Origin of the sequence: Chryseobacterium sp. RU33C (assembly GCF_900156015.1) — a bacterium.
GTDB lineage: Bacteria > Bacteroidota > Bacteroidia > Flavobacteriales > Weeksellaceae > Chryseobacterium > Chryseobacterium candidae.
Genome location: NZ_FTMT01000028.1, coordinates 1 through 54,658 on the forward strand (window position 1 = coordinate 1; position 54,658 = coordinate 54,658).

A 54,658-nucleotide genomic window follows, 5' to 3' on the forward strand; every position below is an offset into this window, starting at 1 on the left:
GTTCTCAACCAATTTATGCTTATTTTTGAACAAAGGCTCAGATTATAAAATCCAAGCCCTAACTTTTTAACTTACACACTTCGTGGGATAGTGTCTATTTTAAACAAATTATCCTTTCTCAATCAATCTCTCCAGCCTCACCATCATCTCATCCTTCTCCTTCAGCATCCTTTCATAAAGTTCCATTTTCTCTTCATGCAATTTCTTTATTTCTTCAATAGGGTTTACATTAAAAGTAGGAGTATGACCTGTATTTAAGAAAGAACCATTATCAAAAGTATTAGAAATAATATTCACTGCCTGCTCCTCATCAAAATTCTGAAATGCTTCCACCGGAATTTTCAATACTTCAGAAATCCTTTTCAGTAGAGGGTCTTCAATAATTTCTTTCTGTTCCAGCAGAGAAACTTTCTTCTGGCTCCAGTCGTCCCCAAGGTCAAAAGCCAGTGCTTCCTGCTTGATGCCCAGCATTTCCCTGAATCGTTTTACATTGCGCCCCTGATGTATTTTATGTTCCATGATCAATCAATATGTATGAAGTTTTAAATATAGAAAAATATTTAGAAAAACACGGCTTAAAAAGCAGCTTAATTACAATCTCAGTTCTTCACCATGATACCCTGGAAACGGACCTCCTCACCTATTTCGCCATTTCCGTTTTTACAACCTATTTTTTTCATCAAAAACAACAAAAAAACAAAAGCTGTTATCAGGTTTTCACTTTCTGGCGAACACGTTCTGAAAATCTTACAACACTCTATTTTTCTATGCATTACACTCGCTATATTTGATCCTGCAAACCCAAAAAAGCACAATATTATGGCACTGGACAATTTAATTAGTGTAAGCTTTTCAGAAAGCGATTTACAAACCATTGACAAAGCAATTCAGGACATCCAGACCGTCCTTACAGGCAAAACCATCAACCTCACCCCGGACCAGAGACAGCAATACGGAAGAATTGCAGAACAGAACAAACTCTTCGTGAATAAAGCCAAAACCTATATGGAACAAAATACTCAGTATGTTCCGGGATTCCTTGATAAAGCAGAATTCGACAGAGATTATATCGCAAGAGAACAGATAGAACAACGCTTGCAGCTATTAGATTCACTGGTAGAGCAGCTTTCAGACACCAAGGTATTGCTGGATCACGATAATTATCACAATGCCATCAGTTTCTACCGAAGCGTCAGATACCTTTCTGAAGAAAATGTACCTGGTACCAATGTGATTTACGAAGGAATGAAACAGTTTTTTATAACGGGACAGACTTCAGGACAAACTGAAACCCCTCCCCCCACTTCAAATAATAATCAGTAAGAATAAACCCTTTTTTTTGAGAGCACGTGAAAGCGTGCTTTTCTGCTCTCACCTGTTTGCTATATTTTGGTTGGAAATCGCAAAGTCGCAAGTCCTTAATTATAATGACGCTTTTTAAGGCGCAGGGATTTTATTTCCGATAAAATTTCTATATCCTGATATACTCACTTGCTGAAAATCTTTGATTTTCTTACGCCTTAAAAAACAGATCAATATTTAAAACTTTGCGACTTTTCGTTTAAAACAAAATAATAAGCCATTGTATCTGAAAAAGTAGGATATTTTTAAAACGCAAAGACCTTATTGATCAGAATTTATGATTAAAGGGAACAAAGGAATGGTGGCTGCACCACTGATGAAGCCAGGTGGATAGCACATGATTCTTATAACAGTATTTTAATCCTCTTACCTCCTTTATTAAACCCTCCAGGTAGTATAGCAACGGTCTCTACCCCTTTGGACAAGGGTCTCTACCCTCTTATATAAGTAGGTGGAGCCCCTTAAGCAACTCCCTCTACCCCCTTACCCAAGGGGGTAAAGCCCCTTCATGTAGGGGTTGGAGACCGTTCATAAAGTCCCTTCAGAGGCTTATTGAAGGGGCTGGAGGGACTTTGGAAGGGGGTAAAATTATTTCTGAGCAATATTTTCAGTGATTTTAAAGAAAATTTACGTTTTCCCGTAAGCAGAAGCTGGAGATTTTTATTATTATTGCAATCTTAATTGGATAATACAGCCTAAGCTGTTCATCAAAATATGAAAAACTATAACCAAAAATGACTTTTACAGAATTAATTGACGAAATAGAGATCTGGGAACCTTGGCAGGGAGAATATAATCGTTTTGTGCCTCAGTTTGTAGCAGAGGCAAGCACAGGGAAAAATTGGGAAGATTGGGACACCGAACTTTTTTATGAGTTTTTTATGCGTTCTGCAGACCAATGTGTTTCGTCTCTGAGACAGGGATATTTTACCCATGCAGAAAAAGACCTTATCAAACGTAGCTGGCCTGAGCTTTCCGCATTATTACAGAAAATTGCCTTAAGCCAGGAGCAGCCTTTATTTGAGACCTACCATCAGATCAAAGAACTGATCCGAATGTATACCGGCAATAATAAAAAAGCCGCTACCAACAGACTGATCGCCGGTTTGCAGCCTCAGCTGTTGTGCACCATTGTCAATCAGGACAAATTGGGACAGCTGGTGTATCTGCTCAATACCCATGTTGAGGATTTCAAAATGGAACTTACCTATGACTGGTTTGAGGACAGCTACCATCTGCTTCAGATGTTCAAAGAAAAACTCAATAAAGACGGCTTTGAAATTGTGACACTTCCATGGCAGGTTTACGATTATTTTCAGGAACAAAATAACCCATCTTCCAAAGAACAAAATGATATGAGCGAAAATAAGCTGGAACAGCAGATCCAAATTTTAGAATATAAAAAACAAATCATCCTGCAAGGTCCTCCGGGAACCGGAAAAACGAGACAGGCCAAAGAACTGGCTGTTCAATTATTGGGATTGAATAATACTAAAGAATTAAAAAATCACCCCCAGTTTAAACTTATCCAGTTTCATCCTAGCTATAGTTATGAAGATTTTGTAAGAGGAATTGTAGCGAAACCTGACGAGGAGGGAAATGGAATTGTCTATGAGGCTGAAAACAAAGTTTTAGGTGATTTCATCAAAAGAGCGTGTGAACATTCTCAACTTATCAACGAATTCCCACATGCTGAATGGCTTGATGAAATGTTTGAACATTTTAAAACTTCCATAGAGGAAGAGTTGATTGCCAACGATCATAAAATACAACTTACCAATAAACTCTTTCTGACACATATCGGAGAGAATTCTTTTCACATTTCCAGTGAAGGATGGAAAGGAGATCGATTAAAGTTTAGTGAGATTAAAAAATTATATAAATATAATATCACAACAAAAGGAGAGACAATAGGATTTGATGATCTTGCAAAAACAGTGTATCACAGAACATCATATTACTTTCCAATGGTAGATAAATTCAGAAATTTTTTGGAAGGTAAATCTGCACCTGTTGATAATAAACCGCAATCTCATTCAGAGAATTATGTTCTAGTAGTCGATGAAATCAATCGTGCTAACCTGTCATCTGTACTAGGAGAATTAATTTACGCTCTTGAATACAGGGGCAAAGCAGTAGAAAGCGTTTACGAAGTGGATGGTAAAAGGGATCTCATTCTTCCTCACAACCTTTACATCATTGGCACTATGAATACCGCAGACCGTAGTGTAGGGCACATTGATTATGCGATCAGAAGACGTTTTGCTTTTGTTGATGTGTTACCTGAATCTTTGGAAGACGATGATAGTATTCATTTTAATACTGAAGGCTTCAAAAAAGTTTCCGAGTTGTTCAAAAATGGTAATGTAAGTGGTGAATTTGAAGCGAAGGATGTTCAGCTGGGACACAGTTATTTTATTGCCAAAAATGAAGATATACGAGCTGGGCAGACAAAAGAAGAAATTTTCAGAATGAAGATGAATTATGAAGTAGTCCCTATTCTTCTGGAGTATGTGAAAGACGGGGTTCTTATCGGAACCTTCGAGGATAAGAATGACAACAATAAAGAATATAACATCAAAGACTATATCAATACCTTGAAAATAAATAATTAATGGGAATTTTACTTTCGGAACATAAAAGTTTTCTGATCAAACGGGTTGCTGCAGAAGAGTCTTTTACCAATATAGCAGATGAACTGCTGCATCTTGATGATGACTCTTTTCAGCTGTTTGCGGCTTTGGAAAGTAAAAAGTTCAACCATCAGTCTTATTCTTTTTCGGTGGTAAAAAGAGAAAATCATTGTGAGATTAAGGCAGATTATTTTGTAGGTATTGACTGGCTGGGAATTACCGGCAGAACCATTTATGTAGAACCCAAGATTAATGCAGGTTTGTCACAGTACTTCCGGAACTGCCTTAATGAAGACGAAGACTCTACCAAAACTCCGGAAGCATTTGAAAGTAAGGAAAAGATGGAGACTAAAGAAGTCAATTATCTTAAAATTCTTTTGGATGTCATGGCTTTGCCACAAACTGCACAGTATTCAAAAGATGTTATCCAAATAGACTGGGATGCAAAATATATTGAAATAGATCAAAAAGATGATCGTTTAACCCCTTTTCTTATTATACAGTTTTTGCAACATTTGAAAATAATTGTAAGAAAAGGACTAAAAAAGGCATATTATAAAGTCCAGGAAAATCTTAATAGTAGAGTGAAGGGCAAAGTATTAATAGGTCCACATATAAAGAAGAATGTTTTTAAAAATAAACCCACCTCTGCTTTTTGCAAATTTCAGTTTTTTGGTGAAGATTATTTTGAAAACAGATTTCTAAAGAAAGTATTGGTGTTTGCAACCAGCTATATTGAGAACAATCCTTCACTATTCTCCTCCAATATAGAATCTGTTCAACATATCTTAAATTATTGTAGGCCAGCATTTGAACATATCAGTACCGATGTTGATGAACTTCAATTAAAACATGGTAAAAAAAATCCGTTCTTCAATGAATATGGAGAGGCCTTACGAATAGGGAAATTTATTTTGAAAAGGTTCTCGTATACCATTACGAAAACGACGCAAAAAAAGATAAAAACTCCTCCCTTCTGGATTGATATGCCCAGATTATTTGAACTGTACTTTTATTATCAATTGATCAAAGCTAATCCCGAAGATGCCCATCATATTCATTATCAATTCAAAACATACGGAAATCACCTGGATTTTTTGATTAGTAAACCAGGCTATGAAATGGTCATTGATACAAAATATAAGCTGAAATATACCAAAAGTCATATTCACAAAGATATCCGTCAGGTTTCAGGGTACTCCCGTTTAAAGAAGGTTATCAACGAAATGAAAAGTAAAAATAAAGATTGGAAAGAAGATCAGATATTGGATTGTTTGATTATTTACCCGCATCTTCACCAGCCTGATAATGAGGAATCTAATAATCCACCCTCATTACTGCATAACTTTTCAATTGAAAACATAAAAAGACAGTTTGATAATACTGATAATCAAATCACGGCTTATCATAAAATTTTTAAACTGGGAATAAATTTGCCTGTAAGCTAGTAAAAAAGCTTAATGACAATGAAGGTTTAAAATAATGTGAATATAATATTTAGATTCCTACGGAATGACAAGGTGGGCGCATGATGATGCATGTAATGATAATTATCTACTCCGAATCACCATACAAACTATCCGCGTAGACTATCCACTCCAATTGTCATTCCGTAGGAATCCAGGCATAGAAAGCTTTCTGATGATAAATGAGGATAAACTACTGTTTAGATTCCTACGGAATGACAAAGTGGGCGCTTATTTGTGTGTGTACATGTACATAGTTACTTGCTTCAGACATAATACAAACTGCTCACTTAGCCTATCCACAACGTTTGTCATTCCGTAGGAATCCAGGCATAGAAAGTATTCTGATGATAAGTGATGATAAAATAACAGTTTAGATTCCTACGGAATGACAAAGTGGGCGCTTATTTGTGTGTGTACATGTGCATAGTTACTTGCTTCAGACATAATACAAACTGCTCACTTAGCCTATCCACAACGTTTGTCATTCCGTAGGAATCCAGGCACAGAAAGCTTTCTGATGATAAATGAGGATAAACTACTGTTTAGATTCCTGCGGAATGACAAGGTGCGCGAATGATGATGTGTGTAATGATACTTATCAACTCTGCAGCGCCTTACAAACTATCCGCTTAGTCTATCCACAACGTTTGTCATTCCGTAGGAATCCAGCCACAGAAAGTATTCTGATGATAAATGATGATAAAATAACAGTGTAGATTCCTGCGGAATGACAAGGTGCGCGTTTATGTGCGTGTAATGATACTTATCTACTCCGAATCACCATACAAACTATCCGCGTAGACTATCCACAACGTTTATCATTCCGTAGGAATCCAGCCACAGAAAGTATTCTGATGATAAATGATGATAAAATAACAGTGTAGATTCCTGCGGAATGACAAGGTGGGCGTTTATTTGTACGTGCATTACCGCTTATTTCCTTCAGACATCAAATTTTTTGTAACTTTTGTAAAACAAATACACAAATGACTGCATTTTCAATAGGAAGATATACCTACTATATCTATATTCTTACCAATAAAAACAGAAAAGTACTTTATACTGGTGTTACAGGAAACCTCCATAGGAGATTGTATCAACACAAAACAAAGCTAAATCCAGGCAGTTTCACAGCAAGATATAATCTTGAATTTCTAGTTTATTATGAAAAATATAATTGGATTCACCATGCTATTCAAAGAGAGAAGGAAATCAAAAACTGGTCAAGAATGAAGAAACTTGAACTGATAAGGAGCACAAATCCTAATTTAGAATTTTTGAATTACCTTTTTGAAAATTGGATTTAACACTTACGTTTCATATGAATTACCAAATTGGATATCGTCAGATTAATAAAGTAAACAGTTCGTAGAGAATGTTTTAATTCGGAGGGTAAAATAAGAGCTTAGATTCCTACGGAATGACAAGGTGGGTGCTTATGTGCGTGTAATGATACTTATCAACTCTGCAGCGCCTTACAAACTATCCGCTTAGACTATCCACAACGTTTGTCATTCCGTAGGAATCCATCCACAGAAAGCTTTCTGATGATAAATGAGGATAAATTGACAGTGTAGATTCCTGCGGAATGACAAGGTGCGCGAATGATGATGCGTGTAATGATACTTATCTACTCCGAATCACCATACAAACTATCCGCGTAGACTATCCACTCCAATTGTCATTCCGTAGGAATCCATTCTGATGATAAATGAGGATAAACTACTGTTTAGATTCTTACGGAATGACAAAGTGGGCGCTTATTTGTGTGTGTACATGTGCATAGTTACTTGCTTCAGACATAATACAAACTGCTCGCTTAGCCTATCCACAACATTTGTCATTCCGTAGGAATCCAGCCACAGAAAGCTTTCTGATGATAAATGAGGATAAACTATTGTTTAGATTCCTACGGAATGACAAGGTGGGCGTTTATTTGTGTGTGTACATGTGCATAGTTACTTGCTTCAGACATAATACAAACTGCTCGCTTAGCCTATCCACAACGTTTGTCATTCCGTAGGAATTCAGGCATAGAAAGTATTCTGATGATAAATGATGATAAATTAACAGTGTAGATTCCTGCGGAATGACAAGGTGCGCGAATGATGATGCGTGTAATGATACTTATCTACTCCGGATCACCATACAAACTATCCGCGTAGACTATCCACAACGTTTGTCATTCCGTAGGAATCCAGGCATAGAAAGTATTCTGATGATAAATGAGGATAAACTACTGTTTAGATTCTTACGGAATTACAAAGTGGGCGCTTATTTGTGTGTGTACATGTGCATAGTTACTTGCTTCAGACATAATACAAACTGCTCGCTTAGCCTATCCACAACATTTGTCATTCCGTAGGAATCCAGGCACAGAAAGCTTTCTGATGATAAATGAGGATAAACTATTGTTTAGATTCCTGCGGAATGACAAAGTGGGCGCTTATTTGTGTGTGTGTGTTTGTTTGTGTGTGCATAGTGAACGGATGAAGGAGTGCGTCAAGATACTTATTGCACAGTTGTTTTAACCAACTCCTACGCCCCTCATAATACTTTAACACCCTTTATAGCCTCTCCCCCGATAAATTTTCGTTCTTTTGCAAAAAGTTTTAATTTTTACCCAACCGCATGTCTAAGTTTGATGAAATCCGGTATTTCAATGATCAGGAAGTCAATGAGAGATTACAGAGCATAGCCCGTGATCCCATGATGAAAGCCTTTATGAATTTTACTTTTCCTGATACAGATGAGCAGGTTTGGCTGGAACAGTTTAAGAATGTTCATTCCATCAGTGATTTTCAGCATCAGTTTGTAGCCTATGCCGTTCGCCAGATCCTTTCAAAAAGTTCTGACGGTTTAACGACTTCAGGATTTGATAAACTGGATAAAAACACCTCTTACCTTTTCATCTCGAACCACAGGGATATCGTCCTGGATACTTCATTGCTTAATCTGGTATTGCTGGAAGGCGGTTATGTAATGACAGCTTCTGCCATTGGGGATAATCTTGTCCGCAAGAATTTCTTAAACGTACTGGCTAAACTGAACCGTAATTTCCTGGTACAAAGAGGACTGCCACTTCGTGAACAACTTACCAGTTCACAGACGATGTCTGAGTACATTAAAGAGCTGCTCCTTCAGGAAAACCGTTCTGTATGGATTGCCCAGCGTGAAGGCCGTACCAAAAACGGCAACGATTCTACCCAGCAAGGGGTTTTGAAAATGCTTGCCATGGCATCCGGAGATCAACCTGTTATAGATTATTTTAAAACATTAAAGATTGTTCCGGTCTCCATCTCCTATGAGTATGATCCTACAGATTCGTTAAAAATGCCTCAACTGCTGGCACAGCACAGGGATGAGGAATACATTAAAGGTAAAAATGAAGATTTCACCAATATCATCAGCGGAATTCTGGGACAAAAGAAACGCATCCACCTCCATGCAGGTGATGTTCTGGACAAAGAACTGGATGAAATTGCAGCCACCATTGACAACAAAAATAAACAGCTGCAGGCCATTGCACAGGTGATTGACCGCTCCATCATCAGTAATTATAAGCTTTGGCCAACCAAGTACATTGCTTATGATCTTCTGCACAACACAAATACTTACGCTTCCAAATACACAGAACAGGAAAAACAGTTATTTGTCCGCAGGCTTGAAATGCGTATTGATCCTTCAGATCCTGTTTCCAGAGAGTACTTCCTGGCCATGTATGCCAATCCTCTGGTGAATAAACTAAAGGTTGAAGAGGGTTTTGAAAGCTAGCTTTAAATAATAAGGTGGCTGCCTCCTATGTTTGCAGTCAGTTACGAGCGTGGGCTGTCGCTCCTGCTGGGATTAACAAAATTTAAAATAGCAAAATGTTAAATGTTTAAATCCTTAGTTTCTTTCTATCCGCTTAATACCGGATTATTGGCTTTATAACCCTTACACCATCTTTCTGCCGGAATAATTCGTGATGGGTAAAAAAGTACCACATCTGTTAAAAACATCAATATTATCATTCTATTAAAAGTAAAATTGTTTATATTTAGTTAGATATATTCAAAAAAATCCATGCTGTAAAAGGCAGGATAATTGCAATAATCTACAAAATCACACAAAATAATACTTATGAATGTACAGCTGGACCCACAATCTAAGACTGAAAAGAATGCTGATCATTTCCGTTCAGATATTTTGAACGGACTTAAAAATACTCCTAAAAAATTATCTTCAAAATATTTTTACGATAAGATAGGAGATCATCTTTTTCAGCAAATTATGGATATGCCTTCCTATTATCTGACCCGTTGTGAACTGGATATTTTCAAAAATAAAACAGATGAACTTATTGATCTCCTTATTCCCGGAAATGAATCTTTTGACCTGATTGAATTAGGGGCAGGAGACGCCATGAAATCCACCTATTTACTTGAAAAGCTGATCAGCAAAGGGGTTAACTTCACTTATATGCCGATTGACATCTCAGGAAATATTCTTTCCATACTTCATAAAAAACTGAGCAGCCAGTTTCCGGAAATCAAAATAACCTGTCTGGAAGGAGATTATTTTGAAATGCTTCAAAAAGCAGCTTCATTATCTGACCGGAGAAAAGTTTTGTTATTTCTGGGAAGTAATATCGGAAATATGACTCCGGAAGAGGCCGAAGATTTCTGTCTGCATCTGAATAAAAATTTATCTCAAAAAGATCGTCTCCTGATAGGTTTTGATCTAAAGAAAAATCCGCATATTATCCTGAATGCCTACAATGATAAAGAAGGAATTACAGCTTCTTTTAATCTTAATCTTCTTACCCGCATTAACAATGAACTGGGCGGTAATTTTGATCTGAAACAATTTCAACATTACCAGACTTATGATCCCGTTACCGGAGCCTGCAGAAGTTTTCTGATAAGCCTTATCAGACAGGATGTGACTATTGACAATACCAGGATTTCTTTTGAAGAAAACGAATTGATCGATATGGAAATTTCCCAAAAATTTTCTTCCGAAACAATCAGGGAATTAGCCCAAAAAACAGGTTTTACCATCACAGGAGAGATCAATGATTCTAAAAAATGGTTTGTAGATACCATCTGGCAGGTACAATAAAAAGAGATGATACACACAACGCATCTGCAAAAGTGAAAAAATAAAACATCCTTCTTTCATTGAACTTCAATCATTAAAAACTAAAAGACATGACCCCAGAGATCATCACAAAAGATATTACTAAAAAGTATATGGACATCCGCAGACGTTCTGAAGAAATCTGTGTCCCACTGGAAATAGAAGATTATGTGGTACAGCCGATTGTAGATGTAAGCCCTCCGAAATGGCATCTTGGCCATACCACCTGGTTTTTTGAAACCTTCATTCTTACCCCGCATTTTCCGGATTACAAGGTTTTTGATCCGCAGTATAATTTTGTTTTCAACAGCTACTATGAGACTATCGGAGCGCGGGTGATCCGGACCGACCGCGGAAACCTCAGCCGTCCTTCTGTTTCAGAGGTGTATCAATATCGAAAATATGTAGATGAGCATATGGAAGCTTTTCTTGAAAGCTCATTTCTGACAGAAGCCCTTAAACCGCTTTTGGAACTGGGGCTTAACCATGAGCAGCAGCATCAGGAGTTATTAATTACCGATATTAAATATATTTTGGGACATAATCCTCTTTTCCCAGCCTATACAAAAGAAAAATCCGTACAAATGAACTCCGGAGATCTGGAAATGCTGAGGTTTTCTGAAGGCATCTATGAAATTGGATTTAAAGGAGATGAATTTTGTTTTGATAATGAACTGGGAAGGCATAAAGTATATCTTACAGACTTTGAAATTGCCAGCCGGCTTGTTACCAATAGTGAATATTTAGAATTTATGAAAGCAGGCGGATATGAAGATTTCAGATACTGGCATGCTCAAGGATGGGAATGGGTGAAACAGAATTCCGCAAAATCTCCACTGTACTGGCATTATATTGAAGACCAATGGATGTATTACACACTCCACGGCTTACAGGAAATAGACCCTCATGCCCCATTGTGCCACATCAATTTCTATGAAGCATCTGCTTTTGCCTCCTGGAAAGGAATGCGTCTGCCCACTGAAGAAGAATGGGAAGCGGCTTCGGATTATTTTGACTGGGGAACACGCTGGGAATGGACAAATTCTGCTTATCTGCCTTACCCTCATTTTAAGAAAGAAGCAGGAGCTGTAGGTGAATACAACGGAAAATTCATGATCAATCAAATGGTTTTGAGAGGGGCTTCAGAAGCTACTCCTCAGGGACACAGCAGAAATACATACCGTAATTTTTTTCAGCCTGATTTAAAATGGCAGTTCACAGGAATAAGACTTGCCCAGTAATTTTTCACCGATGATCACAGTAGAATCCATTTCAAAGAGCTTCAACGGAAAAAAAGCAGTAGATCAAATTTCTTTTCAGGCACTTGATCAGGAGATCCTTGTTCTTTTAGGAACCAGCGGGTGCGGGAAAACGACCACACTTAAGATGATCAACCGCCTCATAGAAGCAGATTCCGGAAATATTTTCATAGATGGCAAAAATATCCGTGATCAGAAAGCCGAGGAACTGAGAATGGGAATTGGTTTTGTCATGCAACACTCGGGACTATTTCCCCATTATACAATTCGGCAGAATATTGCGGTAGTTCCTGAGCTATTGCAATGGGACAAAAAGAAAACAGAAAGAAAAACATATGAGCTTTTGGCCAAGCTTCACCTTTCTGAAGAGATACTTTCACGATTTCCTCATGAATTAAGCGGCGGACAGCAGCAACGGGCAGGCATTGCCAGAGCACTGATTGCAGACAATCCTGTTTTGCTGATGGACGAACCTTTCGGAGCACTCGATAATATTACCAGGGCTGATATTCATTCGGAATTTAAATCGTTGGAAGAACTTAAAAACAAAACCATCATATTGGTTACCCATGATGTACAAGAAGCCTTTGAGCTGGGCCACCGGATATGTCTGATGGATCAGGGAAAAATTGTACAGATGGGTACTCCCAGGGAAATGCTTTACCATCCTGCAACCCATTTTGTGCGCAATTTTTTTGCTGAAAACAGGCTTTTACTGGAATATAAGGTAACGGCTCTACATCATATCAGCCCATTTCTCCCTCCGGAAAATTCATACTTAAGGCCATACAGTACATCCAATACCAGTGTGTGGGATATTTTACAGCAATTGAGTTCTGATCACCAAAACGCTGAGGTTTACGAGCAACTGGTCAGAGCGTTTAATCAGTATAGAAAATCACAGATGGTATGACGCAGCAACAAAGTTTTTGGCAATTTATTGCTGAACAGCAGGAAAAGCTCACCACCCAGATCATTCAGCATCTCGGGCTTACGTTTTTGTCTTTGCTTTTGGCCATCCTTGTTGGAGTGCCTTTAGGAATACTTATTTCCAGAAAAAAAAGACTTTCCAGCCCGGTGCTGGGCATTGCCGGGATTTTACAGACCATTCCGAGTATTGCATTGCTGGGATTTATGATTCCTGTTTTCGGCATTGGTCCGAAGCCAGCCATTGCCGCTTTATTAATCTATGCTCTTCTTCCCATTATCCGGAATACCTACACTGGAATTATGGGTGTAGATCCCGCAGTGATTGAAGCTGCTAAAGCAATGGGGATGAACAAAAGCCAGCTTCTTTTTAAGGTAAAGCTTCCTTTGGCCATGCCGGTTATCATTGCCGGTATCAGGACTGCTGCTGTAATTAATGTAGGAGTGGCTACACTGGCTTCTTTTGTGGCAGCAGGTGGTTTGGGAGAGTTTATCTTCGGAGGCATTTCACTCAACAATACGAATATGATCATGGCTGGAGCCATTCCGGCAGCATTATTGGCTGTTTTTCTGGATCAGTTCATTGCCATGATCCAGAAATCAGGTTTCCGGTTCTTTCAAAAACTGAAATATATTCTTCCTGTTATCCTTATTATTCTGGGAGCAGGCTATCTTCTGACTTTTGTATCACACCGGACAATTAAGGCGGGTTTTACACCGGAATTTATGGGTAGACAGGATGGGGACATCGGGCTTCGTTCAGTATACGGGCTTAGCGTTAATCCCCTTGTGGTAAGTGATGCAATTATGTATAAGGCTGCGTATGAGAATGAGCTGGATCTTATCAGTGGATATTCTACAGATGGCAGAATCAAAGCTTATGATCTGTATGTGCTGAATGATGATAAAAAAATATTTCCGCCTTATTATGCAGCCCCTATCATCAAAACCAAAACACTGAAAAAATTTCCGGAATTGGAAAAAACCTTAAATCTATTGGCCGGGAAGTTCAATGATTCTATCATGACGGATCTGAATTACAGAGCTGATCATCTGCATCAGAATCCTGAAAAGATTGCAAAGGACTTTCTCATCAGAAATAATCTGTATAAAAGCCCAGGAAAAGGAAATGCAGGAACTGTCAGGATTGGATCAAAAATCTTTGGGGAACAATATATTCTCGCAGAAATGTATACCCTGCTTATTGAAGGGTATACAGATTATAAAGTGGAAACCAAAACGGGTTTAGGGGGAACAAAAATATGTTTTGATGCCTTAATGAATGATGCCATAGACTTTTATCCTGAATATACGGGAACAGGGCTTCTGGTGCTTTTAAAACCTACAGCAGAGACCATCAGAAATGTTTCCAAAAGTCCCGGCATCACCTATCAGTATGTGAATTCAGAGTTTGAAAAACAATATGGGATCCAATGGCTGAAACCGTTGGGGTTTAACAATGCCTATGCTCTGATGATGCGAAGAAAGCAGGCAGAAGAACTGCATATCAAAAGCATATCTGATCTTGCCCATTATTTTGATGGAAACTAAATTTCTGTTGACAGCCCGGATAGATTGAACAAAGACTATTTGTATTTTTTCTCAACTACAGGAAAAGTCTTCTGAAATCCCTCATTTTTTTCAAAAGCCCTATCTTCGTACCTTAAAAAATTGACAAAATGAAGAAATTCCTATTGCTGGCTTCGGCTGTATTTTTTTTACAATCCTGTGTGGTAAGAACTGCTACAAAAGTAGTATCAGGTGCAGTAAACTTAAGTTATAAAGCGGTAAAAGGTACAGTAAACGGAATCAGCTGGGCAGTAAGCAAGGCGAAGGGAAAAATAGATGAAGACCGTTTGGATGGTACGTGGAAAGTAGTGGGTGTTTATCGTGGTTCTTTTGAGGACTTTTCAAAGGATCAGAATCCTGATGGTTCGTTTACTTCGGAATGTACGGAAGGTTTTGACCAGATTGTTTTCAAGGCCAAAAAGTCTAAATTCAAGCCGGTGCACTGCAGCACACAGGATGAAGATTGGGTGAAATATTCTATGGAGTTTGGAAAAAATCCTTCTACCAAAGAAAAGGAAAATTATATAGAATACAATTCCAGCAATTATATTTCTGTGATAGATATCACCAATAAAACAATGGTTCTGGAAGGCAATCTGATGCCCAAATTAGGGTTTTCCGGTGGTAAATTGTATCTCCTTGAGAAAGTAAAATAGAAATACAAAGGGTGAGGTTATTTCAAAAACTGCTCTGCAATAAAATAACCTCCTCCTGTTACTGAATGACTCCTGCTGCAATGATGATATAATATTGCCACATAGCTTTCGTTTTATTTCTGTTCATCCCATTTCATCCTGAAAACAAACACTTATCTATTTCAGATTGACACTCCGATTACACAAATATTTTTATTGTATAAACAGTTATCTGGTTTCTGTCTCTACGATCTTCTTTCCTTCCTTACCCAGATAATGTAGAACCAGCTTCTCATAGACTTTATAACCATCATCTACATTGGTAAAAATTACAATTCCTTTTCCTGAATTGGGCAATACGATGGTAATACACTGCGTGCCAAGATCGGCGCCGCTGTGGGATAAAGCATAATCACCATTTCCGAGATCATAGATTTCGAATCCCAATCCGAAGTATTTATTTTCTTTTGTTTTTACCTGTTTTCTGATCATTTCCTGAAAAATTTCCGGTTTCAGATTCTTCCCATTCATGACACTGACCATAAAATTCCCGTAATCTGTTATCGTGGTATGGAGATCATCAGCAGCATTAGCCGTTTTATTTTTCACGGTTGGATAAGCTTTACCTTCTTTATCATATCCTATGGCAAATCTTGATTCATCGGTATTCTGATCCCAAACATAATTGGTATCATTCATCCTGAGTGGCTGAAAAATAAGTTCATTCGCAAGCTGATCGAGTGATTTTCCAAATTTCTTTTCCAGAGCCTTCCGAAGGTATTCAAAACCTTCACCTGAGTATTGGTATTTTGTGCCGGGATCAAACTGAAAATTCAGTTTTTTGTCTGCATTCATCCATCTCCAGTTGGGAAAGCCAGTCTGATGGCTCAGGATCAATCTGGTGGTTAATTGGGTATGCCTTGGATCAGCCGCAATATCAGGATCAGTCCAGTATGCATCTAAAGGCTCATCAAGCTTCCATTTCCCAAGACTTATCAACCGTAAGGCAACCATTGCTGTAACAGGTTTGGTGAGAGATGCTACATTGAATAAGGTATTGGAAGGTGCTGAAATTCCGTTCTTTATCCCGCCAAAAACTTTTACCTGCTTTAGCTTCTCATCTTCGATAATTCCCAGTCCCAGAGCAGGAATATTGTTTTCTTTCAGCCAATTTTGCATCGACTGATCGTTATCAAACATGGTTTCATTATCGGTAGTCTGCTTCGGATGGTGATTAAAACTCAATGAACTTTTAAGCTTCCACTCAGCATTTTCCAATATCCATAAATGGGTAAATTTTGCTTCCCCGACTAATTTCTCAGCCTGACTCCCCATTTTTTCATAAAACAGATGATCCCCGTTCTGAATGGCTGCGTAGATCTTTCCGTCTTTATACATGGGATAAATTTCTGTGCTTTTATTAATCAGAACTCTTTTTATCTGGTAAGTTTCCGGAGATTTGCATAATCCGTTTTTAAAGTCAGTGATAAAATTTTTCCTGTCCTCGAAACCGCCTTTATCGTGATAAAATTCAAACCTGTCGCTTAACAGACTTTCCATCTGCTTTATATTGCAGGTATTGTAGCCCACAGAAAAAAACAGGCTGTCTTTCGATATAATGGTTTTGTAAAGAGGATCCGTTTTTTCTGTCTGTGCCTGCATGATGTTCACAACCAGAATTAAAAAAGGAAAGATAAACCCTGAAGACTTTGTCATTGTTATTTTTTTTGACAAAGATTCAATTTCATTTTGTTTTTCTGCTAAAAATGAACCCGACAAAAACCCGACAAAGGCCTGACAGGATTTATATCATACTGAATTTCAGCCTGAAATAGAGTTTTTTATTTTTATCGATTTCTGCTGCATTGCGAAGGATAATCAACACATTGGAAAGCACAATCAGAATCATAAGGATCAGGGTAAACTGTTTTCCGAACTTTAAAAAGATTCCGAGCATGAAGGTAATAGGAGCCATTACTGTCCAGATCATCTGAACCGAAATAATCTGCCTTGCCAGACTGTTTCTCTGTTTCATACTGTGCATGAGTATGAGCGGAACAAAAATATTCAGTGGAGGTAAAAGGGTAAAAATTAATGAGGAAAGATTAATGATTTTAATATAAGAATAGTTGATTGGATTCTCTTCTTCTTCTTTTACTTCTATTTCCACCTCATTTACTTCTGAAAGTACTTGAGGCTGTTCCTGCTGTAATTCAAACTCTTCTATTCCTAAAGTCTGCGCCAGTACTCTGAGCGTATGTCCTTTAGGTTCTGTTCCTGCTTCTATACGTTGAATGGTTCTTACAGATATTTTTGATTTTTCTGACAGTTCTTCCTGAGTCAGATTTTTTTGTTCTCTTATGGCTTTTAGCTTGGACATAGTATGCCTTCCGATTAATTTTCGTCAGCTAATTTACATTTTTTCAGGTCCGGAAACAAGATACAGATTACTCCTGTTCTTCCTTTGACTTCTTTTTTAAAGTTTCCGCTTCAGAGTTTTTCCCTCCAAAAAGCTTTTGGGTATAGGTATACCAGATTCCTCATAAAGAGATGACTATCAGTAATGAAATAGTGAGCCACAGCATTCTGAAACCGTAGTTTTCAGCAATAAAAGATCCTAAAAGTGGGGAAAGGAATAAAGCAGCCGAAAATATTCCTTCAAATAGCCCCATATAAGCCCCTATATTTTTGTCTTCCGCCCTTATAGACGTGATTGCTGATAAAAAAGGTATTACCCACACATTGAATTCCTCCGTCAAGCAGACCCGAAGAAATGGCAGAACCATTGATCCTGAACGGTAGATCAGCATAATAACAGAAGGCATCCAGGACTCCCTTGCTAATCCTTTATAAGCATCTGAAAAAAAGTAATGATATTGCTCATGTCACTTTAAGGCCAGTATTTCTTGAATAATTTTTCCGGAAAACACATATACTGCTTTCTATGGTAATTGAACTGAGTAATCTCCGAAACCCTGAAAAATATCATCTGCTCTTTCCGGGATATGAATGGGCAAATAATAATCGCCCAATGAATGAGCACAAAGTTTTCAGGATTCCGGAATTATTACACATTAAACGTTCCTGATCAGCAGATAGAAATGATGAAGATCATAGAACTGATTGTTTTTATAAACAGCATCAATAGAAATTCCTTCTTCAAGAAAACCGTTGTTTTTCAGCACTTTCATAGAAGCTGTATTATATTCAAAAACTCTGGCAAAAATCTGTTTCAGATCCAGGTTGTTTATGGCATAGTCTATGAGTTTTTTCGTTGAATTGCTGACTATTTTCTTTCCCCTATCCAGAATCCGGGCTTTGCGCTTTTTCTGTACACGTCAGGTTGCTTAATAAGACTTATCATTCCTGCAAAATGACCATTGTATTCTATCGCAAACGTAAGCTGAGGATCTTCCGCAGATATGATATCAATAAATTGAAGGGCATCTTTAAGGGTATAGGGATGAGGAAATATATCTCTCATATTGTCCCATATTTTTAAAAATTTCGGGCAGCTTATTTTTGTTTCTTTCCAAGCTCCTTTACTTTCTTCAGCCATTGAGACCGCTGTTCATCCTTAGAATTCCGGATTATGCCAATATAAGTCAGTTTAACAGGTTTTACCCCACAATATTCCAGTACAGATTTTTTAAGCTGATTCACGCTGGGCCTGCCAAAAAACAGACGGTAATACCAACCCGGCTGGTCTAAAGTGGTAATAATGTGAGCGGTCTTTCCTTTCAACAGCTTGTCCCACCACACAGAATTTTCACGGTATTTATAAGCCATTCCGGGTAAAAAAAGACGGTCTATAAATCCTTTCATTAGCGCCGGAAATCCTCCCCACCAAACCGGATGTATCCAAACCAAATGATCTGCCCACTGAATAATTTCCCAGGCTTTCAACAGATCCGGCTCAAGCTCCATTCTTTTCTGATATCCAAACTGTAAGTTGGGATTAAAGTTTAAATCCGTAATTACTATTTCTTTTACTTCAGCTCCAGCTTCCATTGCTCCTGATCTGTAAGCTTCTGCTATCCCAAAATTGAAAGAATCTTTGTTGGGATGTCCGTTGATAATGACTGTTTTTTTCATGATTTCACCTTAATATTGATGGAATCATAGGCATTAAGCTGTGCCATTAATGATAAAGGCTCATGCAGCTGGTGGCTGAAATACACTTTATTTTGATGAGGGTTTCTCAACAGTTCCTCGGTATGCAGAACGGCAGATAAAGCGGTTAGTTCTGCCTGCCCTTTTTCACTCTGCAAACTCAGCTTCTTTTCTCCGGAATGGCTATTAACTACAATTTCAAAGACCGCCTGATCTCCGTTACCACTGGATCCAAAAATCATTTTTCTTTCCTTTAATGACAAAATATTGTAGATTCTGAGATATTGAAATGATCCCAGCAGCCAGGTAATGAATCTTGAATTATAAGTCATTTTCACACTTACATCGGAAATCCTTTCTACTTTGTTGAGAATATACAGATCGGGCACATCAAAATTATAGGCATTTCTTTTCCCTATCCCAAAAGAAAAATTAAAAGCTTCTGTATCCAGAAAATGCCTTATAAAAACCGGCTTATCATTCTTATAATGCACAAAAGGAACGGCTACGTTTTCTGCCATAAAGTGAGCTGAACTCTCGCCTGCAAGATCTTTCACAGAATAATAGACAAAGAGTTTTGCTTCAGTAATATCACCTGAATCCGCAAGAATATTAGCCAATCCGGGGACAATTCCGCCCATCCAGCCTGAACTGAAGACAATTCTGCTGTTGATATCTGATTTGCCGGCAATATCATACGCCTTCACCAAAGCCGGAGTAGGTTTGGTAATATCCAGATAATCTATGTGATGATCAATCGCAAAGCGAAGTACATGATCTTCCTTGTCATTCACGGAAAGAATGATGAGTTGTATTTTCTTCTCAATAATCACTTTAAAAGAGGAAGGATCTGTAACATCGATTTTCAGGTCTTTGTCTGTTTTTCCCCCTTTTCTTCCTCCGATGAAAACAGTAAGATGAGGATTTCTTGATTTCAGAATCCTGGAAATTGTTTTTCCCACCAATCCATTGCCACCAATAATTAAAATATTTTGCTCCATAACTTTTTTTGACAAAAGTAGAGAGCCGATGTTTCAATAAGCAGGACAAATGTCTAAAAAGAAACTTCCTTTCTGATGCGGCTCAGGTGACGTTGGGTAATGCCAAGGTAGGAAGCAAGATACTGTAATGGAATATTTTGAATATAATCAGGATGTTTTTTTAATAATGTTTCGTAACGCCGGGCAGCGCTGTCTCTTTGCAGCTGAAAAAACCGTGTTTCAAGTTCAAGATATTCCTGTTCAGCAATAATCTTTAAAAATTTTGTCCAGTTTATGCTATTCTTTACCAGTTCATCTACCGCTTCTTTCTTAAGGATAATCACCTCTGCATTAGTAATGGCCTGCATACTTTCTTTACTCGGGCATCCTGAAACAAATGAGGAATAGGCAGCGATCATATGATTGGGAAACCGGAAGCAGTAGGTCATATCTTTTCCATCATCAGAAGTATAAAAAGAACGGAAAATACCAGACTTTACCAATCCTACTTCCTTACAAAGCTCTCCTTCCTGTATGAAATATTCATTTTTACTGATATGTCTGACTTCGGAAAACTTAAGGAGTTCTTCAATTTCATTCTCTGAAAACAGATTAAAGCTTCGAAAATATTCACGTTCCATTCTATAAATAAGTTTCAGCGAAAATAAATAAAATACTTCTTTGTAAACGCTGCGTTTTCATTTTTATAGAATTCTATTTTAAGAAAACAAAGACGGATACTGAATCTCAAAAGTCCACTAGGACTTTTGTCATTGACTACGTCGAATCTTCGATTTCTGACGAAGGAAGAATCTGAATCATAAACAACTATATGAGATTCTTCACTACATTCCAGAACTTTGTTCGCAGACTTTCAGTCTGTGTTCAGAATGACACTTTTGAACTTCTTTTAATCGGGAGCCTTTTGATACATTTCAATTAACAACAAAAAAAATCATCTCAGGATGAGATGATCTACCGTTTTGAATTTACTTGAGTTATTTATGAAGATATGAATGATGTTTTGTTGTAACAAAGATAAGTCAACCTTATTTTTTATGCATCAGTGAAATCCCCAGAATTATATCCGTAAAAATACGGTTGTATAAAAAAAAAGTCCTGCAGGAAATACCTTACAGGACTTTGGATTATCTAACAATATTCAGTTTAACATTTACAATTCAGGGTTTAAAGTTATGATGGTCATCTGCTTTCACCTTTGAATCTTTATTAAAGAGGGCTTACCAGTTGAAGGAACCATTCTTTAACTTCACCTTCCAAGTATGGAGCAAGCTTTTCCTCACAGGTTTTATGGTAACCGTTCAGCCAGGCGATTTCGCTTTCTGAAAGCATTTCTTTCACCACTGTATCTTTGAAGAACGGACAGAATGTTAGTGTTTCAAATTCATAGAATGTTCCGTGAATTGTTGTTTCTGATTCCTTTACGGCAATAAGATTTTCGTGACGAATTCCATAATGTCCTTCAAGATAGTACCCCGGTTCGTTTGAACATACCATTCCCGGAAGAAGTTCCTGAGGATTCAGATCTTTTCTGATATTTTGCGGTCCTTCATGTACATTCATGAAACTTCCTACCCCATGTCCCGTTCCGTGGTTGAAATCTTTCCCTTCCATCCATAGCGGAAGCCTTGCAATAGCATCCAGTTGTACTCCTTTTGTTCCTTTCGGGAATTTTACCATTGATAAACGGATCAGTCCTTGTAATACCAATGTTGAATTTCTTTTAAACTCTTCCGATGGTGTTCCTAAGGCAAAAGTTCTTGTAATATCTGTAGTTCCTTCAAGGTACTGACCTCCTGAGTCTACCAGGATTGTTTCCTCGTTGGTTACTTCTTTGCTTCCTTCTTTTTTGGCAGAATAGTGCATAATAGCACCGTTATCTTTATATCCTACGATAGAACCAAAGCTTTCTCCGACAAAATTTTCACCTTCAGCACGGAATCCTTTCAGTTTTTGTCCTATAGAATATTCATTCATCGTTTCTTTTCCTGCATTGTGCGTTAGCCAATAAAGGAATTTCACCATCGCTACTCCGTCTCTTACCATTACTGTTCTGAAACCTTCCAGCTCAGCTTCATTTTTCTGGGCTTTCATCAGGTTGCCGGGAACCGGAGCTTTGATAAACTGATTGTCTGATTTTAATGTTTCAAAAATCTGTTGGTTGCTGTTCGGAGAAACCAGAACTTTTTCGTTTTTGAAGGTCTTCAGGTAATTGTAGAATTCTTCGTAAGGCATCATTTTTACAAAGGAATCATCCATTTGTTTTCTGGCTGCCACTTCCATTTTATCTAATCCTGTGAACAGAACAGCATCATTTTTAGTGATTACAATATATCCTAAGAATACCGGATTGCTTTCTACATCACTTCCTCTCAGATTCAGTGTCCATGCCACATCATCCAGACTTGAGATAATGTGTACGGTAGCTTCCTGCTCTTCCATTTTCTGACGGATTGCAGCAATTTTATCGGATACTGATTTACCAGCTCTTTCTACCGGATGAACAAAAATAGGATTAGCAGATGGAGTTCCTCTGTCTTTCCAGACTTCTTTTAAAAGCGGAGCATCTGCAAGTGTAATATTTTTGGAATTGAATTTTTGAGAAAGCAGTTCCCAGTTGGCATGAGAGGCTGCAACAGCATTTACCGCCACTTTACCACCTGCTGGAATTTCTGAAATAATCCAGTCGATATAATTAGGAGTTCCTTCCATCCCATCTTTAAAAAGATCAATTCCGGAACCTTCCAGTTCAATAGCAGCTTGTGTAAAGTATCTTCCGTCTGTCCAAAGTCCCGCTTTGTCTTTGGTAACTACCACAAAACCGGCAGAACCTAAGAAACCTGACAGCCAGGCTCTCTCCTGCCATTCTTCAGGAAGGTATTCGCTCATATGCGGATCTGCAGAATATACTATAAATGCATCAACATTATTTTTCTGCATTTCTTCACGAAGTGCAGCAACTTTTTCCTTTGAAGTCATTCTTTTTATTTTTAACCACCGAAAGTTACAAAAAATTTGATGTCTGAAGGGTAAATCTACCGCTATTTTGCTTAATAATTCTTTATTGTAAATGAGTTCAAATAAAATCAAAATACTAAATATATTTCATAAAAGAAATCATTTTTAAGTAAAAAAAACTACCACATTATCAAAATAATAATTTTTTTGGAAAGATTATTGCTTCATTCTATATCATGAAACAGCAAAACTATAATAACCACAGGAAATTTTATCCGCCCTATCATTTTATTTATCTTCCATTACTTATAATACTGGAGATTTTAGGAATTTATAAAATCTGGGACGACCCCGGAAATCAGCTGATCTGGATATTATTTTCTGTTGTAATTTTTCTGCTTTTTTATCTGGCATTCATGACAAGACAGCATTACGCGCTGGGACTTCAAAACCGGATGGTGATCCTGGAGTTTAAACAGCGTTATTTCGAGATTTTCAATAAAAGATCGGATGAAACTGCTGAGAAACTGAAGTTCGATCAGATTGCTGCATTGAGATTTACGTATGATGAAGAGTTCAAAGAGCTTTTATACAGAGCACTTCATGAAAATATCTCAGGAGACGAAATTAAAAGGTCTATCAAAAAATGGAGAGCTGACCGACTCCGAATCTAGTACACCCACAAAAATTGAAACCTATGAAAAAATGGAGCTTTTACAGTATTACAATATTAATGTTGTTGACACTCACAAGTTGTGAAGCTGTAGAAACGATTTTTAAGGCAGGAATGTGGTGGGGAATAATCTTAGTCTGTGTGATAGCAGGGATTCTTTTACTGATTTTTTCGAGGGGTAAAAACTCTTAACCATGTTTTATGGAGAAGAATACAGACTTGGAGATGATTTCTCACCTTAAGCCTTCAAAAATTGTTAAAATAATGAAGGATCCGGAAGCTTCTGCAAAGGCGGTGCATCTTGTATATACCACCGATGCAGAAACCGCCGGAATTATCCGGAAAAAAACCGGAAAAAAATACTCTTATTATAAAGACGGAGAAAAAATAAAGGATAAAGAAGAAATTACCAGGATCAATAAACTGGTCATTCCACCTGCCTGGGAAAATGTCTGGATCTGTGCTCTTGATAACGGCCATCTTCAGGCAACAGGCTTTGATGTAAAAAAAAGAAAACAATACCGCTACCACCCTCTGTGGAGTGCTTTAAGAAATCATACAAAATTTTACAGGATGCTTCAGTTCGGGTATGCATTACCGGACATCCGTCTGCATATAGAACAGGATCTTGCCCTGAGAAATTTTGAGAAAAGAAAAATTCTGGCTTTGATTGTAAGCCTTATGCAAAGAACCAATATCCGTATTGGAAACAATGTATATGAAAAGCTGTACGGTTCTTTCGGCCTGACCACTTTAAAGGGTAAACATGTAAAGGTAAAAGGACAAAAAATTTCTTTTTCTTTTAAAGGAAAGAAAGGTATTATGCATAAAATTGACCTCAGAAGTAAAAGGCTGGCAAGGCTGGTACAGAAATGCAAGGATATTCCCGGGAAAGAGCTTTTTCAGTATTTTGATGATGAAGGAAACCGCCATTCTGTAGATTCCGGAATGGTCAATGAATATATCAAAGAGATCAGTGGTGAAGATTTTACGGCTAAGGATTTCAGAACATGGTCCGGAACCGTAAGTGCTCTGATCGCTTTTAAAGAAATCGGGTATGCAGAGAATGACACTGAATATAAAAAGAAGGTAAAAGAAGCCCTCGACATTGTTGCAGAACACCTGGGAAATACATCGACGGTCTGCAGAAAGTATTATGTTCATCCTTTAGTCATCAACCTTTACGAGAACAATACGATCAAAAAATATCTTGATGAACTGGAAGTCATAGAAGAAAATGACGGAAAAGCCGATCTTACAAAAGAGGAAAGACTGGTTCTGAAGATTCTGGAAAACGAGAAGATGTAGAATTTGGAAGAATGGAAGCTGGGAAAGGGAAGTTATGAAACTCCTAAAACAGTTTTCTGAATTCTCAACTTATTTTGATCAGACTAATGCACAATATTTCCGGCATCTGACTTCCCGCTTCGATCCGGACTATATTGAAATCCTATTGTTATTCAAAAACTGAACTCTGTACTCTTTTGGGGTAATCCCTGCAATCTTTTTGAAATGTAAAATGGGAATGATTTTTACGGATTGGTATTGACGTGATTACAAACCATATCGGATCATTAAAAATGAAGAAAAGTGATTAACAGCCCGCTATCTGCAGGCAATGATATAGAATGTATCTTGGCGCTGTAATATAATCACCGTTTTGAACAGCAGCAACCTTTGTATTGTAAGTATAGCCTGCAAAGAAATAGTGTAGCCAAGGCTGTGCAAGTAATGAATCAAATTTCACTTTCTCCCAGTCATTGGAATCCTGCACATCCTGTATATCTGAAAAATTGCAAATTTCAGACTGCGTCTGCTGAAGAAGATTAATTTTTGAAATGATTTCAGAGTATGAACGAGTTTTTCCTTTCTGCGCAAGAAGAACCGCACACAACGCTGAGAAAAATAAGACTTTTTTTCATACTTGTTTAATAATGATGTAAAATTAGAACAATCCCAACCCTTCGCCTTTCAAAAAGATTATTTAAAATGTTCAAAATTGCAGTAAAAGTGAATTTATATAAATTTAACATTCTGCCATAAATCCTTTATTTACAGCAGTTAACAGTTGTTTTTAAACCATGACAAATCATTTATTATCCTTATTACTATAATTACAACAAACGGATGATTTTTTTTGTTTAATCTAAAAAACAAGATAAATATGTTAATATTCCATACCGTTTACAATTAAAAACGAAGTATCTATTATTAACTGTACTGCATCGGATTTTATCTGATAAAAACAGGCGGTATTTTTTCTTTCTTTATAATTATTGTAAATTTGTATACACATCTTATTTAAATTTAATAAAATAATAAAACGTAATATGTCAAAAGCAATTTCGCAAGTACCATTAGCGGTAAACGAGCCTGTAAACTCATACGAACCGGGATCTCCGGAAGTTAAAAGCCTTATCGACACTTATAAAAAAATGTGGGCTGAAAAGGTAGAAATCCCAATGATCATCAATGGAAAAGAAGTAAAGACTGATACAAAAGTACAGCTTCAGTCTCCACAGGATCACGCTCATGATTTCGGGTTTTACTACCAGGGTGGTATGCAGCATGTGGATGACGCTATCAACGCGGCATTGGCAGCTAAAAAAGAATGGAATGAACTGGGCTGGGAACAGCGTGCAGCAATTTTCTTAAAAGCAGCTGATCTTTTGGCTGGTCCTTACAGAGATGTAATTAATGCTGCAACAATGATCGGACAATCTAAAAATGTACATCAGGCTGAAATTGATGCAGCTTGTGAGTTCATCGATTTCCTAAGATTCAATGTAGAGTTCATGACAGAAATGTATGCTGAGCAGCCGGTTTCTGACAACGGAATCTGGAATCGTGTTGAATACAGACCATTAGAAGGATTCTGTTTTGCCGTAACTCCATTTAACTTTACCGCAATTTCAGGAAATCTTCCGACTTGTATGGCAATGTTAGGAAATGTTGTGGTTTGGAAGCCATCTGACAAGCAGGTATATTCTGCAAAAGTAATCATGGATGTATTAACAGAAGCGGGTCTTCCTGCAGGGGTTATCAACATGATCTTTACGGATGGTAAAGAAACGGCTGAAAAAGTATTGGCTCATAAAGATTTCGCAGGTCTTCACTTCACTGGTTCTACAAAAGTATTCCAGGGAATGTGGAAAATGATCGGTGATAATATCCACAACTACAGAACATATCCAAGAATCGTTGGAGAAACTGGTGGTAAAGACTTCGTTATTGCTCACCCGTCTGCTAACGTAGAAGCTGTAGCAACGGCATTGGTAAGAGGTGCTTTCGAATATCAGGGTCAGAAATGTTCTGCGGCTTCAAGAGCATATGTGCCGAAATCTCTTTGGGCTGATGTGAAAAAAGTAATGGAAACTCAGATGAGCTCTATTAAAGTAGGTTCTCCAGAAGATACTTCAAACTTCGTAAACGCTGTAATTGATAAAAATTCTTTTGAAAAATGTAAAGGATATATCGACAGAGCAAATGCTTCTGAGGAAGCTACTGTGGCGATCGGTGGAAAATATGACGATTCTAAAGGATGGTTTGTACACCCAACGGTAATTGAAACTACAAATCCTCACTACGAAAGTATGGTGGAAGAGATCTTCGGCCCGATCTTATCAATCTACGTTTATGAAGATCAGGACTGGAAAGAAACGCTGAAACTGGTAGATTCTACTTCTCCTTATTCATTAACAGGTTCTGTATTCTCACAAGACCGTTACGCAATCAGCGAAGCATACAAAGCTTTAGAAAATGCATCAGGTAACTTCTATATCAATGATAAACCTACAGGTGCCGTAGTAGGCCAGCAGCCTTTCGGTGGTGGCAGAGCATCAGGAACCAATGATAAGGCAGGTTCTAAAATGAACCTTCTGAGATGGGTTTCTGTAAGAAGCGTAAAAGAGACTTTCGTTTCTCCTAAAAACTACAAATATCCTTACCTAGGGTAATTAATAAATAATGATTAATAAGTAATAGGCAATGAGTAATTGTTGTCTGTTCTTTGGATACAGCCTCGGAATTTCAGTTTCGGGGCTTTTTTGTGGGGATGCGAGATACGAGGTTTGAGAGTGGGAAGGTTTGAGAGTTTGAGGGTTATAGCGTTTGAGAATATTAGAGTATGAGAGTATTTTTAGTAATAAAGTATTTTTTGGACTACAATCAAAATTAAACACTATACGTTAAACTCGCATATCCCGTATCTCGAAACCCAGTATCTCCACTAACATCTTTTAACAAAATTTACCGATATTTTACGATTCTCCCAGCCTTGTTAGGAATAATTGTTGATTTTTTTATTAATACAACACCACAAAATAAAATAATATGAAAAAGTTATTGCTAACAGCCATCGGAATAGGAATATTTGCGGTGAGCTGTGGAACCAAAGAATCGACAATGTCAACCAGTAGCCGTGATTCAGCAACAGTAGAGAACACACAGAAAAGTATAGCTCCTGCAGCTACTGATACCATGACTACAAAAATGAAGAATCCCGACTCTATCCAAATGAAAAAGGATTCTGCGGCAATGTCTCCTGTCAAATAGTATTTTATACCTCTAATTTAAAATGTAAATCCACAAATCACTCATTGTGGATTTTTTTATACTTTCTACTATCATTTTTTTATCTTTGATGGAAACAACACAACAATGATAAAAAAATTTTAGCTGTCTTATCTTATCTTATCTTATCTTATCTTATCTTATCTTATCTTATCAAGATATTAAATTTGATAATGGTGCATTTCCTGAAATTATATCCAAAGCTGAAAAATACTATAAATCAGTATTTATTAATGCTTATACATACTGGTGTGATCCCTGTAAACTCATGGCTAAAAATTTATTCATCCTGCAATCTGTGACTGAATACTATATCCAGCATTTCATAAATGTAAACATTAATACAGAAAAGGTGTAGGGATTGAATTAGTAGAAAAATACCACATAAACTCTTATCCCACTTACTTATTTATTAATGGAAAGGTGAGCTTATTCACAGAGGTTTAGGTTATTTTACAGAAAAAGAGTTTATTCAACCCGGCAAAGATGCAGATGATGCAAATAAAAAGCTGAATGTCTGAAAAAAATTAATTTTCTTCAACACTAAAATGATCTGTAGCCTTATTCAGGGTATATAAAGATCTCTTTAGGTAATATACAGATCCTTCAAAAAAGATCATGGAGAAAGGCTGTGGCAGCAATTCTTAACATCAGAAAATATAAAGAGCGGGGTTTTATTTCCAAAAAAAGTGTTTGTTTACAATTGCATTCAAGATTTATTATATTTACTCAAGAAAACCAGTCAAAAAAATTACTATGAAAAAATTATTCTGTACAGGAGCAGTTGTTGGACTTCTTTTCCTTGGAAGTTGTGCTCAAAACAAAGAAAAAAGAGAAGAATATAAAGAAGCTCATAATAAAGATTCTCTAAGAAACAGGATGGGAGACTCCGCTGTAGCCAATTCTATACCGACTCCGGCAGCTGCCGATACGTCAAAAACCAAAACCGACAGCACAAAACTTAAATAAAATCACAAATCCACAGATTACTGTGGATTTGCACTTAAAAAAACTTGACTGAAAAAAAACCGGGCAATCAACCCCGATTATGATATATGATTTTCTTCCTGCTCAGAAGAATATATCATTAAAAAGCTAAAAATGGGAATCGCAGTTTGTCTTATAATGATCTTAATTCAGAAATGAAATAAAAGTGATAAGCTGTAACAGAATTGTGTTTGTGTACTGTGAAACTGGCGCAAAGATATGATAGCAAAGGTTTCCTTTCAAATAATAGGTTGTTCATTTTCGTGAAAATGGCAAGATAGAATTAAATTAAGCCTCTCTTTTTAATCATTTTCAGGAAAATGAACATTTTTATCTGATGTGTTTTCAGCATCCAGATATTTGATATATGCTGATGGAGAATAGTCTGTAACCGCTTTAAAGACGGCGGCAAATTTGCTGTGTGAAGAGAATCCGCATTCGTCAGCCAGAATACTTATTTTATATTGTCTGTACTTCTCATCATTAATTAGTTTGTCTACAATATAGTTGATTCTTAAACGATTGATATACGTTTTGAAATCTGCATTTTTATGCTGATTGATTACGTAAGACAGATATTTTGTATTGGTATTCAGTTCTCCTGCAAGAAAAGACAAAGACATTCCTTTATTGTTATAAAGATTACCTTTTTCAAAATCTTCAAGCAGTTCAAGTAATTTTGATTCGGTTTCGGAAGTCATCAGGGAATCATTCCTTCTTCGGTCTGCTTCCGAATCTTTTTCATCAACTTCTTCCACAAATATATTCGAAAACTCAGAATCGCCGGATTGGGCTAAAGGATAATAAGCTTTGCTACTGATCATATGTAACTGAGTTCTTATAATATTTCTGAATTTTGAGCGTTGTTTTCTCTGCTTTGTCCTGAATAAAACAAGTAAGCCAACCAGCGAAGTAAACAGAATGACAATGGCAGTATTTTTCACCAGATTCATCTGCCCTCCTTTCTTATTGCTATTCCCTTTCAGAGTCTCAGCTCCCATTGTTACAAAACTTTGATTACGGGCTGCTATGCTGTCATAAGCATGCATATATTTCACCGCATATAATGAAGCTTTAAAATTATCTCCTATTCCTTCATAGTAATCATTTATATTGGAATAAACTGCTTTTTTTAGTTTAAGACTTCGGGATGTATCTGCAATTTTTTCTGCTTTTTTAAGATACCGTTCAGCATCGTTCCAGTTTTTCTGCTTTAGGCGGATTCCTCCTAATCCATTGTATACCAATCCCAGGGTACAGCTTCCATTTTTAAGCAATCCTTCTGCTTTTCGGTAATAACTTTCGGAAACAGAATAATCATTAAGTTTGAAATAGACATCTCCCAACAGCTGATAAGAAGCTGCTGCTGTTCTGTTTTTATTATTGCTGTTTATTTTTCCAAAATATTTCAGAGAGGACTCAATATTCCGTATTGCATTGGGAAAATTCCCCATCTCCATTTCATAGAAGGCCATTTCCTGATTCAGTAGTCCAGCCGCTTCATTACTTTTCTGAAAATCAACAATCTGTCCTGAAGCATACAGTCCTTTTACAATATATTTTTTGGATCTTTCGTATAACCCTACCTGTCTATATTGCCTCGCAAGTAATCTGGTCACCACAGCCATCCATTCCGGATCATTAATCTGATTGATCACAGAATGGGCATTTTCACTGTAACAGATTGCTTTTTTAAGTTCACCTGCATGCTGATATAGTTCTGAAGAGAGCACAAGGCATTTTATTTTCTCTGAGGGTTTTTGTGCCTTCATGTAGAGAGAATCTGCAGTTTTTATTGCTTTGGGTAAATCCTTATAGGCTGTTACGGAAGAAGTTCTCTCACAGATAAGGTCAAAGTTACTTTTTTTCTGAGCGAATAGAGGGACTGATATTGTCAGCAGAAACAAAAATTTCAAAAGACTTTTAGTCATAGAAGAACAAATTATTATTTTGATTTTATAATAATTCATCATTATTTTTACGGGAGTGTCTTTTTGTTTTTTACAAAACTAGTGATATTTTATTTTTTATTAAAATATTATATTGAAATTTAATCATTTAACACAAAACAATCATTTACGTTAATTTTAATAATAAAACCAAAATAATAAAAGATTATCTTTAATACAAGCTGACAACTGTATTAAAATCAAAGTTCCTGTGTAATTATTTTCAATATGAACGGCTCATGTGTCATCATATTTATTACATTTGCAGGGAATAAAAAGTTTTATGAAAAAAATAGCAATACTTTCCTCAATCTTTATAGGAGCCCTTGCATGGGCGCAGGGAATCAAATTTGAAGAAGGCAATTTCGCCTCTATTCTTGCCAAAGCAAAAAAAGAAAAAAAACTGGTCTTTATTGATGCATATGCCTCATGGTGTGGACCTTGTAAACTGATGGTTAAAAACATTTTCCCTCTTCAGTCTGTAGGAGAGTATTACAACTCTCACTTTATCAATGCTAAAATTGATATGGAAAAAGGAGAAGGAATTGAGCTGGCCAAAAAATATAATGTAAAAGCATTTCCTACTTATCTTTTTATAGACGGAAACGGTGAAGCGGTACACAGAACATTAGGATATGTGGAAGAAAAAGACTTTATCCAGTTTGCAAAAGACGCAGAAGATCCAAACAAAAGACTCACTTCTCTGAAGCAGCAGTTTGAAAAAGGGGAAAAAGATCCTGAGTTTTTAAAAAATCTTGCGGGCCTTACCATGTATAACGATGCTGAGTTTGCCGGGAAAGTTCTTAACCGTTATTTTCAACAGAAAACAAGCTTAGATCAGGAAGATATCCAGATGCTTCTTTCGGGAGTACAAACTACAGAAAGTCCTTTGTACAAAATTTTCCAGGATAAAAAAGCTGATATCATTAAATTCTTCCCTGAGGATAAATATGAAAAGTTTGATAAAAATATTAAGCTGAACACCATTTCTAAAAAAGCCTATAATCCAGATACAAAGAAATGGGATGACAGCTATTTTATGGCTGAAACCCAGAAATTCCTGAGCAAAGAAGAAGCTGATAAGATCTTAAAAAGAATGAAAGCCAACAGAGCTTTAAAGAATAAAGATATTCCTGAGTATGAGAAATTAATTCTTGACCTTTACAAAGATTATTCTGCAGTTGGTTCTGATGAACTGAATTCTCTAGCATGGAACTTTTTTGAAAATGTAAGCAATAAGACTTCTCTGGAAAAAGCCATTGCCTGGGCACAGGAATCTGTAAAGAAAGATCAGAATTTTGCCAATACAGATACTTTAGCGAATCTTTACAATAAGGTTGGTGATAAGAAAAATGCAAAAATGTGGGCTGAAAAATCTATTGAGCTGGCCAAAAGTACAGGACAGGATTCTTCCGACACGGAAAAGCTATTGAAAAGTCTTTAATTGGATAGACATTAGTTAATAAAAAACCGCAGAACTGAAGTTCTGCGGTTTTTTATTTATTTTGTAAATGCTTAGTTATTATATACTAAAATCTGCATCTTAGTAAGCATCGCTTCTGTATCACCATCATATCCAGTATAAGGAGTAGGATTTACATTTACTTTTGCAGTACCTGCCCATGCGCTATACCGCACTTTAAAAGTATAGGTACCGGCTGAAAGTGTCACAGATTTTAAGAAAGTTACGGGCACAGGAAGATCATTCAGTCCTCCACCTGCTGCTCCTACTTTATTAGTATATGCTGAAGAGATTTTCACATTATTCTGTTCCAGAATAAATACTCCCTGGCTGGTAGTACCTCCACTAGGAAAGTTAGTTGCATATCCCAAAATAGTAAATAGAAAAGTCTGTGTTCTACCTGCAGGAACAGTTAATGTAGCAGTGACTCCCGGCACATCAATTGTTTGTCCTACAGTAGCTGTAGCTTCCGTAGTTCCCTGAACATACACAGCAGAGTTGATAGTTCCGCTTACGGTATTTAATGTTTGCCATGTTGGTGCTGCTCCTGCCCCGCCGGATGTTAAAATCTGTCCTGAAGTACCTGCATTGCCCGCAGTAGTGCCATTACCTCCCACATTAATTTCATTGGTAACCTGTAAGGCACCATTAACATGCATAGCTCTTTGCGGTGTAGTAGTTGCTACCCCTACACTTCCGGCACTTGTTACAGTAACTCTGTTCGTATTATTGGTCAGAATATTTACAGGATCTGCTGTGGCTGCACCTATATCAATCCCGGTGTTATTACCGGATGTCATCATCACTGCTTTTCCATTATCATCCGCATACATCGATAAAGTATTGCCACCTCCAGTTGCTAAAAACGATCCTCTTGAAGCTCCGTTAGCTCTTACAATCCCTTCAGTACCAGTTGTTCCAACAGACACGCTATTAGATCCATTGGTGAAAGAAAGCGAATTCCCTGCGGTAGTAACAGTCCTGTTTCCCGCAAGAGTACCATTTGCGGTATAAATATTAACGGAATTTGCTCCAGCTGCTCCTCCGTCGGTAGATCTCCAGAATGAATTACTGAATACAAACTCCAGCGCTTTGCCATTAGGAATAGTAACGCCATCCAGTGTAGCCCCAAATCCACCTGTGGTATTGTTATAAACAATAAGCCGCTGGCCCGGGTTGGGAGCGGCAAAGGCAGAAATGGCCACCGTAGCTGTAGCGGCTCCGGTAAGCTGTACCTGGCTTACATTAACCGGAATAGTAACAGCATTACCCGCAACGGCTAAAGCAGTTTCACGGTTGGTAATGGCCCCATTAACATCCAATGTAGTACCGGGAGCAGTAAGCCCGAGCCCCAGATTACCATTAGAGATCATCACCAGGTCATCTTTAGCCTGAGTGGCAGTAGGTACTCCGGTTGTTGGATTATTCTTTAACCCGTCAATGTTAAATACTCCCTGAGGATTGGTTGTATTAATCCCCACTTGCGATTTCACTACCAAAGAAAATGTTGTAAACAAGCCTGCTAGTAATAAATTTTTTCTCATAATGTAGACATTTAAATTAATATTCGCTCATACAAACTTTTTTATAAGCCACTTGTATTACAAAACTGAATAGTTAGGAATGACCTTTCAGTTTTATAAATATTTTTAAAGGAATAATTTTATTTAAAGTTACAAAAAAAACATACACAAGTAACTAAATACCTAAAAATCTATCACTTAAATATAAAATTTAATATATAAACAGCAAATCATCTGAAAACAAAACACAATTAAGTGAAATATTTATAAGAGCAAATAGACTTTAATAATGTAAAAATTATTTTAAAAAAATCCTTATAAAGGGATATTACCCATCAGTAAATGAACAAGAAAATGGACAAAATCATAGCCGGAAATGTATAAAGCCATTCTCTATGCTAACGAAATTTGTATAGCTGGCAGCAACACCACATTATGCCTGGTTAATAGTTTTTTGACAAGAAAGCTTTATTTCAAAACCTAATAATGCCGGCAGATCATCCTTTGCATGAAAATTGTTCCCCGGCAAAGAGTGTGGGGAATAATAAAAAAGTCCTTTTTAACTGATTGTAAAAAGGACTTTGCTAATTTTCATATAGGAATAAATTAATATTCAAACAAGACGCTTCCCCACGTAAATCCGCTTCCGAATGCTGAAAGAAGTACAAGGTCTCCTCTTTTGATTTTCCCTTGTTCAATCGCTTCGCTTAAAGCAATGGGAATAGAGGCTGCTGTTGTATTTCCATATTTCTGGATGTTATTAAAGATTTTATCCTCCGGTAATCCAAATTTTTCCTGTACAAACTGAGCAATTCTCAGGTTGGCCTGATGTGGAATGAACATGTCAAGATCTTCAATGGTTTTTCCAGCTTTATTCAATGCTTCCATCATCGTTTCAGGGAATCTTGTTACCGCATGTTTGAATACGAAGTTTCCGTTCATAATAGGATATACTTCTTTGTTTGTTACATTTTCAGGATCTCTTCTCATTCTGTCACTCCATCCGTATTTTGATCCCGGAAACTGGGTACAAAGATCGTCTGCATATTTTCCTTCAGAATGCATATTCACCGCTAAAATATCTCCTGCATTTTCATTTTCTGATGCAGAAAGAACAACAGCTCCTGCCCCATCACCGAAAATGACCGATACGCCTCTCCCTTCGTCAGAAAAATCAAGTCCGAAAGAGTGAACCTCTGCTCCCACCACCAGAATATTTTTATAAGTACCTGATTTGATGAATGCATTGGCAACGCTCATAGCATATACAAATCCTGAACACTGGTTTCTTACATCCAATGCTCCTATGGTATCACATCCCAGCATATCCTGAAGTAATACCCCACACCCCGGAAAATAATAATCCGGCGAAAGCGTTGCAAAAACAATATAATCAATATCTTTTGAGGTAAGGCCGGCATTATGGATGGCTTTTTCTGCAGCTTTAAACCCCAGATAAGCGGTAGTTTCCTGAGAGTCATCTCTGTTTTTTCTATGTCTTCTTTCCTTAATACCTGTTCTTTCTGTAATCCATTCGTCATTGGTTGTCATGAGTTTTGCCAAATCATCATTTGTAACAACGTTATCTGGAACATAAAATCCCACCCCTTTTATTGTACTTTTAATCATATAGTTTTTTAATTTTGACAAAGATAAAACTTATTTAACACATAGTTTTTCAAAATATTAGTATTTTTACTTTATGCCAATTGATACGATATACAGAACCTCCCAGTGCGAATGGGTAGATGTAGAGGCTCCTACTTTAGAAGACCTGAAATTTCTTCATGAAAGATATGAAATCAACAATCTTCTTCTGGAAGATACGATGGATCCTAATCACCTTCCGAAATATGAAGAAGACGGGAATGTAAAATTCTTTTTACTCCGTGAAAGTACAGAGCTGGAAAGAAAGAATTTGAACACCATCAGTGATATCAGTACCAAAATCGGGATTTTTCTGGTGGAAAATACCATTATTACCATCCACAGGATGAAGACCAGAAGTATTTCAGATACCAGAAAAAAGGTTTCTTTGATTCAGGAAGATCTTAAACCTCAGCAAATCATTCTGATGATTGCGATATTGATCATGAAAAGCTTTGATGATGAATCTTTAAGTCTGTTCGAAACAATGGACAATATAGAGAATGAAATTTTTCTTAAAAACACCAATCATACCAGCCAGATCCGCCGTCTTTATAAGCTGAAACGAAAATCAGGATTAAATTCCCGTGTATTGGTAATTTCTACAGATGCTATTGATAAATTTAAACTGCTGAATTTACAGGACTCAGAAACTGTTGATCTAAAAGATAAACATAAAGATGTGGTTGCCGATTTTGATCATTTAAATATTCAGATCACCAACCTTATTTCTATGTTTCTGGCACTTTCGGATCAAAAAGCGAATCAGGTGATGAAAGTTCTGGCGATTTATTCCGTTTACTTCTTACCAATTACCTTTATTGCCGGAGTTTACGGGATGAATTTCGACAATATGCCTGAGCTTCATCATAAGTACGGATATTTTATAACATTGGGAGTAATGGCAACGGTTGTGATCAGTACGTTTATTTATGTGAGACGAAGACAGTGGTAATTTAATATAAACCCAAGACTGCTCATATTCAACAAAATACAATCCGGTTGATTACCTTTTATCTTTAACCTGAACACCATCAAAACAAAATACCATGGCTCCTGAAAACCTTAACAAAATTCTGGAAGATTCTTCTCTGTCAGATGCATCCAAGGACAAATTGCTTGCTTTGCACAGGAATATCTCTGCCAAAGAATTCTCTGATCTTCTGGATCAGAATGGTAATCAGTATATAGAATTTGTACAGGAAGGAGGTGGCGTCTGGGGAAGTGCATTGGTAGGCTATCTTTATGGGTTGGAAATATTTGGAATCCGTTTTCTGAAAGTAGCAGGAACGAGTGCCGGAGCTATTAATACCATGCTTATTGCTGCCTGTAAGACCAAAGAAGAACCTAAAAGTGAACTTATTAAGGATATTCTTTTCAGCTGGGATTTTTCGGATTTTATGGATGGAAAAAGTTATGTAAAAACGACTCTTCATGCGATGCTGAACAACAAAGATTTCTTTAAGATCAATGCTGTTATTGCCGCTATCCTTTTTATTATTCTGATCAGTATTCCTTTTCTGGCATCATCATCAACAATACTGAACGCCAAACTGATGTTTCTGATTCCCCTGATTCCGGCTGTTATTCTCTCTTTCTGTATCCAAAAACTGTATAATAACTTCAGGAAAGAAAACAGCGGACTGAATCCCGGAAATACCTTTCAGAATACAATGCAAAATGCACTGGATCAATTTGGAATACAAACAGTTGCCGATCTCAACAAAAAATTCATTCAGAAAGGACAGGAACTCAATCTCAGCTACCGCTATGGGAACGGGCAGGAATATTATCAGATGGCTTTGCAAAACATCGAAAAAATTAAAATCAAAAATCAGGAACATATCGACCAGACCCGATACAGAATTTTCTATGAAAGTGCGGTCAATAATGACTATTATAAAAACAATCCGTTTTATCTTCTTACATCAGAATATGTTGTTATTGCCACTGATATCAATGCCAAAATTAAAGTAGAACTTCCTACGATGGCCAATCTCTACTGGTCCGAAGAGGAACTGAAACATATCAGTCCTGCCGAATTTGTAAGAGCTTCTATGGCAGTTCCTTTTTTCTTTGAACCTTTCCAGAAACAAATCAATAGAGACGATGATTCCGTAAAATATGCCTGGAGATACTGGATGAATACGAAACCCGATGACATTAATCCTTCAGGAGTTTTCATTGATGGCGGCAGTATTTCCAACTTTCCTATTGACCTGTTTCATGCGGATGAAGTTTTTTATCCCAGAATGCCTCTTTTTGGAGTGCAGCTAACCAGTGATTCAGCTATTCTCTCTGAAAAAGGAAAAACAAGTGAAGAAATCCTTAAAACACCTTTCAGCTATGCCGGAAATATCATCAGCACTCTGAAAGGTTTTAATGATAAGACATTCCTTACCAAACATACTTTTTACCGTTTATACAGCATACAAAGCGTTAATTGCGGTACCAGCAGCTGGCTGAATTTCTTTATGAAAAAAGAAGAAAAGGAAGAACTTTTCAACAGAGGTTTTCAGGCTGCCCTTGATTTTCTCAACACATTTGATTGGGAAAAGTACAAATATGAAAGAATGATGCTTACCATGAAAGAGAAAAAAATACTGAAAGAAGAGGATACGCCCACTGTGGGATAAAGATTTTATAGTAATATGAAATACAAGAAAATCAATAGAATCTTTAAATAAAAAATAGATGAACTGGATTATCAGAAGTACAAAGAAAGTAAAATTCCATACTAATCTTCAGGAAGTTTTAAAGCCTATATGGGATGATCTTGCCATTTATAAATGGATTTTGACAGATTTAGATTTTATATCTGATCAGACTCTTCCCATTAATTTTGATGAAGATTATTTTGTGTTGGATCATTCGGAATTTGAGCTGCTCTATCAAAGCGATACTCAGATCATTTGGGGGATCATTTCAGCCGTTCCAAATAATATTGAACCCGATACTTCAGCCATTTCTATCTTATCTGCTGAAGATACAAGTGTTTGGGAATCTAATCAATTTTTAATACCAGAAAGTATTTTAGAAATTATTGCTTTTGACAGCGGGTATACTATTGTAAAATTTAAAGATAAAAGTCTCTCAGATCAATTTGAAAACTATTTTAAGGAACAAGTAATAGATCTGCAAAAGTTCAATGAGAAATATATTAATCGAACATGAAAAAATTGATCTCAGAAAAATTTCATATTATTCTTTTGATACTCACTTTTGGATTTATTATATTCTGTTTAATTAGTGCCAATTCAGGAATTAATGATCTGCTCAAAAGCCCTAAATATACCATTGGAGAAGCTATATCAGACTGGCATCACAAAAACAATAATGGTGTAGGAATAGATTACAAATATCATGTTAATAGTATTACTTATTCTAAAACTGCAAATGTCTCTTATCAGAAAGGAGATAAATTCTTGATCATTTTTGATTCTATAAATGAGATTTGGTGAACTTAGAAAAAAGCTTCAGAACATTACCGAACGTATGCTTACCCTTCAGCTTCGCAGGCTTGAAGAAGATAAAATCATCACCAGAACCGTGTATGCCGAAGTTCCTCCAAGGGTAGAATATGAACTTACAGAAATCGGGTACAAGCTGAAACCCATTATCCTCGAATTCGAAAAATGGGGTAACGAACATAAACAGATTATGGAAAAGAAATAAAAAGATTGGTTAAAGAATTTTCATAGTATAATTTTTTACCTAAATTTAATTCTCATTAAATATTAAAACAATCTCTATGAAAAACCTTACTTTTTTTCTCTCTTTTACGGCTCTCACTTTTTTAGGAAATCTTCTGAATGCACAAAAAATTTCTGATGGCCAAACACTTGAAGTCAACGGTATGGCTGTTACCTTTACTATCCTCAATAAAGAAAGTATAGAATCCGGTGGAAAATCCTATGACCGTTATAAAGTTTCTGCAACCATAAAAAATACATCAGATAAGGCATACAATATCAGACTCTCTGCTTTTCCTCAAATTGTAAGCGGTATAGGTCTTGTGGAACTTGACTGCATAAATGCAACAGGAGCCAGGCTGACCTCAAAAAAGATAGAATTAAAAATGAAAGCCCAGATGATCAATGTTACTTACTCTGCCTACGACAAATCCGGAAAATTTGTTAACAGTACAATCCCTGTAACCGGAAGTTATTACTTTGATCCGGGAGATACCATCAGCGATGATGCAATTTTCATTGTTCCTCAAGGTGAAAAACCGGATGTTTCCGTAAGAAGTATGAAATAGAACAGCACTTTATACAATCTCTTTGTACCCTATTCAATCAGTTTAGAAGCTGATTGAAGCTTTGAAAGGGTAAAAAAAATGTATTCCTCCGGAATGACACAGTGTATGCATAATGTCAAACAGTCCTATATGTCATTCCGGAGGAATCCAGGCTTATTAATTGAAAGAATAGCTGTATTCTACTTCCCCTCAGCCTCTTTCCACAAAGGTTTTTGATCCAATACTTTCGAATGAATTGGACAGGATTCATGGTGAGCTCCCTTCAGATATCCGGTGCTCATAAGAAATTCATTGACAATCTCTCCTCCTGTGAATTTGAACGTTTTCTTGAATAACTTCATCCATTCCTGCAATGTTTTGGGGTGATGATGTTCCAGCCATTTTTCGAATGAACCAAATTCCTTTTGCAGCTCAACAATTGTTTTTGCATTTTCAATGGCAGCATTCACTTTCAGTTTGTTTCTGATAATCCCCGGATCATTTAAAAGTCTTTCACGGTCTTCCTCCGTATAGGCCGCTATTTGCTGAATATTAAAATTGTCATACGCTTTTCTGAAGCTTTCTTCTTTTTTCAGAACCGTTTCCCAGCTTAGTCCTGCCTGGTTGATTTCCAGAATCAGTCTTCCAAACAGTTCATTATCATCATGGATAGGATATCCGTAATAGTTGTCATGGTAATTTTTGTGCAGTTCTTTCCTGCTTTCAGGCTGCATTCCTTCTATGGCTAAACAATAACTCATTGAAATATTCTGTTTAAATTCTAAATAATATGGTAAAGATAAGACAGCTTTGTGACAACTGTCCGTCAGCAGTATTTTAAAGTTAATAATAATTCTATCTGCAAGATAATTTTCTGCAATTTATTAAACTTACATTGAAATAAAGTGTAGTTTTGTAATTATGCCCAATTCAGGATTTCATATGAAAAACTATAAAGCAGTCATTACGGTGCTTATATTGGTATTTTCATTGTCTCCGTGCTCTGTAAAAAGAAATGTTCTTGATATTTTTGATGTTCAGCTCATCAGCGGGCTGAATAAGGCAAAAACAACCGCCTCAATTTCCTTCAGCTGTTATTCCGCTTTTGCTTCTTCAGAAGCTGCCGTTTCAAAAACCAAAATTCATCACCGATACAATAAATTTTTATCCGGTTTTAATTCTGGTAAATCCAATTTTTTTGAAGAAAAGGCTTTTCTCAATAACTATTCCGGGTATTCTACTGGTAACAGCCCTCCGAAATATATTCTGTTTAAAAGACTGAGACTTCATCTGATCTGATTTTTTCAGATCAAATTATAAAAATCAGTTTTTTACAATACAATAGTAATTTCAATGAAACATATTTTAAACAGCCGGTCTACAGACATGGCCGGATTATATACTTTATCCCTCCGCATGGTGATCGGATGGACTTACTTTTCAGCGTTCTGGCGCAGATTGATACTCGAAAACAAGCTTATTCCTGATGAAAAAGGATATATCGGGGAAAAATTCAATCATTTTTTACCCAATGCACTCGGCATAAAACCTGTTATTGAATATCTGGTGACTCATCCCGATGCTTTACAACGCTCTATGATGATTTTTACCATTATTGAAGCGGTTGTAGGGGTATTTATTATTCTCGGATTATTTACCCGATTAATGAGTATCGGAATTTTCAGTCTTGCCCTCGGAATATTACTGGGTTCCGGCTGGCTGGGAACAACCTGTCTTGATGAATGGCAGATCGGAGTTTTAGGAATTGCCGGCGGATTCGTACTGTTTCTTACCGGAAGCGGTCCTTATTCACTGGATTATTATTTCATGAGGAATAACAAAAGCTTTACTCAAAAAAGATGGTTTCAGTGGCTTGGCTCAGGAAATTTTCCTGTCTCAAACCCAAAAGTATTTGTGCTCGCAGGCTCAATTATTATATTTGGATTGACTCTTTTTACCAATCAGTATTTTCATGGAGGTGTATGGGGAGCACTGCATAATAAATCGGTAAAACCAAAACTGGAAATTTCAAATATCTCTCATCAGCATCCAAAGTTAACATTTGAAGTCTACCGGACGGAAGGAGCTGATGTATATGGTTCTTTCCTGATAGGAATTCATATTCTGGATAAAAACGGAAAAGTTTTAAAGGAACTTGATCATAAAGAACTTGCCGGATTTTCTAAAGAAAATATTCAAAACCATTATGTTGCCAAAGTAAAACCGGGAAAACACAGTCTGGTAATTCCATTGGGAGCAAAAGCTGATGTAACTTTGAATATTGATGATATTTTCCAAAAAAATGATATCCACAGTCTGAAACTGATTGATGTAAGTGGTATTGAATGGATAGAGAAAATTGATTAGGAGTTCGGGATGCAATGTGTTCGTAGTATGTTTTGGCTAAAAGCCAATCCATGATTATTAATAGCAAAAGAGGCTGTCTCAAAAGTCAAACAATCTGGCTTTTGTCATTCTGACGAAGGAAGAATCTCATTGATAACCAAACATATGAGATTCTTCACTACATTTCATTTCGTTCAGAATGACACTTTTGAGACAGCCTCTCCTATTGAATGCTGTTGTACAATTTCCGGGTATTATTCATGTTGGAGGCTATTTCCCGGAGACGATGACATGATAGCTGCATGTGCTGTCCGGATCAAGCCTGAGTACTTTAATATCCAATAAAACATCCAGTCCCATAGTCTCGCAAATGCCCTGTATAAAAAGGTTTGACCACTGACCATTTCAACAGACCTGCAATTTGCAGACTATGAGTGATTTTATGGTAACGGTCTACTCCTTTAATGAGCAATTCGCATTTGTAGTCATTTAATTCTTTAAATTCAAAATTATATTCGGGACTGGATGTAAAAATGGCTTCCATCAATATTTTTGCAACAGCAGGAATTCCAGGCTGCAGGTTGGGTTTCGCTTCAAAAAATCATGGTTAAGTTTAAATAATAAGTCTAAATACAATATTCAATACAGCTTTCCTGAAATTAGAAATTTGTCTTCATAAAATATGAAAACAAATAAAAAAAATCCTTCGGTTGGTATTAATATCCGATGTTTAGATGAAGATCCGGTACTGTATTCCTGTAAGTCCTTTTTGAAAAAACTGCGGAAAGGTGAGGGAATTTATTCATATCTTTTTCATTTGGTGATGTAAAGCTAGAAAAAATAAATAAACTCTCCAACAAGTGATATTATTTTTTATTTAACAAAATGAGAACAAAAGGTATTGTTTTTCATTATTTTACAAAATAAAAAACCTTCGAGAATTTCGAAGGTTTTTTTATTTAAAATTTAGTGCATGGCTTCACTCAAATCTATTTTTTCTTTACTCTTTCTTTCTTTTACGAGTAAGATAAACGGAATACATATCAGGAATACGATTCCGAGGTAAAGAAATACATCCATATAAGATAAAACAGTGGCCTGTTTTGTTACAGATAAGTCGAGCATTTTATAGGCAGCATTCATTGCGGCATCAGGAGTCATTCCTTTCGCAATAAAATTGGCTTTCAATGCTGCCAGTCTTTGCTGAACATCAAAACTGTTTTCGTCCAGATGGGAAATTAAGTTATTTCTGTACTTCTGTCCTGCATTGGCAATAAAGGTCGTGATCGCCGCAATCCCGAAAGATCCTCCCAGCTGTCTCATCATACCTGTAAAAGCCGCTCCCTGCCCAATCTCCTGTCCTTTCAGGGTACTTAATGACAAAGAGGTAATCGGAATAAATAATAATCCCAAGCCTGCTCCTCTTACAATCAGCATCCAGAAGAAGGCATCTTTGCCGGTATCCGGTGTAAGAATTTTGTATCCCCAGAAGCTGTAAACGAAGAAGATAAAGAGTCCTAATGAAACTAGGATCTGCTGTTTTGCTCCTTTTGCCAGTAGTCTGCCAATGATAGGCATCATGAAAGCCGTCGTTAACGCAGCCGGAATCATCAAAGCTCCTGACTGAAGTGCCGTCCATCCCAAAATACTCTGGGTATACAATGGAACAATGAATGTAGAACCGTACAATCCAAATCCAAGAACGAACGACATCATAGTTCCGATTCTCAGGTTACTGTTTTTAAGTACTCTGAGCTCAACAATCGGATACTTGAAGGTAAGCTCCCTCCAAAGGAATAGTATAAATCCTAAAACTGCTGCTACAGTGAAGGCTACGATCATTCCGCTTTCAAACCAGTCTTCTTCATGTCCTCTTTCCAGAATAAACTGTAATGAACCTACTGTTACTGCCAGTAAAGCAATTCCAATCCAGTCTACATCGGAAACTTTACGTTTTTCTGCATATTTCGGACTTCTTACAAACTGAAGGGTCATCAGCGTAGCTGCAATTCCAATCGGAATATTAATATAGAAAATATACGGCCAGCTGAAGTTATCAACGATATATCCTCCAAGAGGCGGCCCTAATGTAGGACCAATAATTACTCCCAGACCATAAATTGCCTGAGCCATACTTCTTTTTTCAATCGGATAAGATTCCGTAATAATCGTTTGTGAGGTTACCAATAAGGCTCCACCTCCGATTCCCTGCATCAATCTGAAGAACACAAGTTCCCAGATATTGGTCGCGTTTCCACATAAGAATGAAAATACGGTGAATATAATGATGGATGCCGCAAAGTAATTTCTACGCCCAAACTGCTGTGAAAGCCAGCTCGTCATCGGAACAATGATAACGTTCCCGATGGCATACGCTGTAATCACCCACCCTACTTCTGAAAGCGTAGCTCCAAGATTTCCCTTCATTTCATTCAAGGCAACATTAACAATCGTGGAGTCTACAATTTCAAGAAGGGCACAAAGGATAGCCGTAATCGTAATGATCACTCTCCGCGCTCCATATTCTACTAATGAATCCTGCATAAGTTTTTTTCGATGTGAAAAGTCAATTGTAAATTGTGCTTCGCAAGTGAATAGTGAATTTTAAACAGTCCATTTAAGTTGACTGCAAAGATGATTCACTACTGACAACGAAGTTCATTGACTTTTAACAATTTTAAATGTTATTTCAAAGCAACTTCTGCCTTCACGTTCATTCCTGTTCTCAATCTTTTGGCAATATTCTTATCAAGATTTACAAAATCGATTTTTACAGGAAGTCTCTGAACTACTTTTACGAAGTTCCCACTTGCATTATCCGGAGGAAGAATAGAGAAAGTAGCTCCTGTAGCCGGAGAGAAAGAGCTTACTACTCCTTCAAATTCCTGATCAGGAAAAGCATCAATCTCAATTTTCACTTTCTGGCCTTCTACCATTTTATCTACCTGCGTTTCTTTAAAGTTGGCCACCACCCATTTCTGGTCGTTTTTAACCAAAGCAAACAGTTGTGCTCCCGCCTGCAGATACTGACCTGCCTGTGTAGGGACTTTTCCAACGTATCCATCTTCAGGGGCAAGAATTACGGTGTATGATAAGTTCAATTTTGCATTTTCTACATCTACTTCTCTTTGTTTAGCCACAGAACCTGCCACGCTGATTTGTTGTGAGCTGGCAGCCGTCTGAGAAGAAGCAATATGTGTTTGCTGGGCAATCTGATTTCTCTGGTCTACCAACACCTGTAACTGTCTGTCTGCAGATTGTTTTGCTGCCAAAGCCTGCTCATACTGCTGTTCTGTAATAGAGTGATCTTTTACAAGATTGGCATATCTCTTCAGATCCTGAGAAGTTTTCCAAACATTTACTTTTGCCGCTTCAATCTGGGCATTAGCCGTTACTACTGCTGCTGCTGAAGATCCTATATTTTTTGAAGTAGCTGTGGTAGCAGCTTCTGCATTGGAGATATTGCTTTTGGCAGTAGATAATGCTGCCTGAGCCTGTTCAAGAGCCATTTTCTGATCTCTGTTATCCAAAATCACCAATGTATCTCCTTTCTTCACAAACTGATTGTCTTTTACTTTTACCTGAGCTACATAACCGGAGATTTTAGAAATTACCGGTGCCATATTGGAAGCAATCTGAGCATCATCAGTCTCTTCGTGATACTGTCCGTAAGTATACGCTCTGTAACCGTAGATTCCTCCTCCAATTACTACTGCTGCTAAAATGATAGGAAAGATTAAACTTTTTTTCTTTTTAGGTTCAGCTGCCTGTGTATTATTATTTTCCATTTTGGTTTCGATCTGATTATTTAATTGTTAAAGTTCCTGTTGTCTGTAATAGTTTTCTGTATGCCAGTGCGGCATCTGCCTTAGCATTGATCACGCCAACGTTGGCAGCAATCTGTGCAGCGTCTGCATCCAATAATTCAGTCATGGTTGCCAACCCGTTGTCGTATTTATTTTTGGTAATTCTGTAATTTTCATTAGCCTGTTCCGCCGATTTTTCAAAAACAGCAATTCTCTTTTTTGAATAGTCTGTGTTTTGGTACTCTCTGTTCACATCAAGCTTAATATTATCATTCAATAATTCATCAGTAGCGGCAAGCTGTTTCTCTCTTGCCTGTGATTGTCTCAATGAAGAATTTTCTTTCCACAGATTGGATAAGTTATAAGAAACCCCGATTCCTACATTGATGGCATTGTATACCGTAAGAAACTTAGGAATGTCTGCAGCTACATAACCTCCTGTAAATGCGATGGAAGGAAGGTTTTCTGCTTTTGCAGCTTTGGAACCCAGTTCTGCGGCTTTTCTCTGCTGTGCCAGCGCCTGTAAATCTTTACGGTTTTCTCTGGCTTCAGTAACGTAAAAATCAACAGGTTTTACGTCTGATCCTTCTTCAATATAATTTTCATCTACTGTAATTTCTGTAGTTTCAGGAAGACCCAATAAAAGATCCATATTGATGTTGGCAATATTGTAGTTATTCTTAGCTTCCAATAGTTGAAGTTCAATATTTGAAGTCTGAAGGTTCGCCTTTAATCTGTCGTTTCTTGCAATCAAACCATTGTTTTCCATTTTAAGGAAGGTTTCATCTCTTTTTTGGGAAGCGGCAAGATTTTCTTCAAAAACCTTGATGGACTGGTTAGCCTTAAAAAGGTTATTATAAGCCTGGGCAACGTTATAAGCAATGGCAATTTTATCATTCTCAGTGCTTAATTTGGAAGCTTCTACCAGATATTTAGCAGACTGAATTCCGTACTTGATTCTTCCACCACTGTAAATAGGAACGCTAAGATTTGCTGAACCGTAAACTACCTGATGTATTTCAGGTCCGCCAGCTCCTCCTGCAAGACCAGGAAGTTTGATATCAACATTCGGTTTTATCGGAAGATACATATAGCTGCCCGACACTTTTAATTCCGGTAGTTGTCTGTTTTTAGCCTCCAAAAGATCAGCAGTAGCCTCTTCGATTCTGGCTGCATCGATCTTGAGATTCTTGCTGTTCTGGATTCCCAGCTGCACGGCCTCGTCAAGAGTAAGTGCTCTTTTCTCCTGAGCATTTGCATTTGCCATTCCTACGAATAGTGATAATGCAATCACTGAGTTATTTATTCTCTTCATAACCTAAAAGGTCTTTTAGTAAATATTTAATATGTTTATTAAGTTCTGTATAGTATTTTTCATCAAAAGCTTCTTCGTCTTCTGTTTCATTCAGGAACTCTTTATACATTTCTTTCGCATTGAATGCATAAAACAAGGTTCCGCTTACGGTAGAATGAAGCAGATAAATGGGTGGATTTTTGGTAAAAACCCCATTTTTAAGACCACTTTGCAATATTTGCGAATACATGGAAAGGAATCCCATTTTGATTTGCTTCAAAAATTCTACAATCTGAGGATTCTTGGTATGCAGCTGCTCTCTCTGCATAATCCTGTAGAAGCATTTTTGAGTCCGGATCCTGTGCGAAAACTGATCAATTACTCTTTCAATCTTCTGCCATTCGTTGATGTCTGTTCTTCCCAAAAGATCTTTTGAAAAAAACTGACCTTCATTCATTCTGTATTCCACTAATTTCTCATAAAGTTTTTCCTTAGAGCCAAAATAATATGAGATCATAGAGATGTTTACATTAGCTGCCTTTGCAATTTCCCGGGTGGAAGTTCCTTCGAATCCCTTTTCTGCAAAGAGCTTCTCGGCAGCGAATAATATATTTTCTTCTTTTGAAATCATGTTAGTGTTCATTTTTCAGGGCGCAAATGTACACAAGTTTTTATTCAAATCAAACGATTGATTGATTTTTTAATATAGATTTAATTTATTGTAAATAAAAGACTATTTCTATAGTACGATATGAAACTGACAGGAGATGATTCATTTCCTGAAAGAACTCTCAATAATTAGCAGATATAGTTAAAATTTTATCAGTGTTAAAAAAAGTATTACATTTATCCTCTTTAAAAATTTTATATTATGAAAAAAATACTTTCAATGGCAGCAGTAGCTTTATTCACAATAGGATATGCTCAGGAGAAACCAAAAGAAGGAGGATGCTGCGCTGGAAAAGATAAAAAAGAATGTTCTGTAAAAGACAAAAAGGCATGCACAGATAACCATCATAAAGATTGCGGCATGAAAACAAAAACAGCGGAAAATACTCCTAAAACAAAAGATAAAAAAACGGTAAAAATAAAGAAAGCTTAATATACTCTTAAGTATAGAAAATAAAAACTCCGGTGAAAGTACCGGAGTTCTGTTTTATGTGCTTTTGTGAATATACCTTGATAATTTTATCCCAAGATCGGTCCAGACGATTTTAGGATTTCCGTTTCTGGTCAGGTGCAGGTCGGCCGTATTGATTTCTTCTAAGATGTTTTCAATATTGGCTCCACTGATAAATTTAGAAAACCCGGCCCAATTAAACCCGTTCGCATTGATCTTTTTATACACCAGATTCTCAGACTGATAGTTCTGAAGTAATGCAAGCCTGAAAATTTCAGAACAATAGTTGAGGAAGTTTTTTTGCTTTTCTCTGTTCCATCCTGCAATTTCCCTTGCCCAGGAAATGATACTTCTGAGATATTCCGGTTTCTTTTTTACCATAAATGCATCTCTTACCCATTGTACAAAAAGCTTTTCAAACTCATTGCTTTTGTCTCCTGAATTCAGAAGCTTAATGGCATCATTAAGATCTCCCTGTGCTTCATGAACAATCTCTCTTACTTTATCTTCTGAAACTGAAAAATTCTTTTTAAGATAGTTTTCAATATCTTCATCATTAATTCTCGGGATCTCTACAATCTGTGTTCTGGAAAGAATAGTAGGAAGAATGTCGTTTGTACTTTCTGCAGTAAGAAGAATGACAGTTTTTGCCGGTGGTTCCTCCAAAAATTTCAAAAACTTATTGGAGGCCGCGATATTCATTTTATCGGCCCTCCAGACGATAAGAATTTTGGTTCCTCCTTCAAAACTTTTTAAAGAAAACTTCTGATTCTGATCATCCACTTCATCCGCAGAAATAAATAACTGTTTATTTTCTGATTCTAAAAAAGCAGTCCAGTCATCATAGCTTGCATAAGGAGAAGCTAGGATCATCTCTCTGAACTCGTCAAATTTATTTTTACTTAATGAGTTTTTATTGTCTGTAAAAACCGGAAAACTGAAATGCAGATCCAGGTGATTGAGATGCTCTACCTTCGCAGCAGCATGTTCGTTTTCCTGACTGAAAATCTCCCGTGCATAAGCCAATACCATAGGCAGTGTACCGTATCCCTCTTTTCCTACAAAAAGCTGGGCATGGCTCACTCTGTTTTCAGCAATGCTTTCTCTAAGAAGTTTTTTCAGATTTGTCTGTCCGGCGATGTTCTCCCAATTCATGTTTCAAAGATAAAAAATCTTACTTCAATTCATAAAATTAAGTCTGCTTAAAATAAAATTGTTGGAATATCTATAATAAAAATCCTTTTACACAAGCAATACATAAAGGTTTTTACAACTTAAAAAAATTAAACAGAAATCTTAAGAAATAAGAATATACATAAAGACTGTTCACTACAGAGCAACATTCTTCATAGCAAAACTGACATTTTCTATTGTCGAAAATTTGCATTTTTCTTTTAAAGAAAGGCCCTTAACAAACTTTAACCACATATAATTTTTACAATTCATTAATATTTAAGATATTTGCGCATTGTTTTAAAAATAAAGAATGAAAAAAATCTTTGTAGTATCATTCATATCAGTTGGATATTTTCTGAATGCACAGAGTCTAAGCAACTCTCCTTATGCAACTTATGGAATTGGAGATGTGAAATATGATAATACGATCGAAACTGCTTCTATGGGAGGTATATCTACTGCTTTTATAAGTGATTTTACCAGTAGTTTCAATTTTGCCAACCCGGCAAACAACGCCAATTTTGAACTTACGAGTATCAGACTGGAAGCTACCAACGAAAACAATTATTTCAAATCGAATTATAACGATATGAAATCTACAAAGCATTCTACGTATCTTTCAAATATTTCGATTGCATTTCCATTATCTTCCAAAGTGAAAATGGGGATCTCTTATCAGCCATACAGCTCTAAAAGCTACGATATCGTAACTGAACAGTTTACCGCAGATAAAACTCCTCTTTACAAAAACAGCTTTAAAGGAAGCGGAACATTGAATACCGCTCAGATTGCTGTTTCTTATAAGATCAGTCAGGAATTATCCGTAGGGGCAAAAGCCAATCTTTATTTTGGAGACCTTAATGACCTTAATGAATTCCGTGCTTACAACAGTAATCTTGGAACCTATTTAGGTGAATATGTTAATGGTTATGAAACTAAAAACAGAGTCAGAAACTTTAATTTTACGCTGGGAACAAGTTACCAGACTTTAAATACACGTACTGATAAAAAGTTCACAGTAGGTGCTACTGCTACCTTTGGGAATACCAGTAATATGACTACTCAGTACACCAACAGCACGTACAGATATTCTGATGCTCAGGAAACCACCAAACTTAGCGGATCTGAAACCATTATTGAGCAAAAAGAAACAAAATCCAAGAACCTTCTTCCATTACAGGCTTCATTAGGAGTTGGATATGGAAGTGAAAACCATTGGTTTGTATCAGGACAGGTAGATTATAAAAAAGGAGAAGATATCTCTTATTTTGGTAAAGATTTTAGTTTCCAGGATACCTACAGAATTTCTGCAGGTGGATGGTATCTTCCTAACTATAACAACTTCAGAAACTACTTCTCAAGAGTAATCTACAGATATGGAGCTTTCTATGAAAGAGGAAATCTGAATCTGGAGGGAAACAGTATTAACAAATTCGGTATTTCTGCCGGAGTAATGTTACCATTCAAGAATAGTAGTATTACAAGAATGAGTGGTCTTGAAATCGGATTAGAAGTTGGTAAAAGAGGAACTCTTCAAAACAACCTGATCAACCAGAATTTCGTCAACCTGAGAATCGGCTTTAATTTTGCCGATAAGTGGTTCAGAAAGACACTTTATAACTAAAATGAGCTTTTCAAAAAAAATATCATATAAAAATATAGCATGCCTTTTTAGTTGTGCTATATTTTTTATACTGACATCCTGTGAGGAGGATCTTACCAAAAGAAATGGCAGCCAAAGCAAAAATTTCCCTTCACAGATCATTAACAATGCCAATATTATACAGCGAGACTCCGGCTTTGTTACATTAAAAGCAAAGGCACCCATCATTGAAAAATACGAATTGATTGACAGTCCGTATGTAGTAGCCAGAAAAGGAATTGATATTGAGTTTTTTGATAAAAAGAAGCCCAAAGTTCCCGGACGAATTACCGCTAAATATGCCCGAATTTTTGAGTATAAAAAATTCTACGAAGCTAAAGGTGATGTAAGAATAAAAACCAATGAAGGGCAGAGGTTTGCCATGCAGAGTATTTACTGGGATCAGAAGAAAAACAGAATCTACACCAAAGACACGGTTTATGTTACCATGGAAGACGGTTCTACACTGGTAGGTGCCAATGGGATGACTGCCAAAGATGATTTTTCCGAATACACTTTCTATAACAACTCCGGAGATTTCAGTTCCAAAAGAATTTCTGAAAACAAAAAATAAATCCAAAAAGAATGAAAGCTGTGGCTATTGGACTGATGTCTGGGACAAGTCTGGATGGTTTGGATATCTGTCTTGTTGAATTTGAAAAGCAGAACACGTGGACCTTTCAAATCCTGAAAGCCGAGACTCTCTCCTATTCTGAGAATTGGGAAAACCAACTTAGAAACTCCATTCATCTTTCTTCTGAAAATTTATTGGAACTGCATTCAGCGTATGGCTTTTATCTTGGACAACAGGTTAAAAAGTTTATTCATCAACATCGGCTTGAAAATATCGATCTTATTGCCTCTCACGGACATACAGTTTTTCATCAGCCTCAAAAAAAATTCACATTACAAATCGGCGATGGCAGAGCCATTAAACTGGAAACCGGACTTCCTGTTATCTATGATTTCCGAAGCCAGGACGTATTGATGAATGGAAACGGAGCACCATTGGTTCCTATAGGCGATGAATTACTTTTCTCCGGATACAGCGCTTGTCTGAATCTGGGCGGATTTTCCAATATTTCTTTACGTTCAGAAGGAAAAAGAATCGCTTTTGATATCGCCCCGGTAAATATTGTTTTGAACCATTTGGCTCAACAGCTTCATAAAAATTTTGATGAAAACGGAGCACTGGCAGCAAAAGGAAAAATAGATGAAACTCTACTGAATCAACTTAACGTCCTGGATTTCTATCAGATTTCGCATCCAAAATCCCTGGGAATAGAATGGTGCCATCAACATATATTTCCACTTCTTGAAAATATTGAAACATTGGATGCACTGGCTACTTTTACAGAACATGCTGCGCAGCAGATTGCCAATGTCATCAATCAATATAGTATAAAAGACATCCTTATCACTGGTGGAGGTGCTTACAATACCTTTTTAATTGAAAAAATAAGAGCGAAAACAAAGGCAGAAGTGATCATCCCTGAAAAAGAGATCATCGATTATAAAGAGGCACTGATTTTTGCCTTCATGGGCGTTTTAAAAATGAATAATGAAATCAATGTGCTTTCTTCTGCAACAGGAAGTACAGCTGATCATTGTTCGGGAGTTATTGCTTAGATATTTGGTCATGTTTCAAATATGTTGCTTTCCATTATTAATAGACTTTGACAAAGAAAATTATAAATAATTGACTTATGCTTTAATTAATACTAGAGATTAATGATTAACAAAACCTTTCTTATTGAGAACCCTTCGGCAGCTCAGGGTGACAGGTCGAATACCAACCGAAATTTTTAAGCGTTGTCAGGCTGAGCCTTTCGAAGCTATTATTAATAAAAGGAATAGGTTAATAAATAATTGAAAAGCAGTTAATCTAAATGGTTACCTGTTTTACTTTTATCAACTTTTACTTTAAAAAACAAAAAAACCTTCATTTCTGAAGGTTTTTATTATTTATAAGCTTCGATTTTATCGGTAAGCGTATTGATAAAGTTCTGTAACGGTTTCTCTACCATCATTTTGATAAATGGATTGAATTTCCCTTCAAATAACATCTGAACCTCAGTCTGGTTTTCGCTGATCGGGTTTAATGTGGCTGTTAATGAGAAATCCAGACTTGAACTTGCAGATCTTAAAACAGCTTTGTGATCATCCACCTCATCAATTTTTAATGCGATTTCAGGCATTCCCTGTAATCCAAATTTGAATCCGTTATCTCTTGTTTCAAATTTCTGAAGACCATCCGGCATAAAATCTTTATAATTTTCAGGAGATTTCAGCAACTCTGTAAGTTCTTTAGATGATTTATTGACAATAATCTTTCGTCCTTCTAAATTCATTTTTTATTTTTGTATTTAAATTCTTAACTATTACAAATGTATAAAGTTTTTGTCAACGAAAAAAAATTATTACTATCTAAGCATCCTGAAGATCTTGAAAAAAAGCTTGGGTATGAAAATTATACAACTTTAGAGATCGCTCTGGATCTTCTGGAGAATACTTCTGTGCAGGAACTGAACGTGTATGGAGAGAATTTGGAAGAAATCTGGCAGGAATTTCAAAAGCTGTTCAGAATTATAGAGGCTGCAGGAGGTCTTGTTAATAATCCTGAAGGCAAAATTCTTTTTATCAGAAGACTTGGCAAATGGGATCTTCCTAAGGGTAAGATGGAAAAAGGAGAATCCAGAGAAGAGTCTGCAGTACGGGAAATAGAAGAAGAAACAGGTTTGAGTGATGTTGAGCTTGTAACATTCATCAATACGACCTATCATATTTATGTAGAAAGAAACGGGGAGAAAATATTAAAATGCACCCATTGGTTTGAAATGAACTTTGATGGCGAAGACACTTCCAAACCGCAGATAGAGGAAGGTATTACCGAAGTTGCCTGGAAAACGACATCAGAAATTGAAAATGAAGTTTTTCCCAGTACTTTCAAAAATATTAAACTTATTGTAAAAGAATTCTGGAATTTGAAGAAATAAATAATAAGGCTGGAAGCTGGAAGAGTGAAGCCGGAAGTTACTATCCGGCCAATTACTTCTTCAGGTGATTTTTAACAATGAAAGGTAGTGTTTCACTAACTGTGTAAGTTAAAAAGTTATTCTGGAAAATTTTGAGCCCTCATAGCTCAAAAAATTTTACGGAAATAACTTTTTATTA

General features: G+C 36.8%; 50 protein-coding genes and 1 pseudogene. 29 read left to right on the plus strand and 22 right to left on the minus strand.

The features are described 5' to 3' along the window. Positions 1-108: 108 nt before the first annotated feature. Positions 109-519 (minus strand): helix-turn-helix domain-containing protein, encoded by a 411-nt coding sequence (locus BW946_RS18865; protein ID WP_076597639.1) that lies wholly within the window; start codon positions 517-519, stop codon positions 109-111. 300 nt (positions 520-819) lie between these two features. Between BW946_RS18865 and BW946_RS18875 the strand changes: the two genes are divergently transcribed. The 3 genes from BW946_RS18875 to BW946_RS18885 all read left to right on the plus strand — a co-directional run bounded on the left by BW946_RS18875 (position 820) and on the right by BW946_RS18885 (position 5,443). Beyond that, positions 820-1,323 carry a hypothetical protein gene (locus BW946_RS18875; RefSeq protein ID WP_076597641.1) on the plus strand — a complete coding sequence of 168 codons (504 nt, stop codon included), beginning with the start codon at positions 820-822 and terminating at the stop codon, positions 1,321-1,323. 773 nt (positions 1,324-2,096) lie between these two features. Then, positions 2,097-3,977 carry an McrB family protein gene (locus BW946_RS18880; RefSeq protein ID WP_076597642.1) on the plus strand — a complete coding sequence of 627 codons (1,881 nt, stop codon included), beginning with the start codon at positions 2,097-2,099 and terminating at the stop codon, positions 3,975-3,977. After that, positions 3,977-5,443 (plus strand): 5-methylcytosine restriction system specificity protein McrC, encoded by a 1,467-nt coding sequence (locus BW946_RS18885; RefSeq protein WP_076597643.1) that lies wholly within the window; start codon positions 3,977-3,979, stop codon positions 5,441-5,443. The genes BW946_RS18880 and BW946_RS18885 overlap by 1 nt, the downstream gene beginning before the upstream one ends. An 810-nt stretch (positions 5,444-6,253) precedes the next feature. Here BW946_RS18885 and BW946_RS21530 read toward each other — a convergent pair. Beyond that, complete coding sequence (locus tag BW946_RS21530) at positions 6,254-6,391, minus strand: hypothetical protein (protein WP_170872105.1); 138 nt, start codon at positions 6,389-6,391, stop codon at positions 6,254-6,256. Positions 6,392-6,450: 59 nt separating this feature from the next. On the opposite strand from BW946_RS21530, the gene BW946_RS18890 reads away from it, so the two are divergent. The 7 genes from BW946_RS18890 to BW946_RS18920 all read left to right on the plus strand — a co-directional run bounded on the left by BW946_RS18890 (position 6,451) and on the right by BW946_RS18920 (position 14,996). Next, a complete protein-coding gene (locus BW946_RS18890; RefSeq protein ID WP_076597644.1) occupies positions 6,451-6,771 on the plus strand; it encodes a GIY-YIG nuclease family protein in 321 nt (106 codons plus the stop codon). Positions 6,772-8,095: 1,324 nt separating this feature from the next. Beyond that, the gene (locus BW946_RS18895; RefSeq protein WP_076597645.1) at positions 8,096-9,238 is read left to right on the plus strand and encodes a 1-acyl-sn-glycerol-3-phosphate acyltransferase; all 1,143 of its coding nucleotides are present in this window, start codon (positions 8,096-8,098) and stop codon (positions 9,236-9,238) included. A gap of 348 nt (positions 9,239-9,586) precedes the next feature. Then, positions 9,587-10,567 carry an L-histidine N(alpha)-methyltransferase gene (egtD, locus tag BW946_RS18900; protein WP_076597646.1) on the plus strand — a complete coding sequence of 327 codons (981 nt, stop codon included), beginning with the start codon at positions 9,587-9,589 and terminating at the stop codon, positions 10,565-10,567. An 89-nt stretch (positions 10,568-10,656) separates the two neighbouring features. Continuing rightward, positions 10,657-11,826, plus strand: coding sequence for an ergothioneine biosynthesis protein EgtB (gene egtB, locus BW946_RS18905; RefSeq protein WP_076597647.1), 1,170 nt, complete (start codon positions 10,657-10,659; stop codon positions 11,824-11,826). 10 nt (positions 11,827-11,836) lie between these two features. Beyond that, positions 11,837-12,757 carry an ABC transporter ATP-binding protein gene (locus BW946_RS18910; protein ID WP_076597648.1) on the plus strand — a complete coding sequence of 307 codons (921 nt, stop codon included), beginning with the start codon at positions 11,837-11,839 and terminating at the stop codon, positions 12,755-12,757. Next, on the plus strand, positions 12,754-14,322 hold the full coding sequence (locus tag BW946_RS18915) for an ABC transporter permease/substrate-binding protein (RefSeq protein ID WP_076597649.1): 1,569 nt from the start codon (positions 12,754-12,756) through the stop codon (positions 14,320-14,322). Before BW946_RS18910 ends, BW946_RS18915 begins: the two co-directional genes overlap by 4 nt. Positions 14,323-14,450: 128 nt before the next feature. Then, a complete protein-coding gene (locus BW946_RS18920; RefSeq protein ID WP_076597650.1) occupies positions 14,451-14,996 on the plus strand; it encodes a hypothetical protein in 546 nt (181 codons plus the stop codon). A 207-nt stretch (positions 14,997-15,203) separates the two neighbouring features. Here the strand turns inward: BW946_RS18920 and BW946_RS18925 are convergent, their stop codons facing one another. The 9 genes from BW946_RS18925 to BW946_RS18965 all read right to left on the minus strand — a co-directional run bounded on the left by BW946_RS18925 (position 15,204) and on the right by BW946_RS18965 (position 23,068). Beyond that, a complete protein-coding gene (locus BW946_RS18925) occupies positions 15,204-16,691 on the minus strand; it encodes a serine hydrolase (RefSeq protein WP_076597687.1) in 1,488 nt (495 codons plus the stop codon). Positions 16,692-16,779: 88 nt separating this feature from the next. After that, entirely contained in the window at positions 16,780-17,355 is a 576-nt protein-coding gene (locus BW946_RS18930; RefSeq protein ID WP_076597651.1) for a helix-turn-helix domain-containing protein, read from the minus strand. 160 nt (positions 17,356-17,515) lie between these two features. Then, positions 17,516-17,800 carry a hypothetical protein gene (locus BW946_RS18935; RefSeq protein WP_076597652.1) on the minus strand — a complete coding sequence of 95 codons (285 nt, stop codon included), beginning with the start codon at positions 17,798-17,800 and terminating at the stop codon, positions 17,516-17,518. A 249-nt stretch (positions 17,801-18,049) separates the two neighbouring features. Further along, entirely contained in the window at positions 18,050-18,286 is a 237-nt protein-coding gene (locus BW946_RS18940) for a GNAT family N-acetyltransferase (RefSeq protein ID WP_083688923.1), read from the minus strand. Then, complete coding sequence (locus BW946_RS18945; RefSeq protein ID WP_139326044.1) at positions 18,262-18,459, minus strand: hypothetical protein; 198 nt, start codon at positions 18,457-18,459, stop codon at positions 18,262-18,264. Before BW946_RS18945 ends, BW946_RS18940 begins: the two co-directional genes overlap by 25 nt. A 32-nt stretch (positions 18,460-18,491) precedes the next feature. After that, on the minus strand, positions 18,492-19,070 hold the full coding sequence (locus tag BW946_RS18950) for an NAD(P)H-dependent oxidoreductase (protein WP_076597654.1): 579 nt from the start codon (positions 19,068-19,070) through the stop codon (positions 18,492-18,494). After that, complete coding sequence (locus BW946_RS18955) at positions 19,067-20,089, minus strand: saccharopine dehydrogenase family protein (protein WP_076597655.1); 1,023 nt, start codon at positions 20,087-20,089, stop codon at positions 19,067-19,069. The genes BW946_RS18950 and BW946_RS18955 overlap by 4 nt, the downstream gene beginning before the upstream one ends. A 53-nt stretch (positions 20,090-20,142) precedes the next feature. Further along, entirely contained in the window at positions 20,143-20,709 is a 567-nt protein-coding gene (locus BW946_RS18960) for a Crp/Fnr family transcriptional regulator (protein ID WP_076597656.1), read from the minus strand. Between the two features lie 589 nt (positions 20,710-21,298). After that, the gene (locus BW946_RS18965) at positions 21,299-23,068 is read right to left on the minus strand and encodes an aminopeptidase P family protein (RefSeq protein ID WP_076597657.1); all 1,770 of its coding nucleotides are present in this window, start codon (positions 23,066-23,068) and stop codon (positions 21,299-21,301) included. A 215-nt stretch (positions 23,069-23,283) separates the two neighbouring features. Between BW946_RS18965 and BW946_RS18970 the strand changes: the two genes are divergently transcribed. Further along, complete coding sequence (locus BW946_RS18970; RefSeq protein WP_076597658.1) at positions 23,284-23,721, plus strand: DUF6526 family protein; 438 nt, start codon at positions 23,284-23,286, stop codon at positions 23,719-23,721. 200 nt (positions 23,722-23,921) lie between these two features. Then, complete coding sequence (locus BW946_RS18980) at positions 23,922-25,028, plus strand: DNA topoisomerase IB (protein ID WP_076597660.1); 1,107 nt, start codon at positions 23,922-23,924, stop codon at positions 25,026-25,028. A gap of 286 nt (positions 25,029-25,314) precedes the next feature. Here BW946_RS18980 and BW946_RS18985 read toward each other — a convergent pair whose 3' ends face one another. Then, a complete protein-coding gene (locus BW946_RS18985) occupies positions 25,315-25,614 on the minus strand; it encodes a hypothetical protein (protein ID WP_076597661.1) in 300 nt (99 codons plus the stop codon). 436 nt (positions 25,615-26,050) lie between these two features. On the opposite strand from BW946_RS18985, the gene pruA reads away from it, so the two are divergent. The 3 genes from pruA to BW946_RS19000 all read left to right on the plus strand — a co-directional run bounded on the left by pruA (position 26,051) and on the right by BW946_RS19000 (position 29,261). Then, the gene (gene pruA / locus BW946_RS18990) at positions 26,051-27,676 is read left to right on the plus strand and encodes an L-glutamate gamma-semialdehyde dehydrogenase (RefSeq protein WP_076597662.1); all 1,626 of its coding nucleotides are present in this window, start codon (positions 26,051-26,053) and stop codon (positions 27,674-27,676) included. Between the two features lie 376 nt (positions 27,677-28,052). Beyond that, entirely contained in the window at positions 28,053-28,274 is a 222-nt protein-coding gene (locus BW946_RS18995) for a cytochrome C551 (RefSeq protein WP_076597663.1), read from the plus strand. Positions 28,275-29,048: 774 nt separating this feature from the next. Then, complete coding sequence (locus BW946_RS19000; RefSeq protein WP_076597688.1) at positions 29,049-29,261, plus strand: hypothetical protein; 213 nt, start codon at positions 29,049-29,051, stop codon at positions 29,259-29,261. A 320-nt stretch (positions 29,262-29,581) separates the two neighbouring features. Here the strand turns inward: BW946_RS19000 and BW946_RS19005 are convergent, their stop codons facing one another. Beyond that, positions 29,582-31,210, minus strand: a complete 1,629-nt coding sequence (locus BW946_RS19005) for an AraC family transcriptional regulator (protein ID WP_170872106.1) — start codon at positions 31,208-31,210, stop codon at positions 29,582-29,584. Positions 31,211-31,511: 301 nt separating this feature from the next. Between BW946_RS19005 and BW946_RS19010 the strand changes: the two genes are divergently transcribed. Continuing rightward, entirely contained in the window at positions 31,512-32,672 is a 1,161-nt protein-coding gene (locus BW946_RS19010; protein ID WP_076597665.1) for a thioredoxin family protein, read from the plus strand. Between the two features lie 71 nt (positions 32,673-32,743). Here BW946_RS19010 and BW946_RS19015 read toward each other — a convergent pair whose 3' ends face one another. Both BW946_RS19015 and BW946_RS19020 read right to left on the minus strand, forming a co-directional pair. Then, positions 32,744-34,234 carry an autotransporter outer membrane beta-barrel domain-containing protein gene (locus BW946_RS19015; protein WP_076597666.1) on the minus strand — a complete coding sequence of 497 codons (1,491 nt, stop codon included), beginning with the start codon at positions 34,232-34,234 and terminating at the stop codon, positions 32,744-32,746. 585 nt (positions 34,235-34,819) lie between these two features. After that, positions 34,820-35,842, minus strand: coding sequence for a 3-oxoacyl-ACP synthase III family protein (locus BW946_RS19020; RefSeq protein WP_076597667.1), 1,023 nt, complete (start codon positions 35,840-35,842; stop codon positions 34,820-34,822). A gap of 73 nt (positions 35,843-35,915) precedes the next feature. On the opposite strand from BW946_RS19020, the gene BW946_RS19025 reads away from it, so the two are divergent. From BW946_RS19025 to BW946_RS19050, 6 genes and pseudogenes are all read left to right on the plus strand, one after another. Next, positions 35,916-36,815 carry a magnesium transporter CorA family protein gene (locus tag BW946_RS19025; protein ID WP_076597668.1) on the plus strand — a complete coding sequence of 300 codons (900 nt, stop codon included), beginning with the start codon at positions 35,916-35,918 and terminating at the stop codon, positions 36,813-36,815. Between the two features lie 94 nt (positions 36,816-36,909). Next, positions 36,910-38,496: a patatin-like phospholipase family protein gene (locus tag BW946_RS19030; protein ID WP_076597669.1), complete on the plus strand. Its 1,587-nt coding sequence runs from the start codon at positions 36,910-36,912 to the stop codon at positions 38,494-38,496. A 58-nt stretch (positions 38,497-38,554) separates the two neighbouring features. Next, positions 38,555-39,034 carry a hypothetical protein gene (locus BW946_RS19035; RefSeq protein WP_076597670.1) on the plus strand — a complete coding sequence of 160 codons (480 nt, stop codon included), beginning with the start codon at positions 38,555-38,557 and terminating at the stop codon, positions 39,032-39,034. Beyond that, complete coding sequence (locus BW946_RS19040) at positions 39,031-39,321, plus strand: hypothetical protein (protein WP_076597671.1); 291 nt, start codon at positions 39,031-39,033, stop codon at positions 39,319-39,321. The genes BW946_RS19035 and BW946_RS19040 overlap by 4 nt, the downstream gene beginning before the upstream one ends. Beyond that, a pseudogene (locus BW946_RS19045) lies at positions 39,308-39,535 on the plus strand (winged helix-turn-helix transcriptional regulator); the annotation flags it as partial. The gene BW946_RS19040 and the pseudogene BW946_RS19045, both read left to right, overlap by 14 nt. 76 nt (positions 39,536-39,611) lie before the next feature. Next, on the plus strand, positions 39,612-40,121 hold the full coding sequence (locus BW946_RS19050; protein WP_076597672.1) for a hypothetical protein: 510 nt from the start codon (positions 39,612-39,614) through the stop codon (positions 40,119-40,121). Positions 40,122-40,300: 179 nt separating this feature from the next. On the opposite strand, the gene BW946_RS19055 is transcribed toward BW946_RS19050, so the two are convergent. Beyond that, a complete protein-coding gene (locus BW946_RS19055; protein ID WP_076597673.1) occupies positions 40,301-40,861 on the minus strand; it encodes a DNA-3-methyladenine glycosylase I in 561 nt (186 codons plus the stop codon). 181 nt (positions 40,862-41,042) lie between these two features. On the opposite strand from BW946_RS19055, the gene BW946_RS19060 reads away from it, so the two are divergent. Together BW946_RS19060 and BW946_RS19065 are read left to right on the plus strand one after the other, a co-directional pair. Continuing rightward, on the plus strand, positions 41,043-41,399 hold the full coding sequence (locus BW946_RS19060) for a hypothetical protein (protein ID WP_139326045.1): 357 nt from the start codon (positions 41,043-41,045) through the stop codon (positions 41,397-41,399). A 54-nt stretch (positions 41,400-41,453) separates the two neighbouring features. Further along, complete coding sequence (locus tag BW946_RS19065) at positions 41,454-42,467, plus strand: TQO small subunit DoxD (protein ID WP_076597675.1); 1,014 nt, start codon at positions 41,454-41,456, stop codon at positions 42,465-42,467. A 945-nt stretch (positions 42,468-43,412) separates the two neighbouring features. On the opposite strand, the gene BW946_RS19070 is transcribed toward BW946_RS19065, so the two are convergent. From BW946_RS19070 to BW946_RS19085, 4 genes are all read right to left on the minus strand, one after another. Continuing rightward, positions 43,413-44,990, minus strand: a complete 1,578-nt coding sequence (locus BW946_RS19070) for a DHA2 family efflux MFS transporter permease subunit (protein ID WP_076597676.1) — start codon at positions 44,988-44,990, stop codon at positions 43,413-43,415. 140 nt (positions 44,991-45,130) lie between these two features. Further along, on the minus strand, positions 45,131-46,234 hold the full coding sequence (locus BW946_RS19075) for an HlyD family secretion protein (RefSeq protein WP_076597677.1): 1,104 nt from the start codon (positions 46,232-46,234) through the stop codon (positions 45,131-45,133). Between the two features lie 16 nt (positions 46,235-46,250). Further along, a complete protein-coding gene (locus BW946_RS19080) occupies positions 46,251-47,567 on the minus strand; it encodes a TolC family protein (RefSeq protein WP_076597678.1) in 1,317 nt (438 codons plus the stop codon). Next, complete coding sequence (locus BW946_RS19085; protein WP_228402647.1) at positions 47,551-48,177, minus strand: TetR/AcrR family transcriptional regulator; 627 nt, start codon at positions 48,175-48,177, stop codon at positions 47,551-47,553. The genes BW946_RS19080 and BW946_RS19085 overlap by 17 nt, the downstream gene beginning before the upstream one ends. 240 nt (positions 48,178-48,417) lie before the next feature. Here BW946_RS19085 and BW946_RS19090 point away from each other — a divergent pair, with 240 nt between their 5' ends. Further along, complete coding sequence (locus BW946_RS19090) at positions 48,418-48,648, plus strand: hypothetical protein (RefSeq protein WP_076597680.1); 231 nt, start codon at positions 48,418-48,420, stop codon at positions 48,646-48,648. 54 nt (positions 48,649-48,702) lie between these two features. Here BW946_RS19090 and BW946_RS19095 read toward each other — a convergent pair whose 3' ends face one another. Continuing rightward, a complete protein-coding gene (locus BW946_RS19095; protein ID WP_076597681.1) occupies positions 48,703-49,821 on the minus strand; it encodes a DNA polymerase III subunit in 1,119 nt (372 codons plus the stop codon). Positions 49,822-50,152: 331 nt separating this feature from the next. Between BW946_RS19095 and BW946_RS19100 the strand changes: the two genes are divergently transcribed. From BW946_RS19100 to BW946_RS19110, 3 genes are read left to right on the plus strand one after another with little or no spacing between them, the layout of a single operon-like run. Further along, positions 50,153-51,466: a hypothetical protein gene (locus BW946_RS19100; protein WP_076597682.1), complete on the plus strand. Its 1,314-nt coding sequence runs from the start codon at positions 50,153-50,155 to the stop codon at positions 51,464-51,466. A 1-nt stretch (position 51,467) separates the two neighbouring features. Further along, complete coding sequence (lptC, locus tag BW946_RS19105; protein ID WP_076597683.1) at positions 51,468-52,058, plus strand: LPS export ABC transporter periplasmic protein LptC; 591 nt, start codon at positions 51,468-51,470, stop codon at positions 52,056-52,058. Between the two features lie 11 nt (positions 52,059-52,069). Further along, positions 52,070-53,113, plus strand: coding sequence for an anhydro-N-acetylmuramic acid kinase (locus BW946_RS19110; RefSeq protein WP_076597684.1), 1,044 nt, complete (start codon positions 52,070-52,072; stop codon positions 53,111-53,113). A gap of 332 nt (positions 53,114-53,445) precedes the next feature. Here the strand turns inward: BW946_RS19110 and BW946_RS19115 are convergent, their stop codons facing one another. Further along, positions 53,446-53,835 (minus strand): orotate phosphoribosyltransferase, encoded by a 390-nt coding sequence (locus BW946_RS19115; protein ID WP_076597685.1) that lies wholly within the window; start codon positions 53,833-53,835, stop codon positions 53,446-53,448. 36 nt (positions 53,836-53,871) lie between these two features. On the opposite strand from BW946_RS19115, the gene BW946_RS19120 reads away from it, so the two are divergent. After that, positions 53,872-54,480: an NUDIX hydrolase gene (locus tag BW946_RS19120; RefSeq protein ID WP_076597686.1), complete on the plus strand. Its 609-nt coding sequence runs from the start codon at positions 53,872-53,874 to the stop codon at positions 54,478-54,480. The last annotated feature ends 178 nt before the right edge of the window (positions 54,481-54,658 follow it).

Bases quoted from the DNA above. Each gene is read 5' to 3' on its own strand.
- BW946_RS18980 (WP_076597660.1), top strand. From the start codon at position 23,922: ATGGAGAAGAATACAGACTTGGAGATGATTTCTCACCTTAAGCCTTCA.
- BW946_RS19050 (WP_076597672.1), top strand. From the start codon at position 39,612: ATGAAAAACCTTACTTTTTTTCTCTCTTTTACGGCTCTCACTTTTTTA.
- BW946_RS19100 (WP_076597682.1), top strand. From the start codon at position 50,153: ATGAAAAAAATCTTTGTAGTATCATTCATATCAGTTGGATATTTTCTG.
- BW946_RS18910 (WP_076597648.1), top strand. From the start codon at position 11,837: ATGATCACAGTAGAATCCATTTCAAAGAGCTTCAACGGAAAAAAAGCA.
- BW946_RS18995 (WP_076597663.1), top strand. From the start codon at position 28,053: ATGAAAAAGTTATTGCTAACAGCCATCGGAATAGGAATATTTGCGGTG.
- BW946_RS19025 (WP_076597668.1), top strand. From the start codon at position 35,916: ATGCCAATTGATACGATATACAGAACCTCCCAGTGCGAATGGGTAGAT.
- BW946_RS18865 (WP_076597639.1), bottom strand. From the start codon at position 519: ATGGAACATAAAATACATCAGGGGCGCAATGTAAAACGATTCAGGGAA.
- BW946_RS19010 (WP_076597665.1), top strand. From the start codon at position 31,512: ATGAAAAAAATAGCAATACTTTCCTCAATCTTTATAGGAGCCCTTGCA.
- BW946_RS19000 (WP_076597688.1), top strand. From the start codon at position 29,049: ATGAAAAAATTATTCTGTACAGGAGCAGTTGTTGGACTTCTTTTCCTT.
- BW946_RS19005 (WP_170872106.1), bottom strand. From the start codon at position 31,210: ATGACTAAAAGTCTTTTGAAATTTTTGTTTCTGCTGACAATATCAGTC.
- BW946_RS19040 (WP_076597671.1), top strand. From the start codon at position 39,031: ATGAAAAAATTGATCTCAGAAAAATTTCATATTATTCTTTTGATACTC.
- BW946_RS18880 (WP_076597642.1), top strand. From the start codon at position 2,097: ATGACTTTTACAGAATTAATTGACGAAATAGAGATCTGGGAACCTTGG.
- BW946_RS21530 (WP_170872105.1), bottom strand. From the start codon at position 6,391: ATGCACGTACAAATAAACGCCCACCTTGTCATTCCGCAGGAATCTACA.
- BW946_RS19120 (WP_076597686.1), top strand. From the start codon at position 53,872: ATGTATAAAGTTTTTGTCAACGAAAAAAAATTATTACTATCTAAGCAT.
- BW946_RS19035 (WP_076597670.1), top strand. From the start codon at position 38,555: ATGAACTGGATTATCAGAAGTACAAAGAAAGTAAAATTCCATACTAAT.
- BW946_RS18890 (WP_076597644.1), top strand. From the start codon at position 6,451: ATGACTGCATTTTCAATAGGAAGATATACCTACTATATCTATATTCTT.
- BW946_RS19015 (WP_076597666.1), bottom strand. From the start codon at position 34,234: ATGAGAAAAAATTTATTACTAGCAGGCTTGTTTACAACATTTTCTTTG.
- BW946_RS18960 (WP_076597656.1), bottom strand. From the start codon at position 20,709: ATGGAACGTGAATATTTTCGAAGCTTTAATCTGTTTTCAGAGAATGAA.
- BW946_RS19085 (WP_228402647.1), bottom strand. From the start codon at position 48,177: ATGATTTCAAAAGAAGAAAATATATTATTCGCTGCCGAGAAGCTCTTT.
- egtB (WP_076597647.1), top strand. From the start codon at position 10,657: ATGACCCCAGAGATCATCACAAAAGATATTACTAAAAAGTATATGGAC.
- BW946_RS18915 (WP_076597649.1), top strand. From the start codon at position 12,754: ATGACGCAGCAACAAAGTTTTTGGCAATTTATTGCTGAACAGCAGGAA.
- BW946_RS18935 (WP_076597652.1), bottom strand. From the start codon at position 17,800: ATGCCTTCTGTTATTATGCTGATCTACCGTTCAGGATCAATGGTTCTG.
- BW946_RS19070 (WP_076597676.1), bottom strand. From the start codon at position 44,990: ATGCAGGATTCATTAGTAGAATATGGAGCGCGGAGAGTGATCATTACG.
- BW946_RS19060 (WP_139326045.1), top strand. From the start codon at position 41,043: ATGAAAAACTATAAAGCAGTCATTACGGTGCTTATATTGGTATTTTCA.
- BW946_RS18970 (WP_076597658.1), top strand. From the start codon at position 23,284: ATGAAACAGCAAAACTATAATAACCACAGGAAATTTTATCCGCCCTAT.
- BW946_RS18895 (WP_076597645.1), top strand. From the start codon at position 8,096: ATGTCTAAGTTTGATGAAATCCGGTATTTCAATGATCAGGAAGTCAAT.
- BW946_RS19090 (WP_076597680.1), top strand. From the start codon at position 48,418: ATGAAAAAAATACTTTCAATGGCAGCAGTAGCTTTATTCACAATAGGA.
- BW946_RS18875 (WP_076597641.1), top strand. From the start codon at position 820: ATGGCACTGGACAATTTAATTAGTGTAAGCTTTTCAGAAAGCGATTTA.
- lptC (WP_076597683.1), top strand. From the start codon at position 51,468: ATGAGCTTTTCAAAAAAAATATCATATAAAAATATAGCATGCCTTTTT.
- BW946_RS19020 (WP_076597667.1), bottom strand. From the start codon at position 35,842: ATGATTAAAAGTACAATAAAAGGGGTGGGATTTTATGTTCCAGATAAC.
- BW946_RS19055 (WP_076597673.1), bottom strand. From the start codon at position 40,861: ATGAGTTATTGTTTAGCCATAGAAGGAATGCAGCCTGAAAGCAGGAAA.
- egtD (WP_076597646.1), top strand. From the start codon at position 9,587: ATGAATGTACAGCTGGACCCACAATCTAAGACTGAAAAGAATGCTGAT.
- BW946_RS18930 (WP_076597651.1), bottom strand. From the start codon at position 17,355: ATGTCCAAGCTAAAAGCCATAAGAGAACAAAAAAATCTGACTCAGGAA.
- BW946_RS18885 (WP_076597643.1), top strand. From the start codon at position 3,977: ATGGGAATTTTACTTTCGGAACATAAAAGTTTTCTGATCAAACGGGTT.
- BW946_RS18945 (WP_139326044.1), bottom strand. From the start codon at position 18,459: ATGAGAGATATATTTCCTCATCCCTATACCCTTAAAGATGCCCTTCAA.
- BW946_RS18950 (WP_076597654.1), bottom strand. From the start codon at position 19,070: ATGAAAAAAACAGTCATTATCAACGGACATCCCAACAAAGATTCTTTC.
- BW946_RS19095 (WP_076597681.1), bottom strand. From the start codon at position 49,821: ATGAATTGGGAGAACATCGCCGGACAGACAAATCTGAAAAAACTTCTT.
- BW946_RS19110 (WP_076597684.1), top strand. From the start codon at position 52,070: ATGAAAGCTGTGGCTATTGGACTGATGTCTGGGACAAGTCTGGATGGT.
- BW946_RS18965 (WP_076597657.1), bottom strand. From the start codon at position 23,068: ATGACTTCAAAGGAAAAAGTTGCTGCACTTCGTGAAGAAATGCAGAAA.
- BW946_RS18925 (WP_076597687.1), bottom strand. From the start codon at position 16,691: ATGACAAAGTCTTCAGGGTTTATCTTTCCTTTTTTAATTCTGGTTGTG.
- pruA (WP_076597662.1), top strand. From the start codon at position 26,051: ATGTCAAAAGCAATTTCGCAAGTACCATTAGCGGTAAACGAGCCTGTA.
- BW946_RS19115 (WP_076597685.1), bottom strand. From the start codon at position 53,835: ATGAATTTAGAAGGACGAAAGATTATTGTCAATAAATCATCTAAAGAA.
- BW946_RS19065 (WP_076597675.1), top strand. From the start codon at position 41,454: ATGAAACATATTTTAAACAGCCGGTCTACAGACATGGCCGGATTATAT.
- BW946_RS18920 (WP_076597650.1), top strand. From the start codon at position 14,451: ATGAAGAAATTCCTATTGCTGGCTTCGGCTGTATTTTTTTTACAATCC.
- BW946_RS18955 (WP_076597655.1), bottom strand. From the start codon at position 20,089: ATGGAGCAAAATATTTTAATTATTGGTGGCAATGGATTGGTGGGAAAA.
- BW946_RS19080 (WP_076597678.1), bottom strand. From the start codon at position 47,567: ATGAAGAGAATAAATAACTCAGTGATTGCATTATCACTATTCGTAGGA.
- BW946_RS19075 (WP_076597677.1), bottom strand. From the start codon at position 46,234: ATGGAAAATAATAATACACAGGCAGCTGAACCTAAAAAGAAAAAAAGT.
- BW946_RS19030 (WP_076597669.1), top strand. From the start codon at position 36,910: ATGGCTCCTGAAAACCTTAACAAAATTCTGGAAGATTCTTCTCTGTCA.